The sequence below is a fragment of the Roseateles sp. GW821-FHT09H11 genome, assembly GCF_059415845.1.
The window spans coordinates 1-55,165 of the sequence record NZ_JBWKOA010000005.1 but is presented as its reverse complement, the minus strand read 5'-3'; the positions used below and the strand labels follow the sequence as shown (position 1 = coordinate 55,165).

Genomic DNA, 55,165 nt, shown 5'->3' with positions numbered 1-55,165 from the left:
GAATCCCCATGAGCTCCGAACGCATCGCCGAAGTCCGCCGCGACACCAAGGAAACGCAGATCCGCGTGCGCGTGAATCTCGACGGCACCGGGCAGTCGACGCTGAACACCGGCATCGGCTTCTTCGACCACATGCTCGACCAGATCGCCCGTCACGGGCTGATCGACCTGGACATCGAGGCCAAGGGCGACCTGCACATCGACGGCCACCACACCGTCGAGGACGTCGGCATCACGCTGGGCATGGCCGTCGCGCAGGCGATCGGCGACAAGAAGGGCATCACCCGCTACGGCCACAGCTACGTGCCGCTGGACGAGGCGCTGTCGCGCGTGGTCGTGGATTTCTCCGGCCGTCCGGGCCTGGCGATGGAGGTCAAGTTCACCGCCGGATCCGTCGGCGCCTTCGACACGCAGCTGACCTACGAGTTCTTCCAGGGCTTCGTCAATCATGCGCTGGTGTCGCTGCACGTGGACAACCTCAAGGGCCACAACGCGCACCACCAGTGCGAGACGATGTTCAAGGCCTTTGGCCGCGCGTTGCGGATGGCGATGACGCTGGATCCGCGTTCGGCCGGTGTCATCCCATCGACGAAGGGCACGCTGTGAGCACCCCCGGAGCCAGCCAGCCGCGCACCGTCGCGGTCGTCGATTACGGCATGGGCAACCTGCGTTCGGTGTCGCAGGCGGTGCTGGCGGCGGCGCAGGACCAGGGCGTGCGCGTGGTCATCACGTCCGAGCCCGACGAGGTCTACGCCGCCGAGCGCATCGTGCTGCCCGGCCAGGGCGCGATGCGCGACTGCATGCGCGAACTCGCCGACAGCGGCCTGAAGGAGGCGGTGCTCGACGCTGCCGCGCGCAAGCCGCTGATGGGTGTGTGCGTGGGCATGCAGATGCTGCTCGATCACAGCGAGGAGCAGGACACGCCGGGGCTGGGGCTGATCCCGGGCCGCGTGAAGCGCTTCCGGCTGGAGGGTCAGGTACAACCCGACGGCAGCCGCTACAAGGTGCCGCAGATGGGCTGGAACCGCGTGCACCAGACGCGGGCGCATCCGGTCTGGGGCGAAGTGCCGGACGAGAGCTGGTTCTACTTCGTCCACAGCTTCTACGCCGAGACGTCGGACCCGCGCGACAGCGCCGGCGAGAGCGAGTACGGCCCGCGCTTTACCTGTGCGGTGGCGCGGGATAACATTTTTGCCACTCAATTCCACCCCGAGAAAAGTGCCGCGTCCGGGCTCGCCCTGTATCGCAACTTCCTGCACTGGACGCCCTGAGCGCATGACGCGCGGCTTGGCGTCCGGTGCCGGATGCGCCGCACGCGCCGTTCTCGAGTCCCGCCGAACCCTTCCCCTTCCTTCACCCCCACTGCCTCGGCCATGCTGCTGATTCCCGCGATCGACCTGAAAGACGGCAAATGCGTCCGCCTCAAGCAAGGCGACATGAACGACTCCACGACCTTCGGCGAGGATCCCGCCGAAATGGCTCGCCGATGGGTCGATGCCGGCGCCCGGCGTCTGCACCTCGTGGACCTGAACGGCGCCTTCGCGGGCAAGCCGGTCAACGAGGCGGCGATCAAGGCGATCCTGCGCGAGGTCGGCGACGACATCCCCGTGCAGCTGGGCGGCGGCATCCGCGACCTCGACACGATCGAGCGCTACCTGGACGACGGCCTGTCGTACGTGATCATCGGGACGGCCGCGGTGAAGAACCCGGGCTTCCTGAAGGATGCGGCCTCTGCGTTTGGCGGCCACATCATCGTGGGCCTGGACGCGAAGGACGGCAAGGTCGCCACCGACGGCTGGAGCAAGCTGACCGGTCATGAGGTCATCGACTTGGCGAAGAAGTTCGAGGACTACGGCATCGAGGGCGTGATCTACACCGACATCGGCCGCGACGGCATGCTCACCGGCATCAACATCGACGCGACGGTGAAGCTGGCGCAGGCGCTGTCCATCCCGGTGATCGCGTCGGGCGGGCTGTCCAACATCGCCGACATCGAGGCGCTCTGCGCGGTCGAGTCCGAGGGCGTGGGCGGCGTGATCTGCGGCCGCGCGATCTACACCGGCGACCTCGACTTCGCCGCGGCGCAGCGTCGCGCCGACGAGCTGAACGGGGACTGACCGGTGCTGGCCAAGCGCATCATCCCGTGCCTGGACGTGACTGGCGGTCGCGTCGTCAAGGGCGTCAATTTCCTCGAGCTGCGCGACGCCGGTGATCCGGTGGAGATCGCGGCCCGCTACAACGAGCAGGGCGCCGACGAACTGACCTTCCTCGACATCACGGCGACCAGCGACGGCCGCGACCTGATCCTGCCGATCATCGAACGGGTGGCCTCGCAGGTCTTCATACCGCTGACGGTCGGCGGGGGCGTGCGCGCGGTCGCCGATGTGCGGCGGCTGCTGAATGCGGGGGCGGACAAGGTCAGCTTCAACTCGGCGGCGGTGGCGGATCCGGAACTGATCCGCGCGGCTTCGGACAAGTACGGCGCGCAGTGCATCGTGGTCGCCATCGACGCCAAGCGGCGTCAGGGCGACGACGGCCAGCAAGGCTGGGACGTGTACACGCACGGCGGCCGCAAGAACACGGGCCTGGACGTCGTCGAATGGGCGACCCGCATGGCCGCGTTCGGCGCGGGCGAGATCCTGCTGACCAGCATGGACCGCGACGGCACGAAAAGCGGCTTCGACCTGGCGCTGACGCGCGCAGTGTCGGACGCCGTGGGCGTGCCGGTGATCGCGTCGGGCGGCGTGGGATCGCTGCAGGACCTGGCCGACGGCATCACCAAGGGCGGCGCCGATGCGGTGCTGGCCGCGAGCATCTTCCATTACGGCGATCACACCGTCGGCGAAGCCAAGGCGCTCATGGCGTCGCAGGGCATCCCGGTGCGCCAATGAGCACGTCCGGTGGTCGAGGCAAGGGTCGCGAGGGCCGGGATGGCCGTGACGGCCGCGAGCGCGAGCAGGCGCCGGACATCGACGGCCTGCGCCGGCCGGGTCGTCCCGGTCCACGCGTGACGGTCGGCGAGGGCGCGGTCAAGCCGCGTCCGCGCGAAGCGGGGCCGGGCGAGGTCCGCATCGTCGGCGGTGTCTGGAAGCGATCCAAGCTGCCGGTGCCATACGTTCCCGGTCTGCGTCCCACGCCCGACCGCGTGCGGGAAACGCTGTTCAACTGGCTGGGCCAGGACCTGGGCGGCTGGCGCGTGCTGGATGCGTTCGCCGGCAGCGGCGCGCTCGGCTTCGAGGCCGCGTCGCGCGGCGCGGCCAGCGTGACCTTGCTGGAACGCGACGCGCAGCTCGCGAATGCGCTGCGCGCCAACCTGAAGCGGCTCGACAAGGACGGCACGGTGCCGATGACGATCGCGAACGCCGACGCGCTCGCCTCGATGCGTCGGGGTGCCGCGGGATCGTTCGACCTCGTGTTTTTGGACCCGCCGTTCGCGGAGGGGCTGTTCGTCGACGCCCTGACGGCCGCGGCCCCGCTGCTGGCCGAGAACGGGCTGATCTACCTGGAGTCGCCGGAGGCGATCGAGGCGCCGGCGGCGCTGGGCTTGTCCGTGTGGAAGGAAGGGCGGGCCGGGGCGGTGCATTACCGCCTGCTGCGGCGCGGCGGATAATCCCCGCCCATGACCTCCCAGATCCTGCTGACGGCCGTCTATCCCGGCACCTTCGACCCGATGACCCTCGGCCACGAGGATCTGGTCCGTCGTGCCAGCCGGCTGTTCGAGCGCCTGGTGCTGGCGGTCGCGGCGGGACATCACAAGAAGACGATGTTCAGCATCGACGAGCGGTTGGACATGGCGCGCCAACTGGTGGCGCCCTATCCCAATGTCGAGGTGGTCGCGCTCGAGGGCCTGCTGAGCCACTTCGTGATCGCGAACGGCGGCAAGGTCGTGGTGCGCGGGCTGCGGGCGGTCTCGGACTTCGAATACGAGTTCCAGATGGCCGGCATGAACCGGCAGCTGATGCCCGAGGTCGAGACGGTCTTCCTGCCGCCGTCGGACCATTACCAGTTCGTCTCCTCGACCTTCGTGCGGGAGATCGCCACCCTGGGCGGCGACGTCTCCAAGTTCGTCTCGCCGCTGGTCCGCGAGCGTCTGGAAGAGCGGATCGCCAAGAACCGCGTGGAGCAGTAAGCCATGGCTCTCATGATTACCGACGAATGCATCAACTGCGACGTCTGCGAGCCGGAGTGCCCCAACCATGCGATCTCGATGGGCGAGGAGTACTACCAGATCGAGCCCAGCAAGTGCACCGAGTGTGTCGGGCATTTCGACGAGCCACAGTGCGCGATGCTGTGCCCGGTGGCCTGCATTCCGGTCAATCCGGAGCACGTCGAATCGCGCGAGACGCTGATGCAGAAGTACGTGCGACTGACCCAGCAGAGCGCATGAGGCATTCGCCTACTTGAATGGGCAATTGAAGCGCCGACCGCCTCGACGCAAGATCACCGCCTTCTGATTCCGGAACCCTTGTGAGCGTCGTGCCGATGCCGATCGCTGCGCCGGGATCGCTTCAACGGAAGGACGGTGGTGATGGCGGACATCCATGATGTGGCGGACTACTTGATCGTGAAGCTCTGGGAGGCTGGAGAGCGTCCCAGCGTGCATCGGCTGCACAAGCTGCTCTATTACGTGCAGGGCTGGCATCTGGTCATGCACGAACGACCGCTGTTCCCGGAGCGGTTCCAGGCCTGGATTCATGGGCCGATCAGCAAACCGCTGTTTGATCGCTTCGCGTTCGATCGCTCGCTGTACGCGATGGTGGAGCGCCGGGATATCCGGGAAGGATTCACCTTCGATGCGCTTTCCCCGATGGAACGCGATCATGTCGATCGGATCCTGGACGAGTACGCGATCTATCCGACCTTTCAGTTGATGCGCATGTCGCGGGAGGAGCTGCCTTGGCTCAAGGCCAGGGGAGGAATCCCCTTGGACGAGCGCAGCGAGCGGGAATTGGAAGAGTCGGTCATGCGGGACTTCTTCCGAAGCCAGATGGAGGATGAGCATGAGCCCGACGGCATGCAAGCGCACGCCTGAGCGCCATCGAATCCGATACGCCGGCAATGCCGCCGCGCCGGACCGACGACCTCGTGCTGCCGAAGTCTCAACCCGCCCGGCAAATCCCCAATGGTCCTTCGGACTCAAATTTTTCCGGGAGACCAAATTCTTCGGTTTCGACGCGCCGGACATTGACCGACGTTGGATGGTCTCGATGCTTTACCGGCTCGGCGAACTCTCTGGCCTCCGGGTGCTCGATGTCATGGACGATGCCGGGGTCCGCGAGGGCACCCTGCGCATTCACGACATTGATTGGGCGGCGCGCAATGTGCCAATCAAGCCCGAACAGTTCGACTGGTTGCCCCCGGCATGTCGAGCGGCGGGCGATGAACTCGTGCTGATTCAGATCGCGGTGTCGAAGGCGGAGGGACGGCTGATCGGCTTCTTCGACGAAGAAGCGATCTTCCAGATCGTGCTTTTCGATCCCCTGCACAACGCCCAGCCCAGCAAGTACAACGACTACAAGGTCCGGCTGTCCAAGCCTTTGGGCTGCGAGGTGACGGCACTGCGGCATGAAGTGACGCAGGTGATGGCGAAGAGCCGGGATCGCGCCTGCGGATGCGAGTCGGACCTTGCCGCGGCGCTGCAATGGCGCCGCGATCAGCGTGGCAGCGCGATCGTGATGCCAGTCATCGACGGCACCGAGATCGAGGACGCCGACCAACTCATTGCCGAAGGTCGCATTGGCAGCTATCGAGACATCTTTGCAGCCGGCCTCGTGGCTGTGTTGGAGAGACGTCTCGATAGCTGAGGCTGATGCCGCGGCTCAGAGCTCCCAGCGCTCCGAGTAGGCTGGCGGTCGCGGCCATTGATCGGCTTGAGGCGGCGCGTCGGGATGCTCCTGTCCCCACCGCCTCGCCAGCATCCACCCGCCATGGCTGACGACCAGCGCGCCGCTCGACCACGTCGAGGCGCGCTCCAGCAATGCCGTGAGCGACTCGCCGCCCGCCGGTGCAAAGCGAGCGAAGTCGGCGACCCATGCATCGATCTCGTCTTTTGGGATCTCCGCCCAGGGCCGGCCATCCCACGCGCCAAAGTCGATCTCCGCGAGCGCCGCATCGACGCGATGCCGCCATCCCCAGCGTTTCAGCCATCGCCCCACGTCGGCACAACGCCGCAGCGGTGAGGTCCACACCTCATGCGGCAGCCGGAGTCGTCGCGCGTGGGCCTGGATGCGTCGCGCAAGCCGCTTGGCACGGCGGCGTTCCACCGGCAGGTCGCAACGTGCGCCGACGCACAATCCCGTCGCCCCTTCGGGCCGCGGATGCCGCCAGACAGTGATATCGGCGCAGCCGTCCGCGCTCATGCTCATGCTCAGGCTGACGCTCAGTCCGCCGGGAACAGCGGCGCCATCGCCAGGAACGCCAGTAGCGCGCCCAGCTCCACCACCTGCTGCGTCGCGCCGAGCGTGTCGCCGGTATAGCCTTGCAGCCGACGCTCCAGCATCGACTGCATGTAGAAGGTCAGCCCCGCGGACACCACCACGGCGGCCAGCATCTCCGGCACGTTTTCCGGCGTGATCCACGCGCCGGCGATCGTCGCGAGGACCACCAGCGCCAGCGCGATGATCAGGCCGGGGCCGGTGATCTGTGTCGCCAGCGGCTTGGCCTTGGCGTGCTCGGCGTCGCCGGCGTAGGGCAGGGCATGCAGCAGCCAAACGGGCGCCGCGCGCGAGGCCACATGCGCCCACACGATCGCGAGCATCGCGAGCGTCGGATCGAGGTCCGCGAGTCCCAGCAGCACCGTCGCCTTCAGGCCCAGCACGAGGATCAGGCCGAGCGCGCCGTAGCTGCCGATGCGCGAGTCCTTCATGATCGCCAGCGCCTTCTCGCGCGAGACCGAGCCGCCGAGCGCATCGCAGCTGTCGGCCAGTCCGTCCTCATGGAATCCGCCGGTCAGCCAGACGCTGGCGGCCATCGCGAGACCCACGGCGACCGTGGCCGGGAAGAGCTGCAACGCGCCCCACAGCACCAGCGCCGAGACGCCGCCCACCACTGCGCCGACGAGCGGGAAGTAGCGCGCGCACTGCTGCAGCCAGGCGGATTCGAACCCGACCCAGCGCGGCACGGGCACGCGCGTGAAGAACTGCAGGGCGATGAAGAAAAGGCGGAGTTGATGCATGGACGCGGACCGGGGAACCGGCCGCGATGATAGGGCGCTTCAGCGCGGCCGATCCCGCTCCAGCAGCCCCTCGTACGCGATCGCGACATTGGCGCAGAAGATGTCGAGCATCTCCCGCCCGTCGTCGTCGAGCGGATCCGACAGCACCATGTACAGCAGGCTCTCGTTGCCCGAGTGCGTCCGGTAGTACCCGATGAAGCGCCCGTCCTCGAAACTGCTCTGCCGGGTCGCCAGCGCGCGGTCCAGCGCCTCGCGCACGTCGGCGGGCAGGTCCGAGACCTGGGCGTCGGCGAGCAGCCCCTGGTACTCCGACGTCGCGGCCAGCACCTGCAGCCGGCCCTCCACGTGCGAGGCGGCGTACATGCGGCTCGCGCACAGCCCTTGCGCCTGGTAGCCGAGCATGTGCCCGACCTGCTCCAGCAGCGCCGACGCGAAGTGGCGCAGGTTGCTCGAGTCGTGGATCTGCGTGATCGCATCGATCGAGCGCCGCAGCGCCGCGCGCGACTGCGACAGGATCACGATGTCGCGGTACGACCGCAGCGCCGAGTAGAAGACCGTGATCAGCTTGCGCTTGGTCAGCTCGGTCTTCTCCTTGTAGTCATTGATGTCGTAGGTCTTGATGACGTGTTCCTCGGGCGCCTGGCCCGGCTGCCCGGTGCGCAGCACGATGCGCACCTGGGTGTTGCGCAGCTCCTCGCGGATGAAACGCGCCACGTCGAGCCCGGCGTGCTCGGACTCCATCACCACGTCGAGCAGGATCAGCGCGATGTCCTGGCGGTCGCGCAGCAGGTCGCGCGCTTCGGCGCCGTTGTAGGCGTTGAGGAACTGCAGCTTCCGCCCCGCGAACTCGAAATCCGCCATGACCAGCTGGGTCACCTGATGCACCGCCGGATCGTCGTCGACGATCATCACCAGCCACGGATCGAGCGTGCGCGTCCGGGTGTCCTCTCCGGGATCCGGCAGCTCGTCGGCGAACACCATGTCGGTCATCGGTTCCTCCCTGGCTGATTTTGTTGCGAGCCATTATCAACAGCGGAGGTGACATGGGAAGACCGAGCCGCGTGCCGTGGCGGCCGCCGGTGTGACCCTCGCACGACATGGCGGGAATCCGTCGGGATCTCAGCAGGAAGGCTCGAGCGGCATCGGACCCGTGCGGTCCCTGCCTTGCCGCGTACGCTTGGCCTCGTACATGCGCATGTCGGCGCATTCCATCAGCGCCGTCGCGTCGCGCCAGTCCTCCGGACAGCGTGACGCCCCCATGCTGGCGCGCAGCTGCAGCACGCGATCGGCGTAGGCGAAGGACCCCTCGATCGCCGCGTGGATGCGCAGCAGCGTCGCCTCCAGCGTCGTCGGGGATCCCGCATGGGTCAGCAGGATCGCGAACTCGTCGCCGCCCAGCCGGGCGACCGTGTCCGTTTCGCGCGTGGTGCTCGCGAGCCGGCGGCTGAACTCGATCAGCGCCGCGTCGCCGGCCGCGTGGCCGAGCGTGTCGTTGATGTGCTTGAGGCCGTCCATGTCCAGCAGCACGATGGCGATCGGCGGGTCGCCGCGCTCGACCTCCGCGGTGGCGTGGCGCAGCCGGTCCATGAAGAGCGAGCGGTTGGCCAGCCCGGTCATGTCGTCGTGGGTGGCGCGGTGGAACAGGTCGTCGCGACCGTAGCGCGTGGCCCAGTACATCGCGGCGCCCAGCACCTTGGACATCAGGGACAGCACCTCCACCTCGTGGTTGCCGAAGTTGCGCACGCGGGACGAGAAGGCCTTGAGCACGCCGACCGGCGTGCCCTGGTGCGTCAGCGGCAGCACGACCATCGAGCGCAGCCCGACGCGCCGGCAGGCCTCGATGTCGACGCGGCTGTCGGAGTCGACGTCGTCGCAGATCAGCGGGATGCCCTGGCGCAGGCAGGTGCCGGAGAGGCTGCCGTCGCGGCGCACGCGCACGCCGAGCTGATGGCCCGCGGCGCCGGCGACGGCGCGGTAGACGAGGTCATCGCCCTCGGCCAGTTCGATGGCGGCGCCGTCGGCGTCGACGAGCTCCAGCGTGCCGTGGACCGACAGCGACATCACGCCCGCGAGGTCCAGCCCGAGCTGGGCGACCTGGCTGTGGATATCGATGATGCGGAGTAGTGCTTCCCGGCTCGGCATCGACCGCCCCGAAAGAACTCGCTCCCTGGCCCACGCCGGCCTCCTCCGCGCGCGCACTGCGTGCATCGATGCGCGGGACCACCTGCCGTCGTGCCGCCAGTCTAGACCTGGCGCCCCCGCGATTCATCCCCTGTTTCCGGTGACGTTGCGGCGCGGCACCGGTGGCCTCGGGGAATCTCCCGATGGAGGCCATGTCTTTACGCTGCGGATACGAGGGATGCGCAGAATCGCGCCCCATGTCAGAAAACAAATCCTCCGCAGCCGATGGGCTCCCCCCCGGCGTGGCCGCCGCGGACACGGCCGGCGCCCAGCCCGGCGCGCCCGCCCCGATGCTGGCCTTCACGCCCTATCAGAAGCTCGCCGCCGGGCTGATGGCGCTGCTGCAGTTCTCCGTCGTGCTGGACTTCATGATCATGTCGCCGCTGGGCGTGATGATCATGCCGGCGCTGAGCATGAGCTCCGGCCAGTTCGGCCTGGCCGTGTCCGCCTATGCCTTCAGCGCCGGCATCGCCGGGCTGCTGACGGCGGGCTTCGCCGACCGCTTCGACCGCAAGCGGCTGCTGCTGTTCTTCTTCTGCGGCTTCCTGCTGGGCACGCTGTGGTGCGGCCTGGCGACGAGCTTCCCCTCGCTGCTGGCGGCGCGCATCGTCACCGGGCTGTTCGGCGGTGTGATCGGCTCGATCGTCATGGCGATCGCCGCGGACCTGTTCCCGCCGGCGCAGCGCGGCCGGGTGATGGGCCTGCTGCAGGGCGGCTTCGCGGCCAGCCAGGTGCTGGGGCTGCCGTTCTCCATCTTCCTGGCGTCTCGCTTCGACTGGCATGCGCCGTTCATCGCCATCGTCCTGTTCGGGCTGCTGGCGGCGCTGGTGATCGCCTTCAAGCTGCAGCCGGTGAACGCCCACCTGGGCGCAGGCGGCACCGGACAGCACAGCGCGGCGCGGCATCTGCTGCAGACGGTGCGCATCCCGCGCCAGCAGCTGGCCTTCGCGCTGACCGCGCTGCTGACCACCGGCGGCTTCATGCTGATGCCCTTCGCCAGCGCCTTCGTCGTGCACAACGTCGGCATCCCGCTGGACCACCTGCCGATCATCTACCTGATCACCGGCATCTGCACGCTGGTGTTCTCGCCGCTGATCGGCCGCCTGTCCGACCGCATCGGCGCCATGCCCGTCTTCTACGCAGGCTGCGCCATCACGATCGCCACGGTGGCCTTCTATACGCACCTCGGCACCTCGCCGCTGTGGGTGCTGATCGTGGTCAACGTGGTGATGTTCGTGGGCATCTTCTCGCGGATGATTCCGGCGCAGGTGACGCTGGCCGGCGTGCCCGCGCCGGAGCAGCGCGGCTCGTTCAACGCGATCAACTCGGCGCTGCAGCAGCTGGCCGGTGGACTGGCCTCGCTGGTGGCCGGGCACATCGTGCACATCGGCCCGGACGGCCACGTCAACGACTTCCCGTACGTGGGCTATGTCGTCATCGCGTCGACGCTGGTCGCGGCGCTGCTGATGCGCCAGCTCGTGCGCGGCCGGTCGTCAGGCGGCGTGCCAGCCACGGTCAAGCCGGGCTGAGTTCGGACATCGATCCGTGATGGATGTCACGGATCGGTCTTCCTTCCGGTCAAACCGTCTAGAGGCAACACTCGAGCGTGGGGCGTTGGTGACAACTTGGGAACGTCGTCTCCCTAGAATTCAGGGTTTTCACCGACCCGGAATTCGAGCATGTCCTTCGCGATCCGGCGCCTGAGCGGCGCTTTCGTCCTGTCCGCCGCTGCGCTGACGTCGCTGTCGGCCGCCGCCGCAGGCCCCGCCGTCGACACGATGGCCCGCATCAAGGACACCCGCGCGATCACGCTGGGCGTGCGCGAATCGTCGCGGCCGTTCTCCTTCGTCAATGAGCAGAAGCAGGGTCAGGGCTACTCGGTCGACCTGTGCCTGGCGGCCGTCGAGGAGATCAAGAAGGAACTGAAGCTGCCCGAGCTGAAGGTCAACTACGTGGTCGTGTCCGGCGCGGACCGCATCCCGAAGCTGCAGAAGGGCGACATCGACCTGGAATGCGGCTCGACGACCAACACCAAGGCGCGTCAGGAGCAGGTCGACTTCAGCTACACGATCTTCGTCGCGGGCATGCGCGTGATGATCCCGAGCGGCGCCAAGGTCGACACGATCAAGGACCTGGACGGCATGACGATCGCGCTGACCAAGGGCACGACGTCGGAGAAGCTGTTCACGCAGCTGAACACCTCCGGCGAGGCCAAGATGCAGCTGGTCCAGTTCCCCAACAACACCGATGCCTTCAAGGCGCTGCGCGAGGGCAAGGCCCGCGCGTTCGCGCAGGACGATGCGCTGCTGCTGGGCCTGGCGTCGAAGGACAAGGCGCTGGACAGCCTGAGCCTGGGCCAGATGGCGTTCTCGGTGGAACCCTACGGGATCATGATGCGCAAGGGCGACGCCAAGCTGGCCGCGGCCGTGGACCGCGCGCTGAGCCGCGTGTACGGCAGCGGCGAGATCGAGCAGCTCTACAACAAGTGGTTCCAGACCGCGGCGCTGTCGATCCCGATGAACCGCCTGACGCGCGACGGTTTCAAGCGTCCGAACCGGGAAGCCGGCGTGGCGATGCTGCTGGGATATTCGATCTGATCCTCGATCGGATCGATCCCTCCGGATCCTGGTGAACGAGCGGGCCTGCGGGCCCGCTTTGCATTTGAGCGCCACAAGACGTCGGCCTGCGGCGGGCAAGACCTGGACCCGCGAGGTCCGGACGCACTCCCTAGCCCTTGGGGGACGCATTCGCGCGCATCGCCGGGACACTGCGCCCTTCCCGTTGCTGCAGGAAGATCATGCGTTGTCTCGAAGTCGTCCGTCGTTGTTCATCGATCCTTGGCCATGCGGCCTCCGTCGCGGCACTGGCCGCAGTGGCCGCCGCACTGTCGGCGCCGCTAGCGCCCGCGCTCGCGTTCGACGCTCCGCCCGGCTGGACGCAGCGCGTGCACGAGGACGGCCTGCTGCTGCAGCCCGCGGACCTGCCGCCGGGCAAGGTGATGCAGCTCTGGGTCGCGCCGCCGTTGGAGGTCGGGCGCGATGACGGACTTGCCGCGTTCGCGCGCATCAAGGAGCCGATGCGCGGCCTCGGCGCCGCGGGTCAGCCGGCGTGCAAGCCGCCGCAGATGCTGCAGGCCGGCGTGGTGCTCCAGAACTGCGTGGCGACCGTGAACGGCGCGCCGATCGAGACGCAGATCTACATGCGACCGTCGCGCAACGGCCAGCTCGAATGGATGCGCATCGCGATGTCGCAGGACGAGGCGCTGCTGCAGCGCTACGGCGGCGGATTGAAGACGCTCTCGGCGAAGTCGAACGAGTTGTGGCCTGCGTTGAAGGCCCTGGCCGGGGACGAGCGTCGCCAACGGGAAGCCGCCGAACGGGCGGCCACGCTGGAACGCCGCGCCGCCGCCGATCGCGCGATCCACGTCGCGCCGGGCAAGGGCGTCGCGGAGCGCGACATCGCCTTCATGCTCTGGACCTGGTACCAGCCCAGCGGCGAAAGCCTGGTCGAGAACCTGCACCTGCTGCTGAAGGACGGCACCGGTTATCGCAACCTCGATCTTCCGCCGGACGAGTTCGACATGGCCGCGGCGCGTCGCTTCAAGCCGGAGCGCGTGATCCAGTGGCGCCGCAGCGGCGGCGACTGGCAGATCAAGGACCACGACGACAAGGACTGGCGCACGATCAGCGGCACGCCCGCGACGCCAGCCACGGCGGGCCAGCGGATCGACGGCACGTTCACGCACTCCTGGTACTCGATCCTGGGCGGCGGCAGCTCGCAGAACCGCTTCCATTTCGAATCGGACGGCAGCTTCGAGCAGACCGGCAAGTCGGTCTTCGGCACTGGCGCCATGGCCGCGGCGAACGGCGTGGCGGGGATGGCGACGAACACCTACTCGCGCGGCGGCAGCACGACGACGTCGTCGGTCAGCGCCGTTGGCGCCGGTGCCGGCGGCGCGCAGCGGCAGCGGCGCAACGGGGCCGACTTCGCGGGCCGCTATCGCCTCGACCGCTGGGCCATGGTCGTCGAGCGCGAGAACGGCGAGCAGGAACGGGTGCTCTTCGCGTTCAACGGGGAGAAGCAGCGGGCCGTGTTCATCAAGGACATGGGCTACTCGAGGTAGGCCGCCGATGAGCGACGACGTCTTCGCGGGGCTGCCTTCGACCGAGCCGGATCGGTGGCTGCTGTCGCTGGGCCCTTTCGAGGACGAGCGGGGGAAGCACTTCCGGCTCGCCATCGACTGCACGCTGGACCGATCGAGTTGGCAGGCGCGAAGGAAGCGCCTGCTGTGGGCGCTCGGACTGCGTCGTGCCGCGGATCGGATCTCGCTCCACGCGCGCATCGACATCGAGCTGTTCGGCGTCGAGCCGATTCAAGGCGACCTCGTCGACCGCAACGGCGTTCCTCGCGAGGATCTCTTCGTTCCGAGGCGTCCGCGTGTCCTCGCCCTCCAACTGGAAGTGACGCCCGCGCAGGGCGTCCAGTACTACCTCCTCACGCTAGCCACCGACGCGGGCCGTGCGGAGTTTCCGTCGTTCGAGGCCGTCGTGCGGTGGCGCGCACCATGAGGCAAGACCTGGCTCCGGGTGACAGGGACGAGACGTCGGCCGAAGAGTCGCAGATGCAAATGGGCACAGGCAGAGGCGCGCCAAGGTCGGCAGAATCGCCCGCGGAGGGGCTCGAAGATGAAGCGGAAAGTCATTGCAGTGGTGGTTGTTGTGCTCGTCGCTTTGATTGGGTTCTGGCTGTACGGGCAACTCAAAATTGACTCCTGCTTGGACAATGGTGGCCGCTGGAACAAGCAGCAATCGGCCTGCGAGTACCAGTAGCGGCAATTCCTCTCGAAGCGGGTGACGAAGCCTTCGCCGCTGGCGGGCACGTTCCAGTCGCGCGCGATCTCGACGGCGTACTGCTCGTTGGTGACCGGATAGAAGATCGGCTGGTCCGGAAGCCGCGGCGGCCAACGCCGATAACCCGACTGAGCCACGAGCGCCAACTCCTGCGGGCCGGTCGGCCGGAAGAGCGTGACGGTGGTGAATGTCATGGCATCACTTTCAAGTAGGTGTGCGGCACGGCGTCGGTCAACCAGACCCCGTTCTCCGTCCTGAAGAACTGATGACCGTCCCGGTGCATCCGGCCGGCGTCGACTTTCAGCAGCACGACTTTGCCGTAGCGCGAGCCGACCTGGCGCGCCGTGTCCGCGTTCTCGCTGAGGTGCACATGGTGGCGTTGCCGCTTGTCGAGCCCCTCGGCGAGGATGGCGTCGAGGAAGCGCGTCGCCGTCCCGTGCAGCAGCGTCTCGGGCGGCGCCACCGGGGACAGGTCGAGGGCCACCTCGACCGAATGCCCCTGGTTCGCGCGGATGCGCAGGCCATCCTCGCTGAAGGCGAAACGCTGCTTGTTGTTGGTCTCGACGATCTCGCGCAATAGCGGCAGGTCCAATCGCTTGCCTGCGGCCCGCGCGCCGGCGAGCAGCGCGTCGACCGTCACCCAGCCGTTCTCGTCGAGCGTGAGACCCAGCGTCTCGGGCTTGTGCCGCAGCGACAGGCTGAGCAGCTTGCTCAGCGAGGTCAGTGCCTTGTCGTTGTGCAAGTCGCTCATGGTCCGGTCGTCTCCTTTGCCGCTTTCAGCCGCGCGCGGACTTCCATCAACGCGAAGCCGAGCAGGTTCAACCCCTTCCACTGCGCAGGGTTGCGGGCGTCGGCATCGTTCGCCGCGAGCCCGATGCCCCAGACGGAATCGACGGGGCTGGCCTCGACCAGCACCTGGTCACCGGTACCCAGCAGAAACCGTCGCAGCGGACCGTTTCCTCCGAACTTGCCCATGTTGGCGGCCACCACGATGTCGAAGCGATGCTCGGCCCATCGACGCTCGTCGAAGCCTGCGACCTGGCGACCAAGTTGTTTGGCCAAGTCAGGGGTCTTGGCTTCCAGAATCTGCTGACGCAGTACTTGGTCGCCGAAGAGCATGGCCTTGGCAGCCATCATGAAGTGCTCCGCCGTACGGAACGTCTCCGTCCCGACCTGGAACGACGCGTCGTACCACTGGCTGAAGCAGGACGCGTTCACGCCGCGATCCTTCGGCGGGCGATGGCCCCAGAAAAGGATGTACTCGGCCGTACGGCCGGCCTGCAGGGATTCCACCAGACTGCGGACGTCCCGAGCTTCGCTGGCTTGATTCATTTCTTGTTCTCCCAATGTCTGTCGAGTTGTATAGTGCAACTCATTGAAGGTTGCACAATACAACTCTCCGCCGATCCGATCAAGTGAGAACGACGATGACGACCGATGCTTCGCGCCGGAAACCACAGCCCGCGCCGGCGATGGCCCCTTCTCCACCGGCTTTTCCACTGCCGTTCACGACGGTCGACGTGGTGATCTTCTCGGTGCTCGAGGACCAGCTGCGCGTCCTGCTGGTGCAGCGGCCCTCGAAGGACGAGGAGCCGTTCCCCGGCCGCTGGGCGCTGCCGGGCGGTTTCGTGGACGTTGATCGCGACCGCGATCTGGAGGCCTGCGCGCGTCGCAAGCTGTCGGAGAAGACCGGCGTCGCCAGTCCGTATCTGGAGCAGCTCGGCAGTTGGGGCGGCAGGGACCGCGATCCGCGCGGATGGTCGGCGACCCATGTGTACTTCGCGCTGATGCCCGCCGACGGCGTGACGCTGGCCAAAGGCGCGAACGCCGCCGACGTCGGCTGGTTCGAGGTGGAGACGCTGCTCAAGCGCCCCCGTCTGGCCTTCGATCACGCGGCGATCCTGAAGACTGCCGTCGAACGCTTGCGCGGCAAGGTCGAGTACACGTCGCTGCCGGCGTTCCTGCTGCCGCAGGTCTTCACGCTGCCGCAGCTGCAGCGGATGTACGAGGTCGTGCTGGGCCGGCCGGTCGACAAGAGCGGTTTCCGGACGCGGATGCTCGCGGCCGGGTTCCTGGAGGAGGCCGGACCGATGGCCGGCGACGCCAAGCGCGCCGCGATGGGTTATCGCCTGCGGGACCGCAAGAGCGCGGTGGTGTTCCCGCGGACCTTCAGTCCGCGACAGGGAGAGTGAGATGACGACATCGACACAAGCGCTTCGCCGCGATCGGGCGCTCGGCGCCTTGCTGGGGCTGGCCTGCGGCGACGCTGTCGGCACCACCGTGGAGTTCGAAGCGCGCGGCAGCTTCGCGCCGGTCACCGACATGGTGGGCGGCGGCCCTTTCTCGCTCGCCGCCGGGCAATGGACGGACGACACGTCGATGGCGCTGTGCCTCGCGACCAGCCTGGTCCATCGCGACGGATTCGATCCGGTCGATCAGATGAACCGCTACGTCAACTGGTGGCAATGGGGTTATCTGAGCAGTACCGGTGAATGCTTTGACATCGGCCTCACCACCGCCAAGGCCTTGCAGCGCTACCAGGTCTCGGGCGACCCGTACGCGGGCGACACGGATCCACGCAGCGCCGGCAACGGCTCGTTGATGCGGCTGGCGCCGGTGGCGCTGCATTTCCTGTCGGACCGCGCGGCGCTCCGACGGAACGCCCGCTTGAGCTCGATGACCACCCATGCCGCCGTCGAGGCTGTCGACGCGTGCGAGCTGTTCGCGGACCTGCTGGCCCGCGCCATCGACGGCGACGCGAAGGCCTCGTTGTGGGCCACCTCACGCGATGCGCACCTGAGCGCGACGGTCCTCAGTGCTGCCGATCCGTCGCTGTGCGACAAGAGCGTCGACCAGATCAGAAGTTCCGGCTACTGCATCGACTCGCTCGAAGCGGCGATGTGGTGCTTCGCGCGATCGTCCTCCTTCGAGGCAACGATCCTGACCGCTGCCAATCTTGGGGGCGATGCCGACACGGTCGCTGCGATCGCGGGGCAACTGGCAGGCGCACATTACGGCGCATCGGCGATTCCCCCGCGGTGGCTGGAACGGCTCGCGATGCGCGGCGAGATAGAACGCCTGGCCGAGGCACTGCTGACGACGGTTCCGGGCTGAACGCAGACCGCCGCGCGCGGCCTCATCCTTGCAGGAACGGCTGGAGCCACCGTTCGAATTCGTCCTGCCACGCGCGCTGAGCGGCCTCGAGGATCGCCTCCGGATCGTCGACCGGCGCCAGCTGCAGCTGCGCCCGCAGCCAGTCGATGTAGGCGTCGAGCCCCTCGCTCTTGCGGTAGTGATGCTCGCTGCGGAAGTAGTGGATGCGGTCGAAGTCGATGCGCGGCTCTACATCGCAGCTGCTGACGCGCAGCAGTTCGCGCACGTCGCGCGCGACGATCCATTCGCCGCCTTCATCGCCGAAGGCCACCACCGGCCAGCGGTCCGGCACCAGCGCTTGCGACGGGTCCGGATTCCACAGCGCGTAGAACGATCCCGACGCGGTCGCCCGCGCGAACGGGATCAGCCGGGACAGGAAGGCGGGATCCTCCGACCAGCCGTATCGCAGGCCGTCGTGGTCGTCGTCGGTGAGCGTCAGCGCGGCGGAGTAGTTGCCATCGCCGATGTCATTCTGGAAGCGCAGCAGCGCGAGCAGGGACTCGGGAACGGGCAGGTCGCCGAAGGGCGCGGCGAAGTCGGTGGGATCGATCATGGGAGGAGCGGGGAGTCGGTACAACGACCGGCTGGACCCGGCCAACCCCGCCTCTCTGGACAGCCGCGGAGCCGCCGCGAATCTAGCGCCCATCGGCCTTCCCGGGACGTGACCTTCGTCCACTTCCGCGCCCATGTCCCCTGACCCGGCGTCGCACGCGGATCGTGCGCGCGTGCACCACGACGTGCGTGGTGGCGGTGCGCCTCACCAGGTTTGTGCCGCCGGCGTCCCCTGGTGATATCGCATCTGCCACCCCTCCGCCGTCTTCAGCCAGAGCGAGGACCGCAGCGTGTGATGCACCAGCGAACCGTCTTCCTGGCGATGCGCCGAACGGTAGGTCAGCAACGCCGCATCGGGTGCGAGCGGCGCGATGCGGAACTCGTCCGGCACGACCTTCGGCGGCTCCTGGTCGTCGGCAAGCCAGCGGATGATGGTCTCGCGGTCGTACTGGCGGCCGGAGCGGCCGACCTCGTGGAAGTCCGGGTGCAGCAGCTGCGACAGCCGCTCGGCGCTGCAACGCACGCCGGGGTGGTGGAGCTCGACTTCCAACGCGCGCAGCGTGTCGAGCAACGAGCGCTCAGTGTTGGACATGGCGGTTCGAATCCTTGTGGAGCCGCGAGCATAGCGTCGGCTGCCCGCCTGACCGCTCGCGGAAGCGGCGTCAGGTCTTGTCGCTCACGCCCGCCGAATCGAAGCTCGCCATCTCGCCCAGCACGCGGCAGGCCGATTCCAGCAGCGGCCAGGCCAGCGCCGCGCCGGAGCCTTCGCCCAGGCGCAGGCCCAGATCCAGCAGCGGCTGCGCCTGCAGCGTATCCAGCATCAGGCGGTGGCCCTGCTCGTTGGAGCGGTGCGCGAAGATGCAGCGCTCCAGCACCGCCGGCTGCAACTTGGCGGCCACCAGCACTGCCGCGCCGGTGATGAAGCCGTCGACGACGATCACCCGGCGTTCCAGCGCCGCCTGCAGCACCGCGCCGACCATCATCGCGATCTCCAGCCCGCCCAGCGCGGCCAACGCCGCCAGCGGCTCGATCGCGCGCGGATGCTTCTCCAGCACGCGCGCCAGCACGCCCAGCTTGTGACGCAGCTGCGCGTCGTCCAGGCCGGTGCCGCGGCCCACGCAATCGGCCAGCGCAAATCCGCCCAGGCGCGACAGCAGCAGCGCCGCCGACGAGGTGTTGCCGATGCCCATCTCGCCCAGCAGCAGCGCATTGCCCGGCCGCTTCTGCAGCAGCGTCTTGCCGGCGGCGATGGCGGTCGCGCACTCGTCGACCGTCATCGCCGGGCCCTCCAGCATGTCGCGGCTGCCCATCGCGATCTTCGCGATCAGCAGGCCCGGGCGCGGCTCGAAGCTGTGGCGCACGCCGGCGTCGACGACGCTCAACTGCAGCCCGTGCTGACGCGCCAGCACGGAGACCGCCGCGCCGCCGGCCAGGAAGTTCTCCACCATCTGCCAGGTCACGTCCGACGGGAAGGCCGACACGCCGTGCGCCGCCAGCCCATGGTCGGCCGCGAAGACCATCATCTGCGGGTCCACCAGCTTGGGCTGCTCCGTGCCCTGGATCATCCCCAGACGCAGCATCAGGCCCTCCAGCCGGCCCAGCGAACCCAGCGGCTTGGTCTTGCGATCGATGCGGTGCTGCAGCGCCGATGCCAGCGCCGCATCGTGCAACGAGGGGATCGAGGGAATCAGGTCTTGCTTGGTCATGGGACTTCTCGGGACATCAAGGGGAAGGAAGAGAGGGCGGCGACGGGGACAGCAGGCCCATCAGCACGCCGGGCGCGAAATGGCGGTCGATGTAATCGGCCAGTTCGTCGAAGACCTGGTCGAGCGGACGCGCCGGCCGGTCGAACAGCGCGGCCAGCACACGGTCGTCCTCGAACAGGCCGTGCAGGTAGTGGCCGAGCACCGGCCCGTGCTGCCAGCCGACCGGCTCGCCCAGGCCGTCGAACAGCACCGGCCGCGCCGCGGGCAGGCCGGGGTGCTGCGCCGTGCGGCCATGGTGGATCTCGTAGCCGCGGGCCACTTCGTCGTTCAGCGACGACCACGGCGCGTCCAGCGACGGCGCGAAGCGGCACTCGGCCTCGCGCAGCAGCTTCTCGCGCTCGAACAGCGTCACCAGCGGCAGCAGGCCCAGGCCCGGCGCGTTGCCATCGAGCCCGTGCGGATCGACCAGCGCCTCGCCCAGCATCTGCAGCCCGCCGCAGATGCCCAGCACCCGCCGGCCGGCGGCCGCGTGCGCCGCGACCGCGACGTCCAGCCGCTGCGCGCGCAGCCAGGCGAGGTCGGACGCCACCGCTTTCGACCCCGGCAGGATGATCCAGTCCACGCCGTCGAGCTCGGCCGGCGTGCGGACCCAGCTCAGGCGCACGTCCGGCAGATTGCGCAACGGCTGGAACTCGTCGAGGTTGGACAGCCGCGGATAGGCGATCACGGCGACGCGGATCACGCCGCGTCCGCCGCCATGGACCCCACCTGCACCAAGGCCGCCGGTCGTGCGGTCGTCGAAGACGCCGTCCTCCTCGGGCAGCCCGTGGCCGCGCCACATCGGCAGCGTCGCGAGCGTTGGCACGCCGGTCATCTGCTGCAGCATCTCCGGGCCCGGCGACAGCAGCGCGGCGTCGCCGCGGAAGCGGTTCAGCACGAAGCCGCGGATCAGCGCGCGCTCGTCCGCCGGCAGCAGCGCGTGCGTGCCGTACAGATGGGCGAAGGCGCCGCCGCGGTCGATGTCGGTGACCAGCAGACAGGCGGCGCCGGCTTCGCGCGCGGTGCGCATGTTCACGTAGTCGCTGCTGTGCAGGTTGATCTCGGCGGGCGAGCCGGCGCCCTCGATGACGACGACGTCGTTCTCGTCGAGCAGCTCGTGCAGCGCGCCGCGTGCGCGCGTCCACAGCGCCTCGCTGCGTTCGCGCCACGGCGCGCGGCTGAGCGCCTCGTCGACCTCGCCCATCACGACGACCTGCGAGGCGGTGTCCTTCTCCGGCTTCAACAGCACCGGGTTCATGCGCACGTCGGGCCGTGCGCGGGCGGCCAGCGCCTGGAAGTACTGGGCCGAGCCGATCTCGCCCTGCCGACCATCGAGACCTGGCACCACGCGCGCGTTGTTGCTCATGTTCTGCGCCTTGTACGGCGCGACGCGCAGCCCCTGCCGCGCATACCAGCGGCACAGCGCCGTGGTGAGGAAGCTCTTGCCCGCGCCGCTCGTGGTGCCGAGCACCATGACGGCCCGCCCCCGCCCCCGACCCCGCCCGGCCACCCCCTCCGGGGTCAACGAGTCACCCTGGGGCCGGAATGGGGCTTGGGGGTCCTGGAGGGATCCCCCATGCCCCGTGGAGAGCCCGCGCTTGGCGGTCCGGCTGACATCATCCGACGCAGGACCGCTCACAGCGTTTCTCCAAACGGATGCGTCGTGTCGAACGCGCCATGGCGCGACGGCGGTGCCGGCAGCGGCGTGTGGCCGCCGAAGGTGAGCATCGCGGCGGCCAGCGCGTCGACGGCCTCCGGCGCCTGCACCGACACGCGCACGAGCCCCGGCAGTCCGAACGACGTCGCATCGCGCAGCTTGATGCCGAGCGCGCGCAGGCCTTCGAGCAGCGGCTCCGGCATGCCGTGCCACGGCGACGGCAGGGCGGCGAGCCAGAAGTTGGCGATGCCGCCGTCGATCTGGTCGAAGCCCATCGCGGCCATGCGCGTCCACTGCGCTTCGCGCCACTCGCGCAGCAGCGGCAGCGAGGCTTCGAGTTCGTTGCGGATGGACGGCGTGGTCCAGGCTTCGAGCAAGGCCTGACCCTCGGACGACAGCACCCAGCTCGGCGCGAGCTCCTCGACGCGATCGATCCAGAGGCCGTCGCGCGGACCGATCAGGTAGGCGCCGCGCACGCCGGTCAGCCCGAAGGCCTTGTTGGGACAGACCAGCCGCCAGGCCCCGTCGGCGATGGGCTGCGGGAGCGCGCAGCCGCCGGCCAGGCGCAGCGCGTCGTAGGCCTGGTCGACGACGAGCTGCGAGCCGCTCTGCCCGAGCGCCAGCGCCACGGCCGTCCACTCGGCGGGGCCGAAGCTCGCGCCGGTCGGGTTGTTGGGATCGCAGACCCACACCAGCGAGGGCAAGGTCAGCGCGTCGGCGAGCTCGAACGCGTCGTCGTAGCCGGTCACCTGCAGGCCGAGCGCGTGGGCCGCCGCCGCGTAGTCGCCGAAGCCGGGCTGCGGCACGCAGACGCGCGTGACCCCCGACAGCATCGCGGCGAGCGTCAGGCGGCGGATGGCTTCCGAGCCGCCGGAGGCGGGCAGCACGCGTTCGGGCTCCACGCCGTGCCAGTCGCCCAGGCGGGCGCGCAGCGCGGCGTAGGTCGGGTCGGGGTAACGCAGCCGGTCGGCGCGCAGCACCGCGTCGAGCGCCGCCGGCGGCGGGCCGAGCGGGTGGGCGTTGGTCGAGAAGTCGTGACGCACCGGCGGCCCGGCATCGGTGCCGCCGTGCGTGAGCGATGGGAAGCGAGTCATCGTGCGAATCCGCCGCGCAGTGCGGCGGTACCGAGCGCCAGCAGCGCGGCGAGGCCCAGCATCGCGCGGGCGGCGAGCCGTTGGGCGGTGAGCATGTCCTCGGCGACGACGTCGCTGCCGGACGGATTGAGCCGGTAGTGGCCGGGCTTGCTCAGCGCGCGGCCGAGCCGCAGCGCCATCGCGCCCATCGGCCAGCCGCCGTTGGGCGAGGGCGTGCGCGTGGCCTCGCGCAGCAGCGGCGCGAGCAGCGCGGGACGCAGCGCGACGATCGCCAGTCCGGTCAGGCGCGCCGGGATCCAGGACAACACGTCGTCGGCGCGCGCGGCCCACTTGCCGGCCCATTCCCAGCGGCCGCGATAGCCCCACATCGCATCGGCCGTGTTGGCGAAGCGGTAGACCGCCGCGCCTGGCAGGCCGGCGACCATGAACCAGAACAGCGGCGCGATGACGGAGTCGTTGAGGTTCTCGGCGAGTGTCTCGATCGCGGTCTCGCGGACCTCGAGCGCGGAGAGCTGCCGCGTGTCGCGGCTGACCAGGCGCGACAGCTGCGCGCGGCCCTCGTCGAGCGATCGTGCGAGCGCGGTGTCCACGGCGGCGACCTCGTCGCGCAGCATGCGCCACGCGAGCATCGGCTTCAGCGCGAGTCCCAGCAGCAGCGCCGCGACCGCGAGCCGCCAGCCGCCGAACCATGGTTCGAGCCCGACGATGACCGCATGCTCGATCGCCCACGCGGTGACGGCCGAGAGCGCGATCCCTGCGGTCCACGCGAGCGCACCGCCGATGAACGCTGCCTTCGGCGACATCGCGCAGAGCCGGTCGCCGAAGAGCCCCAGGAAACGGCCCATGCCGACGACCGGATGCACGGCGGCGGGCGGCTCGCCGAAGCAGCGGTCGAGCAGCAGTGCGATGGGGATCGCGAGGGCGAGCAGCCAGGACATGGAGTTCAGAATAAGGATGTCAGCAAGCGCGCTGACGAGGGCGAGCAGGGCGGCGGAATCCGTCCAATCTAGGCGCAAAGCGGAGCAGTAGCGGCGCTACTGCGAGCATTTGCAACGACGAGTGGGCGGATTCTGCCGTCATGAGCGTCCTCGTCAGTCTTCGATTCCTCGCTGGGCCGGCACTCCTGCCTTGAAGTGATGTTTCACCATTGTCATTTCCGTCACCGTGTCTGCCAGATCCATCAATTCCTGAGGCGCGTTGCGCCCGGTCAGGCAGACGTGCACCTGCGACGGCCGCTCGCGCAGCGTCTCCAGCACCGGCTCCAGCGGCAGCCATCCATAGCGCAGCGGATACATGATCTCGTCCAGCACGACGAGGAAGTGTTCGCCGGCCAGGATCGTGGCCTTCGCCCGTTCCCAGCCGTCGCGTGCGAGCTGCGCCGAATGGTCCAGGTCCTTGCTTTTCCACGAGAACCCGTCGCCCAGACCCTCGATGGGCACGCCGATCTGCTCGAACAGCCGGTGCTCGCCGAAGCGCGCGCTCGGCACCTTCATGAACTGGTAGATGTGGACCGGCTTGCCGCGCCCATGTGCGCGCAGCGCCAGCCCGAAGGCCGCCGTGCTCTTGCCCTTGCCGTTGCCGGTGTGGACGATCACCAGCCCGCGGCGTTCGCCGTCGGGAATGATGCGCACCCGGTCGACGGGCGGTTTTTCGATTTCCATGTCGATGCTCCGATGAATGCGTTCAGATCCGCGCGCGCAGGCTGAGACGGAAGGTGCGCGGCTCCATCGGATGCACGAGGCGCCCGTTGATGCCTTCGCCGTTGTTGCAGCCCGCGCCCTCGGCCCGGGTGCAGGCGGCGCCCCAGTACTCGATGTCGTTGGCCTTGGTGTCGAAGAGGTTCAGCACGTCCAGGCCGAGCTGCCAGCGGTCGCTGAGCTGGTAGCCCAGACGCCAGTTGGCGGTGAACACGGCCTTGGACTTCTGCGTGCCGGTCTCCTCGAGCGCGTAGGCGCCCAGGTACCGCAGCTTGAAGCCGCTGGACCACGGACCCGCCGGCGCCCAGTTGGCCGACATCGACGCCGACCACGGCACCGCATTGGGCACGCGCTTGCCGCTGCCGAACTCGGTCTCGGTCGCCTCGACGAAACGGGCGCGGGACCAGGCCACGTCCGCGTCGATCAGCCAGTCGCGGCCGACCTGCACGTCGTTGGACCATTCCAGCCCCACGCGCTTGGACGCACCGCGCGCTTCGGTCACGCCCTCGTCGCCGACGAAGACCAGCTCCGAGGCCAGGTTGGCCTGCCACAGCGCCAGACTGGTGGTCCAACCCGTGACGGGCTTGGTGCGCAGCCCCAGCTCCGTGCTCTTGGTGCGCGCCAGCAGCGGCAGGCGGTCGACCTCGCTGCCGTCGGCGGGATTCGTCGTCGAGGTCGCGCCGCGCGCATCGTTCGAGCGGAAGGCCCGTGCCCAATGCAGGTAGACCTCGGTGTCCGCCGCGACGCGCGCGATCAGGCCCAGCTTCGGGCTGAACTGCGACTGGCTCGCCTTGCCGCCGTTGTCCATGTTGAACTCGCCCGCGGTCGGCGAGACCGTCGCGCGCATCGTGTCCCAGCGCGCGCCCACGGTGCTGCGCAGCCAGTCGGTCCAGCGGCTGCCGAGCTCGACGAAGACGCCCGCGTTGTCCTGGCTGACGCGGTCCTCGCGCACGGTGTGCGTGCGCACGCGGTCGACGGTGTCGTACAGGCCGAGCGTGCCGATCTTGTCGTGGCGCCATTGCAGGCCCCAGGTCAGTTGCTGGTCGGCGGGCAGCCACGCGGCGGGCAGCTGGTGCTTCAGCGAGCCGCCCCAGAGCTTGCGGTGATCGGCCTGCTCGTGCTGGTCACCGTCGGGGCCGTTGATGAAGCCGGACGGCGCGGAGAACAGGTTCAGCGCGTAGTCCACCACCCAGGCGTCGGCGGTCCACTGGCCGCTGCCCTGGTTGTAGGCGAATCCGCCGCTCAGACTGTGGCGGTGCGTGCGGCCGCCATCGTTGGCCAGCAGCGTGCCGTAGCGGCCGATCTCGCCGCTGTCGATGGCGCGCTCGGGCACGTGCTCGCTGGCCCGCCAGGCGGCGCTGTAGCTCAGCAGGTCGACGTGCGCGCCGTTGCGCTCGTCGCCGCGCGTCAGGCGCAGCACCGCGTTGCGGCGATGCAGGTCCTCGGCCTGGTCCCACGGGCCGTCGTAGACGCTGCCCTCGACCGCGCCCAGCAACGACCAGCCGCCGCCGACCTTCGCGCTGCCGGCGCTCAGCGCGCGCCGGTAGCCGTAGGGGCCGGCCGTCACCTGCGCGAAGGGGCGCTCGATCTCGCTCAGGTAGCCGATGCGCGCGGCGCCGGTCGTCGCGAAGTCGCCGTCCTCCGCGTTGAACGCGCCCTTGCGGTAGCGCAGGCTGTCGACCAGCTCCGGGATCAGGAAGTTCAGGTCCATGTAGCCCTGGCCGTGAGCATGGCTCGCCATGTTCACCGGCATGCCGAGCACGAAGGTCGCGAAGTCGCTGCCGTGGTCGAGGTTGTAGCCGCGAAGGAAATACTGGTTGGCCTTGCCGTCGCCGCTGTGCTGCGTGACGGTCATGCCGGGCATTGCTTCCAGCAGCTCGGCCGGGCGCAGCAGCGGACGCAGCGCCAGCCGCTCGACGCCGACCTCGCCCTCGGAGGCGCTTTCGGCTTCGCCGAGCTGCGCGCGGCTGCTGATGCGGACGGTGTCGAGCTTGTTGGCGTCCTGCGCATGGGCGGCGCCCGCGAGCAGTGCGATCGCGCTTGCGATCACGGTGATCCTGTTGTTCGAGTTCAAGCGGCTCCCCGTGGGATCAGGTGGTTGTCGTTATGGAAATGCAGGCCCGCTCGATGTGGCGCATTCGATCGGCGCGATTGCCAGATGGCGCCGGCGCACATGAGCAGCGCCATCGCGATCCAGGCGAGCGCCTGTTCGAGGCGCTCTGCCGTCGGCGCGGCCGTTGTCGGCTTCGGGGGCTCGGGCACGCGCTGCAGCGCGAGACCACGCACGGTCGGAACCGGCGGCACGGCGGGAGTCGCGCGCCGTTCCGCAGGCTTCTGCGCCTTGTTGGCCGGCTGCGGCGCGACGGGTGACGCCGGCTGGAAGGCCGGCACGTCCTGCGGCAATTGATCCGCCGTCCAGCGGCGCACCGAAGCCAGCTCGTTGTTCAGCGGCGCCGCTTTCGTCAGGTCGCGGTACAGCGAGGCGATCTCCTGCTTCGTCCGCGCATCCGGCTTCCAGTACCCCATGCGGTCGGCCTGGACCAGGCGCTCCAGCGCCTGCGCATAGGCCTGCGGGTTCTGCTTCAGCCACGCCGGCACGCCGAGCTTGTGCCTGTCCTTGACCAGCACGTCGTAGAAGCTCTGCCAGTGGTCCGCCCGCACGGTGCCCGGCGCGATGCTCTGCCAGCCGAAGCTGTACTGCACCGCCTTGAGCACCTGCAGCGCGCCGGACCAGCCCTCGGCCTGCTGCGCCTTCAGCCAGCCGGGGTGCAGGTAGCGGCTCTGCATCTCCAGCGCGATCGCCTGCGCGGCGGTCTCGGTGTGCTGCTCGGCGGCGTCCTGCAACTGGCTCACGTGGAGGGCGACGCCCGTCGTGTTGCCCGCGACCTTCGCCGCCGCGGCCAGGCCGCCGAGGTACTGGAACGGATCGTCGCTGCTGACCATGGCGTACAGGTGGCTGCTGCGCGACATCAGCGCCGCGTCGGTGTGGCGCAGGTGCGCGCCGAGCGCCTGCTGCGCCTGCGCCGGGGGCACGCTGAGCGGCTCGCCATCGACGTAAGGTTGGCTCATGGTCGACAGGAAGAGCTGACCCAGGCGCGGATCGGTCTGGCCGTCCTTGCCCTTCAGGCCGTTGTCCTGCACTGCATCCGCGATGCCGGTGCCGTAGTCGCCGGCCGGGTTGCCGAACACGCGTGCCTGCGCCAGCGCTTGCGCCTGCGCGGGCTTCAAACCCACCTTGCGGAGCTCACCCGCGATCGCGCGGTTGTTGCTGGCGATGGCGTTGTCGGACTCGGCATCGCCGGCCGCGGCGACCGCCTGGTCGATCAGCTTCATCAACGCCGGGAACTGGTCGCGGTAGGAGCCGGTGATCGACAGCAGCACGTCCACGCGCGGACGGCCGAGCTCTTTCGGGCTCAGCAGCTTGATCGAGGTCGGCCGGCCGGTCGCGTCCCACACCGGCGTGGCGCCGAGCGCCACCAGCGCCTGCGCTTCCATGATCCCTTGATGGCGGAGCGTCTCGCCCGCCCACAGCGACAGCGCGAGCCGCCGAGGCGCGGTGCCGGCCTTGGCCTGCTCCTCGTACCAGCGCTTGAACAGCGCCTGCGCGGCCTCGAAGGCCTGGCGCGTGGGCAGCCGATTCGGATCGAGACCCGTCAGGTTGCGGCCCGTCGGCAGGCTCTCCGGATTGCGCAGCAGATCGCCGCCGTAGGCCGCGGGGATGAAGCGCCCATCGAGCGCACGCAGCAGCCCGGGCATCTCGCCTTCGGTCGAGAGCCGCGTCGACATCTCCTGCGCGCGCAGCGCGAGTTGGTACAGCGCGGCCTGGTCGATCGGCTTGCGCGCGGCGCGGTTGGGGACGAAGCCGTCGCCGCAGGTGACCAGGGGAGCGCTCGCGGCGGTGCCGGGTGAGGAGGCTGCGTGCTTGAGCTCCGCCGCGACTGCGGAAGCGGCCGATGCCGCCGCCGCCGTGCCGGCCGCGATGCAGGCGGAAGGACGTAGATCGAGGTGGCTCGCTGCGTCCGCGTCCTTCAGCGCGAGGTCCAGCCAGCGCGCCGGCCGTGCCTTCGCCACGCCCTCATGGTTGATGAGGAAGGCCTCGTCGATGTCTTCGCCGAGCGCCTCGATCAGCGGCACGCGCAGCAGCTGCAGGATCGAGCCGCGACGCTGGTCTTCATCAGGCACGACGCCGAACACCGCCAGCCCCTGGGGTTGCGAGCTCTGCGCGAGCCGATCCAGATACGGATGCAGCAACTCCAGATAGCCGCTGAAGTTGGCGGCGATCTGCTCGGCGCTCCAGCCCAGGTCGCGATGCAGGTTGTGCTCGACGAACTGCTGGATCATCTGCCGCTCCAACCCTTGCCGGGTCGGACCGGGATCGACAGTTTCCCACTCGTGCATCAGCTCATGCATGTGGGCCATCTGCGCGTTGAACCCGGCCGGCGCGAAGCTCGGCGTGCGATGGCTCACCATCAGCGCGCGACCGCGGCGCTTGGCGGTGAGTGCCTCACCGAGGTTGTCGACGATGTAGGGATAGATCACCGGCGTGTCGCCCAGCGGCAGCCACACGGGATCCATCACATCGGGCCCGCGGATCTTGCCCGGCGCCCATTCCTGCGTGCCGTGCGTGCCGAAGTGGATGATCGCGTCCGCCTGCCGCGCCCACAGGTAGGTGGCGAGGTAGTGGTGCGACAGCGGCGTCTTGCTGCGATGCATGAACGGGTCCTGCCCGTTGCGCAGCGTCTCCTCGCGCGGCGGCTGCGGCAGCACGGTGAGCGCGCCGAGCTTCAGGCGCGGGATCACGAAGACCGGCTCGCCGCGCACGCGCAGGACGTAGCGGCTGCTGGCCGGCGTGCCCCAGCGCGCGACGATGGGATCGCGCACGGCCTTGGGCAGCGCGTCGAACCACGCGGTGTAGCGCGCGAGCGGCAGCGCCTCGGCCTGGTCGGCATCGAGCAGCGCCTGCAGATCGGTGCCCGGGTAGTACGCGGACAGCAGCGGCTTGAGGCCGGAGATCCAGTCGGCCTCCGCCATCGGCGTGACGCCGTAGCCCGCGTCCTTGAGTCCGGTGCTGACGCGCGCCAGGCTGCGCGGCACGTTGAGGAACGAGGCGCCGAAGTTGCTGCCGCCCGGCGGGTAGTTGTAGACGAAGGCGACCAGGCGCTTGTCGGCGTTCGCCTTGGTCTGCAGCGCGACCCAGCGCGCGGCCTTGCCGGCGACGCTGGCGGCCTGACGCTCGATGAGCTCGGGCTCGCCGCGCTTCGGATGCGCGACGACGACGACCGGATCGATGAGCCCGGCCGCCTCCGGCTGCGCGAAGTAGAACGGGATGTCGGCCTGCGCGAGGCCGGTCTCGCTGCCTTCCCACACCGCGGCTTCATCCTGGCGATACGGCTGCGTCTGCAGCACCGGCACGCCCCAGCGCTCGAAGGTGGGTTGCAGCGTCGCGCCTTGCGGCAGCAGGCTGTGGTTGACGATCACGCGCGCCTGCACCTGGCCGTCGCGCTCGAGCAGCTCCGACAAGGGCTTGTCGCTGAGCTGGCCGCTGAAGGCGGCGTAGGCGAGCAGGCCCTGCTTGCGGAACATCGCGAGCCAGCGGTCCAGCCACTCGGTGTTGCCCTGCACGAAGTGATAGCGGTGCAGCAGGATGGCGACGGGCTCGCCGCGCAGCCCTTGCTGCGCGGCCCAGGCGCGGAACTCCGCCGCGTCGGCGAAGAGCTTCGGAGCACCGGGATAGTGGACGCCGCGCTGCGGGATCAACTGCGGCGGGCCGAGGTCGGGTGCGCGCTTGCCATCGAGTTGCGCCCGCGCGATCGCGAAGGCCGCGCGCGTGTTGGCCGGACCGCCGGCCTGCAGATATGCGCGCAGGCTGCGATCGCTCGCGGCAGGCTCGCCCGCGGGAATCCACAGCACGCGCGGGGCGGGCAGGGCGGCGCGCTGCAGCGCGGCGTCGAGGATCTGATGCAGCCGCGCTTCCGCGGTGGCATGCGGGATGTCGATCCAGACGAGGTCCGCTTCGCGCAACGCGCGATCGAGCGCCGGATCCTTGTCGACCGGCGCGCCGCGCAGCGGGTACTCGATCTGGCGCACCTCGAAGCCGAGGGCCTTGCCCTCGCGCTCCAGCAGCGCATGCTTGGCGGCCGGCGTGATGTCGACGCTGAGGAACAGCACGCGGGACGACGCGTTCGCGGCGCTCGCGACGAGCGGCACGCACAGCGACAGGACCGCGACCGCGAGGCCGCGCGCCAGCAGGGACGCGATCCTCATGGCTTGGGCGCTTCCCCGGCCTCGGGCACGTAGATGATCGAGCCGTCCTTCAACTTGTACGCGACGCCGGCGCGCTCGCCCTGGCCTTCGGCGCTGCCGCCGTTGCCGCGGTACTTGATCTCCTGGCCGTCCTTGCGCACGACGATCTCCATGCCCGGCTGGCCGGGGTTGCGGATCACCGTTTCGTCCGCGTGCGACTGCTGCTGCAGCGCGACGGCGGTCAGCAGCGCGACGACCAGCACCAGGAACACGTCCACCAGGTTCACCGCGGACAGCATCGGGTCGTCATCCTCTTCGGCGAGGATGGAGAGGCGGCGGCCGGCGCTCATGCCCAGCCCTGTTCGGTCTTGATGGCGAGCAGCTCGGCCAGCAGCCAGCGGCGACGGATCGAGTACACGACGAGCGCGATGGCGGCCGCCGCCAGCGCGAGCACGACGCCCGAGAACGCCGAGCTGAACACCGCCAGCGCCGCCTGACCCTGGCCGGCGGCGACGCTCTGCAACGCCGGGCCGAGCGGGACCATCGTCGCGATCAGGCCCAGCAGCGGGGCGACGCGGCCCAGCAGGCGCGGCGCCTCGAGGCTGCGGACGATCTGGAGCTCCAGCGTCTCCAGGTTGCTCGTCGCATGCACCTTCAACTGACGGTAGCCGGGCTGGCGGCGCTGCACGGCCTCCATCAGCGTGGCGCCCGCCGTCCACAGCGCGTAGACAAAGCCGAGGGCAACAAGGATCAGCACCGGCCACAACAGGGCCTGCGCAATGTGGGCGAATCCGGATTCGAGGAACATGGTCGGTGGGCTCAGAGCTTGGAGAATGAATCGGTGCCGCCGAAGAACGCGGCGATGGCACCCGGGTTCGACGGGAAGTAGTGGTGGACGTAGCTCGCGCGCAGCGAGCCGACGGCATACAGGCGCTCGGTGGCGCGGCCGGCGTTGGGGTTGGTCGCTGTGGCGATGGGGGTGAGCGGCGTCTCCATCGCGGAGTAGTGGAAGGTGTGGCCCCGCAGCTCGCCCTCGGGCCAGGCGATCGTCTGCAGCCCCAGCGCGGCCAGCCGCTTCTGCATCGCCGCGCGGCCCGGCATCAGCGCCGCCATCGCCTGCGCACCGCCGTCGGCATCGCTCAACTCGTCAAGCAGCACCAGCATCCCGCCGCATTCGGCAAGCAGCGGCTTCTCAGCTGACAGGTGCGACGCAAGATCGCCGAAGAAGCGCGGATGCGCGCGGAGCGTCCGCGCATGCAGCTCGGGGTAACCGCCGGGCAGCCACAAGGCGTCGCATTCGGGAAGGTCTTCGCCCGCGATCGGACTGAACTCTCGGACATCCGCGCCCAGCTCGCGCAGCACATCAAGATTCGCCGGGTAGATGAAGGAGAAACACGCGTCGTTGGCGACGGCGATGCGCCGCCCCTCCAACGGACGATCGAGCGCAAGACCGACGGGCGGTGGCCCCTTTTCTCCGTGTCCCTCCTTCAGTTGCCTGCCGGCAACTGAATTCCCTCCTTGACCTCCGAAAAGGGGCCACCGCCCGTCGGTCTTCGATCCGCTCTGGAAAATGTCCCGCAGCGCGCCAACCTCCCACGCGTTCGCCCACGCCTCCAACTGCTTGTCGATGTCCGGAAGCTCCAAGGCCTGCACCAGACCCAGATGCCGCTCGGGAAGGGACAGCGTTGCATCGCGCTTCAATGCGGCAATCAGCGGGAGGTCGTCGGGAAGACCTTCACCCACCATGCGCGCGTGCGCATCACTGCCGACACGATTGGCGATCACGCCGGCAACTTGGATGTCATCGCGGAAGCGAGCCAGTCCCGTCGCCAAGGCGGCGAAGGTCTGCGCCATCGCCGATGCGTCCAGCACCACGATCACCGGCAACCCGAACGTCGTCGCCAGATCCGCGCTGCTCGGCTTGCCGTCGAAGAGACCCATCACACCCTCGACCAGGATCAGGTCGGCGCTCTCCGCCGCCCTCGCGAGCAACTGTCTGCAATGCGCCTCGCCCCCCATGAACAGGTCGAGCTGGTAGACCGTGTGACCGCTCGCGCGCTCCAGCACCATCGGATCCAGGTAGTCCGGCCCCGTCTTGAAGACACGCACGCGCAATCCGCGCCGGCGCGCCGCACGCGCCATCGCCGCAGTCACGCTCGTCTTGCCCTGGCCGGAAGCCGGCGCACTGATCAGGAAGGCTGGGCAGGCAGTCATCGGGAGTTCATTCATTGAGCGCGACCCAGCGGCCTTGCACTTGAAGGATCAGCAGTCGGTTGTGGAAGACGCGCTGCAGCGCGTCGTGCGTCGTCGCGTCGTGCGGGGCACCCTCATGGACGATGCGACCACCATCCATCACCACCAGCGTGTCGGCCTGCAGGGCGACGTTGAGCTCATGAAGGACGCTGACGACGGCGCCACCCGCCGCGACACGCTCGCGCACGATGCGCGCCCAGTCGCTCTGATGCGGCGGATCCAGGTGGGCCAGCGGCTCGTCCATCAGCAGCACGCCCGCGCGTACCGCCAGCGCGCGCGCCAGCAAGACGCGCTGCCGCTCGCCGCCGGACAGGCTGCCCAGCGCGCGGTCCTTCCAGTCCCAGCTTTGCGTCTGGCGCATCGCGTGCTCGACGGCCTGGTGATCGGCGGCGCTGGCCGGCGCCAGCCAGGGCTGATGAGGCAGCCGACCCAGCATCGCAATGTCGTAGGCCGTGAGATCTTCCGAGGCCGCTTCGTTCTGGCCGAGCCACGCGACCTGCCGCGCGCGCTGTTTTGCCGGCCAGGCCGTCCAGGGCTTGTCGTCGAGGGTCAAGGTGCCGTCGAAAGGCAACAGGCCCGCGATCGCGCGCAAGAGCGTCGACTTGCCCGCGCCGTTCGGGCCGACGATCGCCGTCCATGCACGTGGCGCAAGTGCCAGCTTCAGTGCGTGAAGCACGGGGCGATGGCTGAGGGACAGCGACTTCAGGTCGATGCGCAGCGACGGCACGTGGCCGAGATCCACGGCGTCCGCGCTCATCGCGAACCTCCGGTGCCGCCGAAGTGCGCCTTGCGCCGGTGCATCAGCCACAGCAGATAGCTGCCGCCGAGCAGGGCGGTGATGATGCCCACCGGCAGTTCCTGCGGCGCGATGACCCAGCGCGCGGCGATGTCGGCGGCGAGGAGCAGCGCACCCCCCGTCAGCGCCGAGAGCAGCAGCAGCGCGCCGTGGGTGGTCGGTCCCCAGCTGCGCACGAGGTGAGGCGCGACAAGGCCGACGAAAGCGATCAGTCCGCATTGCGCGACTGCCGCGCCGGTCGCCAGCGAGAGCGCGGCGATCAGGAGCAGTCGGATCAACGTGAGCCGCTGTCCGAGCGAGCGCGCGGTGTCCTCGCCCAAGGTCAGCGCATCGAGCGTGCGGCTGCAGCCGAGCGCGACCAGCAGGCACAGCCCCATCGCGACGACCATGACCTGCACCGCGCTCCAGCCGACATAGCCGGTGCTGCCGAGCATGAAGGCCTGCATGGCGCGCAGGATGTCGGGATTCATCAGCGTCAGCAGCGCGGAGCCGGAGCCCAGCACCACGCCGACGACCACGCCGGCCAGCAGCAGTCGCAGGCTCTGCGTGACGCCGCGCGCGAGCACGAGCGTGAGCAGCACGGCGCCGATGGCGCCGACGAAGGCTGCGCCGGTCATGCCGACGCGCAGCGCCAGCGCGGCCGCGGCGGGCGAGACGCCCATGACGAAGAGCAGCGCCGCGACGCCCAGCGACGCGCCCGCGGAGCAGCCCAGCAGGTACGGATCAGCGAGCGGGTTGCGGAACAGGCCCTGTGCGATCGCGCCGGCCAGTGCCAGCAGCGCGCCGGCGAGCCACGCGCCGATGGAGCGCGGCGCGCGGATGTCCCACAGGATCATGCGCATGGTGTCGCTGCTCTCCGTCCACGGACTCCATCCCATGCTGCCGATGGCCAGGCCCAGCGCCAGCAGGGCGGCGCCGAGCAGCAGCAGCGCCGTCAGCTGCGCCGCCGTCTTGGGGGAGAGCAGGGAGGAGGGCCGCATCAGCGCATGCCCCCGGGCGGCGCGTTGAAGGGCACCGTCGGCAGCGGCACGGGGCCGGCCGCCGCCTCACGCAGGCAACGCGCCATCAGCGCCGCGGCCTCCGACATGCGCGGGCCGGGGCGGACGAGCACGTCGGACTCCGACGGGATCCAGACGCAGATCCGCTGGTTCTTGACCGCGCGGATCGCGGGCCAGCCGGGTCGTTGCGGCAGTCCCGCCGCGTTGCGCTGGCCGACCATGATGACCTGCGGATCGGCGCGGACGATGAATTCGGGGTTGAGCTTGGGGAAGGGACCGAGCTCGGCCGGGATGATGTTCTTCGCGCCGAGACGCGTCAGGATCTCGCCCATGAAGGACGCCGTGCCCGCGCCGTAGGGGCCGGCGTCGACCTCGTAGTAGACGCTGAGGCCACGCGCGCCCGGAGGCAGCGTCGCGGCGCTCTGCGCGATGTGGCCGTCGACGCGGTTCCACAACCGGCGCGCGTCGTCCTCCTTGCCGAGGATCTGCCCCATCTTGCCCAGCACGCGCTGGACGTCGTTCATGCTCTTGGGCTCCAGCGCGACGACCTTCAGGCCGAGGCCCTCCAGCCGGTCGATGACGCGCGCGGAGACGCCCAGCACCACGACGTCCGGCTTCAGCGCCACCAGCGCCTCGATGCTCGTGTCGTCGAGACCGCCCAGGCGCGGCAGCTTCTGCACGCTCACCGGGAAGTTGGAGAAGCGGTCCACGCCGACGACCTTCGCGCAGTCGCCGAGCTCGCAGATGGTCTCGGTCAGCGAGGGCAACAGGCTGACGATGCGTCGCGGCACATCGGGCAGCGTGACCGTGTGGCCGCGGTCGTCCTTCAGCGTGATCGGCGCGGCGATCGCGGTCGTCGCGAAGGTCGAGAAGGTCGCGAGCATTCCCAGCATCGCGCCACCCGCCGCGATCCTGATCGCGCCTCGCATCCAGCGTTCCATCGACGTCATCCGTTGTGCTCCTCGTTCGCTTCGTTCGCCTTGTTCGCCGTGTCGGTGGTCTGGCCGGCGCCGTCCGGGTCCTCGACGGGCCGTGTCCATGGCTGTCCCGCGACCATCAAGGTGAGCTCGGCGCACTGCCGCGCGACGAGCTGGTTGAGCCAGCCCAGCTCGTCCACATAGGCGCGCACCTCGCGACCCATCGGCATCACGCCCCAACCGACCTCGTTGGAAACGAAGACGACGGGCGACGCCAGTTGCGGCAGCAGTCGCTGCAGGTCGGCGCATTCGGTGCGCCAGTCGTCGAGACGCGGCGCGCCGTCCATCGGCATCAGCCAGTTCGTCAGCCAGAGCGTCAGGCAGTCGACGACGATCAATCGCTGCGGCGAGGCCGCGGCGCGCAGCGCCTCGCACAGGCGCAGCGGCGCTTCGAGGGTGTCGAAGCCCGCCGGGCGGTCCGCGCGATGGCGCGCGATGCGCTCGCGCATCTCGTCGTCATGGGCCTCGGCGGTTGCGATGACGGTGACCCGGTGCGTCGGCGTGCGCGCCCAGCGCAGCGCGAGGCGCTCCGCGTGGCGCGACTTGCCGCTGCGTTGGCCGCCGATGATCAGTTGATGAGCGGACATCCGGAATCTCCAGTGAAAGCCAGGCATTGACGCCGAGAGACAGACCTTACCGCCTGGGCCCGCCGCGTCGGATTACAGCGACGGCGAATACCGCAGCGTGACGAACCAGGTGCGCGGCGCCTGCTGGTAGAAGTTCGCCGTCTGGTAGTCGCGGTTGAAGGCGTTGTCGACGTTCAGCTGCAGGCGCCAGTCCTTCGCGAAGGCGTATTGCGCGTCCAGGTTGAGCAGGCCGTAGCCGCCCAGGCGGGTCTTGTTGGCGGCATCGTCGAAGCGCTGCCCCGAGCCGACGACGTTCGCGCCCAGCGTCCAGGCGCGCAGGGTGGTCTCGGCGCGCAGCGTGCCGAAGCGCTTGGCGCGGCGTTGCAACTGGCGGCCGGTGTTGGCGTCGGTGGGGTCGAGGAAGTCCGCCGTGGCGCTCAGGTTCACCGGACCCAGCTGCGCACCGCCCTTGAGGCTGGTGCCCTTGAGCAGCGCGCGCGCGACGTTGCTGTAGCAGCCGGTCGTCGAGCGGCAGGTCCCCGCCGCGCCGAAGGCGATCAGGTCGGTGACGCGGTTGTGGAAGGTCGTGACCGAGAAGTCGACGTTCCCTTGCGCCCACGCCAGCCCGGCTTCGCGGTTCTGCGCGCGCTCGGGGCGGAGTGCCTCCACGCCGGCCTTGGTCGTGTCGGGACCGTAGACGCTGCCGCGCTGATAGAGCGTGGGGGCCCGGAACGCATTGCCGGCCGAGGCCGTCACGCGCCAGCCGCCGCCGATCTTGAAGCCCGCCGCCAGGCTGCCGGTGTCGATGCCGCCGAATTCGCTGTCGTCGTCATGCCGGCCGTGCGCCTGCAGGCTGAAGGCGCCGAGCGTGCCGAGGTAGCTCAGGCCGAGCGCGTTCTGGTCGCGGTCGCCCTTGCCGCCGCCGACGAGGTCGGTGTTGACCAGGCGATCTTCGCGACGCTCCAGCAGGGCGTTGAGCTGATGTTGCTCGTTGATCCGGTAGAAGCCCTGCAGCGAGGCGCTGCGGATGCGCGTCTTCGTCAGGTAGGGCGAGCTCGGCTTGGTCTCGTAGTTCTCTTCGGACTGACCCGCCGACAGCTGGGTCGACAGCGCGGAGGACCAGGTGGAGTTCAGGCTCAGCTTGCCCGCCAGCGTCTCGGTGATGCCGCGGTCGTCGGCGTTCTTGCCGGCGTCGTAGCCGGCGTTGGTGCGGCTCTTCAAGCCGATGAACTCGAGGCGCTGGCCGTCGGCCACGCGACCGCCCAGGCGCAGGCTGCCGCTGTAGTTGCGCCAGCCGTCGGCGTCGGGGTTGTAGCTCCGGGCCGCCGTGTTCAGGTAGGCGTTGAAGCCGGTGCCGCGATCCAGCGCGAGCGAGCCGGCGTAGTCGAAGTCCGCCGTGCCGCCGCTGATGCCGACGTCGGCCTTCACCTGGCCGAGGTTGCCGCCGCCGAGGCCGAGGTCCAGCTGCGTGCGGCCCGCTCCCCGGCGCGTGAAGATCTGCACCACGCCGCCGATGGCGTCGGAGCCGTACAGCGCGCTGGCCGGGCCCTTGAGGACCTCGATGCGCTCGATCTGCGAGACCGGCAGGTTCTGCCAGCTGGCGCCGCCGGAGGATTGGCCGTCCACGCGCACGCCGTCGATCAGGACCACGGTGTGCCGGGTCTCGGCGCCGCGCACGAAGACGGAGGTCGAATTGCCCGGCCCGCCGTTGCTGGTCATCTGCAGGCCGGCGACGTTGCGCAGCAGCGCGGCGATGTTGCCGAAGCCCTGGCGCTCGATGGTGTCGCGGTTGATGACGGTCAGGTCGGCCGCGACGTCGGACAGCTTCATCGGGCTGCGCGTGCCGGTGACGGTGACGTCGTCGAGCCGGCTCGAAGGGCTGACGGTGGGGGAGGCCGCGGGGGAAGCGGAGGAGGGGGCGGACTGCGCGGCCGCGGCCGCGGCCGTGGAGAACGCCGCGAGCGCCGGGAGCGCCGGGAGCGCCAGGAGCGTCGACAGGGCGAGCGCCATCGGGGTGAGGGCAGGCAGCGAGCGGGCACCAGCGCGCGCGCGCGAAACGAACGGAAGCATGAGGAACGGACCAACGACGGAGTTCAGACGCCTGCTCACCCGCAGGGCCTCTGAGAAACGGCGTCGCCGGCTCGTCGTCGGGTCGTCCTTGTGAAAGCTCACGAAGGACGCGTCGCGCGATCGGCTGGAGACGCCACCTGTTGGCCGGTATCCGGGCTGGTGGCCGCTGCCTGTGTCCTTCCCAGCGCAGAGGCGCCAGTGGACGTGGGGACAGGCAGTGCCGGCTGCCGCCCGGTGTTCCCTCTTCAGGATCCCGGGCGCGCGACCGGCGGCCACTTACCGTTGCGGGGACAGCTCAGGTTGGTTCGCGCATCGGGGATGCGACCACTTCCTGATTCCCGTTTAACTGCACGGACGCAATGTCCGCACGAGCACCAACGGCGCGCATTCTAGCGAGCTGCGGGCGTCGTGGTGCTGTCGCTCGTCGTGGGCTTGGGCTGCAGCGCGCCATCCGGTGACTTCGGCACCTTGGGCTTCTTCTTCGGCGGCTTCTTCGGATCCTTGGGCTTGGGCTTCTTCGGATCCGCGGGTTTCGCCGGCTTCGCGGCGCGCTGTCCCGGCAGGCGGCCGTCGATGCCGGCGGCCTTGGGCGGCGCCTTCGCCGACTGGCGTTCGCGCTCACGCTCGCGCGCGGCCAGGTCGCGCGTCTCGGCGGCCGTGCGCTTGCGCGCGGCGTCGGCCTCCTTGGGATCGACCGGGTCCTTCGGGACCTCGGCCTTGCGGCCCTGTCCTTCGGGGCAGGGGCTGTCGCGCAAGTCCTGACCCTCCGGGCCGCAGCGGTAGAAGCCGAAGGTCCGCTCCTGCTGCGGGGGCGCCTTGGGCACGTCCTGCGCGTTCGCCGCGCCAAGCATGAGGACCAGAACAGCAGTCGTCAGGATCAGGGCGGCGCGCGCGGGCATGTCAGTCTCCGGGGATAGGGGGTGGGGCAGGGGGAACTGCCGGGGAAGGCACAGGACCAGGGGCAGGGATTGCAGCGGCTGCCATGGCTGCGGCCGTCGAGGCCGCGGTCACCACCGTGCCGGCAACCGGGGCGCCAGCCGTCGGCGCGGCGCCTGCGGCACCGGGCTTGGGCGGCAGGGTCGTCGGCAGATTGGCGGGCAGATTGGCAGGTCTGGGCGGCTTGGGCCGGGGCGGCTTGGCATGCAGCAGCGCCACGGCCTTGGCCATGTCGCCGCCCGTCATCAGCTTGAAGGCCTCGAGCGACTTGCCGATGCAGTCCTCGACCGCCTGGCGCTCGGCCACCGGCGGCTTGCGCAGCACGTAGCCGGCGACCTCGCCCTTGTGGCCCGGATGGCCGATGCCCAGGCGCAGGCGCCAGAAGTCGCCGCTGCCCAGCTGGGCCTGCATGTCCTTCAGCCCGTTGTGGCCAGCGTTGCCGCCGCCCTGCTTGAGCTTGAGTTCTCCGGGCGCGATCTCGAGCTCGTCGTGGATCGCCAGGATCTCCTCCGGCGCGATCTTGAAGAAGCGCGCCAGCGCCGCCACCGACTTGCCCGAGAGATTCATGTAGGTCATCGGCTGCAGCAGCCAGATCGGACCGGAGGCGCCCGGTGCATCGTTCACGCGCGCGACCAGGCCGAAGTACTTGGTGTCCAGCTGCGGCGTGACCTTCAGGCCGCGCGCCAGCGCATCGATCCACCAGAACCCGGCGTTGTGGCGGGTGTCCTCGTATTCAGGGCCGGGATTGCCCAGGCCGACAAAGAGACGAATCATGGGGCGCGATTATCAGTGTCGAGCTCAAAAGCAGAAGGCCCCGCGAGCGGGGCCTTCTTTGGAGGGAAGCCACCCTGAAGGGGGCCTCCCGGCAACGAACGCAGACCTCGTCAGGCCAGCGTCCGGAGAGGAAGAAATTACTTCTTCTTCTTTTTCTTGTCGTCGGCCGGGGCAGCTGCCACGACGATGACTTCTTCCGCCGCGGCCGGGACCGGGGTCGCGACCACCGGGTTCGGCTTGCCGTGCGTGACGATCTTGATGTGATCGGCCAGCTTCAGGTCGTTCACGTGGATCGAGTGACCCATCGTCAGACCGCTCAGGTCGACTTCGATGAACTCGGGCAGCTGTTGCGCCAGGCAGGTGATTTCCAGCTGGGTCAGCACGTGGTTCACGGTGCCCTTGTCGGTCTTGACGGCCGGCGACTCGGCTTCACCGACGAAGTGCAGCGGCACCTTCTTGGTGATCTTGGTCGTGGCGTCGACGCGCTGGAAGTCGACGTGCAGCACTTGCTGCTTGTACGGGTGCATCTGGAAGTCACGCAGCAGCACTTGCGTGGTCTTGCCTTCCACTTCCATGTCGAGGATGGAGCTGTGGAAAGCTTCCTTCTTCATGGCGTGGAACAGCGCGTTGTGATCCAGCTCGATGACGGCCGGCTCGCCAGCACCGTAAACGATGCCCGGAACCTTGCCAGCGTGGCGCAGGCGGCGGCTCGCTCCGGTCCCCTGCAGCTTGCGCTCAAAAGCGACGAATTTCATATCAATCTCCAAGAATGGACGGAGCGCCAGGATTGACGCTCCGGATGAAGGCCCCGCGACCAGGCGCCTTCGCGAAACGGCCGCGGTCCTTGCGAACAGCGGCCGGAACTCAGGATGCGATCAGAAGTTGTTGTTCTGCTCGCTGAAGAGGGAGGTCACCGATTCACCGTCCGAAATGCGGCGGATGGTCTCGGCGAACAGGAAGGCCACCGACAGCTGGCGGATCTTGCCGCAGGCCTTGGCGGTCTCCGACAGCGGAATCGTGTTGGTGATGACGACTTCGTCCAGCAGCGAACCCGCGATGCGCTCGATGGCCGGGCCCGACAGGATCGGGTGCGTGCAGTAGGCGAAGACGCTCTTGGCGCCGCGTTCCTTCAGCACTTCCGCGGCCTTCACCAGCGTGCCGGCCGTGTCGATCATGTCGTCCATGATCACGCAGTTGCGGCCGTCGATCTCGCCGATGACGTGCATCACCTCGGAGACGTTGGCCGACGGACGGCGCTTGTCGATGATCGCCAGGTCGCAGCCCAGCTGCTTGGCCAGCGCACGGGCGCGGACCACGCCGCCCACGTCGGGGCTGACCACCACCAGGTCCGCGTAGTTGCGGGCCTTCAGGTCCGACAGCAGCACCGGCGAGGCGTAGATGTTGTCGACCGGGATGTCGAAGAAGCCCTGGATCTGGTCCGCGTGCAGGTCCATCGTCAGGACGCGCTCGACGCCGACGGTCTCCAGCAGGTTGGCCACGACCTTGGCCGAGATCGGCACGCGCGTCGATCTCGGGCGGCGATCCTGGCGTGCATAACCGAAGTAGGGAATCACGGCGGTGATGCGGCGCGCGCTGGCGCGCTTCATCGCATCGACCATGATCAGCAGCTCCATCAGGTTCTCGTTCGTCGGCGCGCAGGTGGGCTGGACGATGAACACGTCGCGGGCGCGGACGTTCTGCTGGATTTCAACAGCCACCTCACCATCGGAAAATCGACCGACCACGGCCTTTCCGAGCTCGAGGCCCAGATGCGTGGCGATTTCTTTGGAGAGGGTCGGGTTTGCGTTACCCGTGAAGAGGACGGTATTGAGCAGCACAGCGGGCCATCCTTAGACTTATGGCCCGGTGGCCAACCCAGCGGGTCCCGGATTGAAACTGAAAATTTGGCAGGGGAGGAAGGACTCGAACCCTCGCATGTCGGAATCAAAATCCGATGCCTTGACCAACTTGGCGACTCCCCTACACCGGACACTGTTCGTGGAACAGCACCCTACAACCTTCAATCTTCGGCCCAGCCCCGCAAAGGGTGAACCGACAGACTGCGACACATTTTTCCGACCCAACCGTCCGGGAGTTTTTCGAACTCACCTTCCGGTGTCGCCTTGAGATTGCTCTCCAGGCCGGAAACTGCATCTATCTTTTCCGCTGCTGTCTGCATTGCATTCAGCGAGGGTCGAACTATAGCAAAAACTGCACTGCCTGAACCCGTCATACGAGAATTTTCGTAGCGGGTCTGCAACCATTCAAGCGCCTTCGATACTTCGTGGCTCGCAGCTTCTGCGGGAGGTTGCAGATCATTTCTGCCCCATCCTTCAAACAACTGCCCAACGAGTATTTCCGACGTTTGGTGATCGCCGGCAATATTGCCTTTGCGTCCACCCCAGCTATTGGTTTCGTCGCTTCGGGAATCTGTTGCCAGAACCCCTTCGCTTCGTCTGCCGTTCGCTGCAGGAAAGCCCGCTACTATAGCCACGCTTTCAGACCTTTGCAACAGCGGGCTGGAAAAAATGTCCTTGGTGGCGATGCTCGCCCCGGGCTTGACCACCGCGAGCCGCAGCTCCGGTACCTCCAGCGGGGTGAGCACCTCGCCGATGCCTTCGACGAAGGCGTTCCGCCCCCCGACGAAGAACGGCACGTCCGCGCCCAGCGTCAGCGCGATCGGCAGCAGGCGCTCGCGCGACCAGTTCAAGCCCCACAACCGGTTGAGCGCCAGCAGCGTGCTGGCCGCGTCCGACGAGCCCCCGCCCATGCCCGCACCCGAGGGCAGGCGCTTCTCGATGTGGATGTCCGCGCCGAAGGTGCAGCCGCTGGCTTGCCGCAGCGCGCGTGCGGCGCGCAGGCACAGGTCGTCCGGCGGCAGAGAGTCGCCCTGGTCGTGGCGATGCAGCGCGCCGTCGTCGCGGCGCTCGAAGTGCAGCGTGTCGGCCCAGTCGATCAGCACGAACAGCGATTGCAGCAGGTGATAGCCGTCCGGCCGCTTGCCCACCACGTGCAGGAAGAGGTTGAGCTTGGCCGGCGCCGGCACGTCGTAGAGCGCCTTGAGCGGCGCCGCGGAGGGGGAGGAGATCATGGACGTCGTGGACGTGGGGACGGGGTGGCCAGAGGGAGTCAGGGCGACGCCGGCGCGTCGAGTTTCAGGCGCAGCGTGGCCAGCGGTTCCGGCCCGTTCGGATTGAGGCGCTGGGCGGAGATCAATTGATTGTCGAAGCGCCGCAGGTCGACCTGCCAGCCGAGCTGCTGGAAGCCCGACTCGCCGGCGGCCCGCGACGGCGCCTGCGGCCACGGCCGTCCGCGCAGCCAGTCGAACAGCGCCTGCAGCGGCAGCGTCTCGCCGAGCAGCTCCTGCGTCAGCGCGTCGATGTCGTCATAGGCGCGGTCGCCGTCCGGTGTCTTGACCCAGGCCGAGCCCGGCTGCCACGACACGCGCGCCACCAGGCTGCCCATGGGGGTGCTCATCTCGAGCTGGCCACGGCGCGGATCGCCGAGCAGCTCGAAGTTGGCGTTGACGTTCTGTCCGCGCTGGCCGGCGGCACCGGCCGGGACGATCAGTCCGAACTTGCCGGTCAGGCGCGGCGCATCGGCCAGCGCCGCGGCGTCCGTGCCCGATGCCTTGGGCACCGAGCTGCAACCGGCGAGCGCGACCCCGGCGAGCGCCGCCATCGCGCTCGCGCTGAACTGCCGCCGCCGCATCAAGGACGGACCTGCAGTCGCTGCATCGCCGACTGCAGCGCTTCATTGCGCGGATCGCGGCGGGCGGCGTCGGCGAAGACACGGCGCGCCTCGTCCTGCTGACCGGCGGCCCAGAGCACCTCGCCCAGATGGGCGGCGATCTCCGCATCCGGACGCGAGCCGTAGGCCTGGCGCAGCAGCCGCTCGGCCTCGCCGAGCCGGCCCAGTCTGAACTCCACCCAGCCCATGCTGTCGACGATGAAGGGCTCGCCCGGCGCGAAGCTCAGCGCCTTCGAGATCAGGTCGCGCGCCTCCTGCAGCCGCTCGTTGCGATCGGCCAGCGAGTAGCCCAGCGCGTTGTACGCGTGGTAGTGCTGGGGCTTGAGCTGGATCACCTTCTGCAGCAGCGCTTCCATCTCCTGCGCGCGGCCGAGCTTCTCGGCCATCATCGACTGCTCGTAGAGCAGGTCGGCGTCCTCGGGGGCGTCCTTGATCGCGGTGCCGAGCAGGTCATAGGCGGCCTGCCACTGCTTGTTGTCGCGCAGCAGCTGCGACTCGGCCAGCGTGCGGGCACGGCGATCCTGCTCGCGGTCGGCGGGCAGTTGATGCAGCAGCTTGCGGCCTTCCTCGAGCTTGCCCTGGCGCGCCAGCAGCGAGGCGCGGCGATAGGCGATGTCGAGGTTGCCCGGCGCCGCCTCGATCGCGGCCAGCCGCTTCTCGGCGGTCTTGAAGTCGCCGCGCATCTCGGCGGCTTGCGCCAGCAACAACTGACCCTGCTGCTTCGCTTCACGGTCCGCCTTGTCCAGGCCGGCGGCGGCGATCGCGCGCTCGGCCAGCGACGAGACGTCCGGCTTGTCGACCAGCTTCATGTAGCGCTGCAACGCGTCCTCGGCGGCGTCGGGATGCTGCAGGTCCAGCTCCAGCGAGCCCAGCGCCAGCCAATGGCCGGGCTCGTCGGGCGACTGCTGCGTCAGCGTACGGAACTCGCGGGCCGCGTCGCCGGGGCGCTGCGCGCGGGCCAGCGCGCGGGCGTAGGCCAGGCGCAGCGACTGCTTGTCCGGCTTGGCCTGCAGCTCGGCGGTGATCAGCGCCTCGGCCTCGGGGCGGCGGGGCAGCAGCTCCAGCGCCATCAGCAGCGGTTCCTCGCGGTCCGGGAAGTCCTTGGCGGCGGCGCGGACGTGGATCAGCGCGGTCTCGTAGCGGTCGGCCTTCTTGGCGAATTCCGCCAGCACCAGCAGCGAGGCGAAACGGGTCTCGGGCCTCGCGGCGGTCTCGCGCAGCATCGGCTCGAAGGCTTCCTGGATGCGCACCGGTTCCGGGTTGCGCTGGAACAGCGCCGGCAGCGCGGCGATCAGCGGGCCGCGACCGTCGGCCGGCGTCATCGCGAGCAGCGAGCGCAGCACCGGCGGGATCTCGGCCGGGCGGTTCAGCAGCGCGAGCAGCTGGATCTGCGTGCGGTGCGCCTCGACCGAGGTCGGGATCGCCTCGCGCCAGGCGCGGGCGGCGATGACGGCCTGGTCGCCGGCGCGCGACTGCAGCGCGATCTGGACGACGCGGCGGAAGAGCTCCTCGTCGCCGCTGCGCCGGGCGGCGTCGAGCAGCACCTGGAAGGCGACGCCGGGTTCGCCGCCCTGGAGTTCCATCTCGCCGATCAGCAGCTGATAGAACATCGGCGCGTCGAGGTCGGAATTGACCACGGGCGCGGAGGCGGCGGAGGCGGGCGCGTCCGCGGCCGCCGGGGCGGGAGACGGATCGGACTGGGGCGACGGCGAGATCTGGGCGTGGGCGGCGCAGCTCAGGGCGAGGGCGGCGGAGAGCCACCAGCGGTGGCGCACAAGGGCGGGCATGACGTGACTCCTGAACTGGGCGGGAAGGCTCGCGGGGCAAACCGGGGGCCGCGGACCATTCTAGGGACCCCGGAACCAGGTCGCGCCTATGATCCCGGGATGCCCGAGTTACCGGAAGTTGAAGTTACACGACGAAGTTTTGCGCCGGCCATCGCCGGGGCGCGCGTGCTGGATGTCCGGCTGGGAAAACCGCTGCGCTGGCCGCTGGGTGTCGCGGCCGAACGGCTGGTCGGACGGCGCGTCGGCGAGACGACGCGGCGCGGCAAGTACCTGTGGCTGCCGCTGGTGCCGACCGCCGAGCAGCCGGGCCATCCGGAGGAGGACGGCGGCGGGCTGCTGATGCACCTGGGCATGTCGGGCTCGCTGGCGTTCCGCGAGCAGCCGCCCCCGGCGGGGCCGCACGATCATTTCGAACTGGTCACCGACCGCGGTGTGCTGCGGCTGACCGATCCGCGGCGTTTCGGCGCCGTCGTGTGGTCGGACGGGCTGGATGTGGAACCGGCCGCGAAGCTGCTGTCCCGCATCGGGCTGGAGCCCTTCGACATCGAATTCCACGGTCCCTATCTGCATGCAGGCTTCCGCGGCCGGCGCGTCGCGGTGAAGCAGGCGATCCTGGCGGGCGACGTGGTCGTCGGCGCGGGCAACATCTATGCGTGCGAGGCGCTGTTCATGGCCGGCGTCGATCCGCGCGCGCCGGCGGGCAAGCTCAGCAAGCCGCGCGCGGAGAAGCTGGCGGGCGCGCTGCGGCAGGTGCTCGGCGAGGCGCTCGAAGCCGGCGGCAGCACGCTGCGCGACTTCAAGGACGCGCACGGCGTGGCGGGCAGCTTCCAGATGCAGGCGCGTGTCTACGGACGCGAGGGCGAACCTTGCCGCGTCTGCGGCACGCTGATCCGGCGCATCGTGCAGGGGCAGCGGTCGACGTTCTTCTGTCCAAGTTGCCAGAAGCGATGAGCCCCAAACCGCGAGCCGAGCCGCCAGCCTTGAGAGACCTGACCCTTCCGCCGACCTCCCCGATGACCGACGACGAACTGGACGCCCGCGTCGAGGCGGTGCGCGGCGATTTCGCGCCGCGGCTGCTGGCCTGGCAGCGCCGCGACGGCCGCCATGACCTGCCCTGGCAGAACACGCGCGATCCGTACCGCGTGTGGCTCTCGGAGATCATGCTGCAGCAGACGCAGGTGACGACGGTGCTGGGCTACTACCGGCGCTTCCTGGAGCGCTTCCCCGACGTGGCCGCGCTGGCCGCCGCGCCCAACGACGAGGTGATGGCCGCCTGGGCCGGACTGGGCTACTACAGCCGCGCGCGCAACCTGCACAAGTGCGCGCAGGCGGTGGTGGCGCTGCATGGCGGCGCGTTCCCGCGCAGCGCGGCGGTGCTGGCGGAGCTGCCCGGCATCGGCCGGTCGACGGCGGCGGCGATCTCGTCGTTCTGCTTCGACGAGCGGGTCGCCATCCTGGACGGCAACGTGAAGCGCGTGCTCGGCCGTCTGCTGGCCTTCGACGGCGACATGGCCTCGGCGGCGCAGGAGAAGCGGCTGTGGCGCCAGGCGGAGCTGCTGCTGCCGACGTCGCCCGCGGACATGCCGGCCTACACGCAAGGGATGATGGACCTGGGCGCGAGCCTGTGTTCGACGCGCAGCCCGCAATGCCTGCTGTGCCCGGTGGCCTCGCTGTGCGCGGGGCTGGCGGAGGGCGATCCCACGCGGTACCCGATCAAGACGAAGAAGCTCAAGCGCGGCCAGCGGGAGAACTGGTGGCTGTGGGTGGAGCACGAGGGCCGCATCTGGCTGCAGCAGCGGCCGGCGGAGGGCGTCTGGGGCGGCTTGTGGACGCTGCCCCTCTTCGATGACGAAGCCGCGTTGACCGCGCAGAGCGCGGCATTGGGCGTCGCGGCGCCGGAGACGCTGCCGCGGGTGAAGCATGTGCTGACGCACTTCGACTGGCTGCTGCACCCGCGTCGCGCGCTGCTCACGCGCGAGACGCGGCCCGCGGGCGACGGCGTGTGGGTCGCGCGCGAGCGGTTGGCGGAGTACGCGCTGCCGGCGCCGCTGAAGAAGCTGCTGGACTAGGGCAGCGCCGCGGGACTCACGCGGCGCGTCCCTCGCGGTCCGGACCGGCGACGGGCGGCCAGGGGCGCTGCTGGAACTTGAAGTTCCGCATGTCTTCGCCGCGCTCGTCGAGGGCGGCATTGAATGCCGTCAGCTGCGAGCGGATCTTGGCGATCGCCTGTTGAGCGACGGCCTCGGGCTTGCTGCTCCTGGCCAGGGCGCGCAGTGCGGCCGCCTCGGTCCGTCGCGCTGCCTTCAGGATCGGGTTCAGGGTGCTACTGACCCACGCCGTGCGGTCCTGCCACTGCGCCACCGACTGCGGATCGGGCACGCCGGGCTTGAAACCGAAGAGGCTCACGCGGAGTTCCGCCCCCGAGAGGTCATCGTCCAGCAGCGACAGCTCCTCGCGCAGCGGCGCCTGGGCCTCCTTGCGCCGCGCCATCTCGGCGAGCTTCGCCTCTTTCATCCGCTGGGGCGACAGGTGCTGGACCAAGGCGTTCCGCGCCGACTGCGCGGTATGGGCCACACGCGACAGTGCGCCGCGCAGCAGCGTGGCGGGGGAGACCGTGCGCCGTGCGGCGCTCGGGATCGGTTCGGGATGCGGCGTCTCGGGGAGTGCGTCGTCCGGGTGGATGACCTTCTTGAGTTGGAGGATGCCGCGCAGACTGGCGGTCTGCCCCGTGATCGTCGTCACGTCGTCGTGCAGGGCCTGCGCGCGGCCGGCCATGAGGTTGTCGCGACCCGCATCGATCGCCGAAGCAATGCGCTTGGCGGTCGCGCGAAACTCCGCGAAGCGGGGTTCGGAAATGCCATACCGGTGGCCGCCCCCGGCGATGCGATCCAGCGCCGTGCTCAGCCGGGAGAGTTCCCGCTGGTCGTACGCGAAGGCGTCGAGGTGGGCCGCGACCTGATGCAGTCCTTGCGGCAACTGGTTGATGTCGCGGTCGAGCTCGTACAACTGGGTGGCGCTCGCCCGGGAATTGCCAAGGAACTCGTTCGCCCGCCGCGACAGCGTCTGCGTTTGCGCGCGCAGCGAGTTGTCCGCGCCCGGCCACTGTCGCGCGACCGTGTTGAGCCACACCGCCCGCTGCTTCACCCTGTCCTCGATGCCGGGATTGTTCTTCGGGCTGAAATTCGTCTCGATGTCGAGCGCCGCCAGCGCTTCGTCGATGGCATCGTCGGTGTGGAGGTCGGTGCGGGCGCTGGGGTGTTCGGAAATGGTCGTCATGCTGATCTTCCTGCGGACATTGCGTGCAAGGAGAGTCAGTCGTCTGATAACCGATCAGGTTCCCGGGTGGCACCTGCCGCTGTCGCGCGACGTCCGGCCGGTGCCCGCGGAGACGCCGGTGGTCAGGCGTCTCCGGCTCGGTGGCCGCGGGCGCCTCCGGGGTTCCGCGCGTTACCGGCGGGCGCTGCTCCGTTATGCTCGCGCGGATCACGGACGGGGGGCCAGGGCGGCTCCGCATCCGCTTCCACCGCATCCAGGGACACCATGTCGAACGACGTCAAGCCGGGCCGGGCCGCGGCCATCAAGAGCGCATTGGAATCGGCCTTCATCGCGCTGCTCGCCAGCGGGGTGTGCCTGTGGTTCCTGATCAGCGAGACCCAGGTGGCCGGCGAGGGCGATCCGGCCAAGCTGACCATGCTCGGCATGGGGCTCTTCGCGGGCTTGTGCGCGCACTTCGCGTACATGGGCATCGCGGTCAAGCGCGCGGAGCGCGGCGTGGTGCTCTGGATGATCCTGATGCTGGTGCTGATGCCCTTCGCGTCGGTCGTGCTGGGCATCCTGCTGTTCAACCAGGTGCAGGAGATCGAGCACCAGGCGGTCGAGCAAAGCTGAACGCCGCGGGGGCGACCCCGTCCGCGCCTGGCGCGCCTGCCGTGCGCGCAAGCCCGCGTCGGCTCAGCGCGCGTCGAGTTCCCGATGCCGCTTCAACACCTGCCCGTGGAAGGCGAACTGCTTGGCCAGCGTCTCGACGAGGTAGACCGAGCGGTGCTGCCCGCCGGTGCAGCCGATGGCGACGGTCAGGTAGCTGCGCTGGTCCTGCGCGAAGTTCGGCAGCCACTGCGCGATGAAGGCGCCGATCTGGCTGAGCATCAGCCGGACCTCGGGCTGGCTCTCCAGGTAGGCCGCGACGGGTTCGTCGCGGCCGGTGAGCGGACGCAGCTCGCGGTCGTAATACGGGTTGGGCAGCACGCGGACGTCGAAGACGAAGTCCGCGTCGCTGGGCACGCCGTGCTTGAACGCGAAGGACTCGAACACCAGCGTCAGCGATGAACCGCTCACATGCACCAGGTCGCGCAGCCAGCCGCGCAGCTGCGCGGGGCGGAGCTGGCTGCTGTCGATGACGGTGGACTCCATGCGCAGCGGCGTCAGCAGCTCGCGCTCGAGCGCGATCGCTTCCTGCAGCGCGCGGTGCGTGTCGCCGTCGTCGCGCGCGTCGTAACGCGCGCGCAGCGGGTGCGGGCGGCGCGTCTCGGAGAAGCGGCGCAGCAGCGTGTCGTCGTCGGCGTCCAGGAAGATCGCGCGCAGCGAGACGCCTTCCTGGCGCATTTCCTTGATGTGCAGCAGCAGCTGCGGCAGCGAGCCGGCGCTGCGCACGTCCACCGCGATCGCGACACGGCGCCAGCCGCGCTGGCGTTCCAGGTCGAGGAACTGCGGCAGCAGCTCGGGCGGCAGGTTGTCGACGCAGAAGAAGCCGGCGTCCTCGAGCGCGTGCATCGCGATCGACTTGCCGCCGCCGGACATGCCGGTGACGAGCACGACCTCGCCGCGGGGCGAGGTGGCGGTGGGGGTGGCGAGGGCCGGGGGCACCGGAGCGGTATGGGGCGCGCTCACGGCTTCACCTTTCTGTTGGAGGGCTTGCCGGCCGGGTCGGCGGGACCGCCCTTGGCGGACAGCTCCAGCATTTCCTGCGCATGGGCGAGCGAGGTCGACGACAGCCGTTCGCCGCCGAGCATGCGGGCGATCTCGGCGGTGCGGGCCTCGCCGGCGATGGGGCGGACGTCGGAGTTGGTCTTGCCGTCCTTGAGTGCCTTGGCGACGAGGAAGTGATGATCCGCGCAGGCGGCGACCTGCGGCAGATGGGTGACGGCGAGGACCTGCGCGCGCTGGCCGAGCTGCTTCATCAGCCGGCCGACGGTCTCCGCGACCGCGCCGCCGACGCCGGCGTCGATCTCATCGAAGATCAGCGTGCCGGCGCCGCTGTTCTGCTGGCTGGTCGTGACGGCGATGGCCAGCGCGATGCGCGACAGCTCGCCGCCGGAGGCGACCTTGGCCAGCGGGCGCGGCGTGCTGCCGGCGTGGCCGGCGACGAGGAACTCGGCGGACTCCAGCCCGAAGCTCTGCGGCTCGTCCTGCGGCAGCAGCGCGACCTCGAAGCGGCCGCCGGACATGCCCAGCTGCTGCATCGCCTGCGAGACGGCGTCGGACAGCGTCGGCGCCGCCTTGGCGCGCGCGGTGCTGACGGTCCTGGCTTCCTTCTGATACCGCTTCAACGCGGCGGCCTGCTTGGCCTGCAGCGCGTCGAGGTCGGTGGCGGCGTCGAGCTGCGCGAGCTCGGCCTTCCATTCCTCGAGCAGCGCGGCCAGCTCGGCCGGCTGACGGCGGTAGCGGCGCGCGAGCGTGACCCAGGCGGACACGCGTTCGTCGAGCTGCTGCAGCCGGTCGGGGTCGAGGTCCGCGGCGTTCAGATAAGAGCTGAGGCTGTGCGCGGCGTCCTGCAGCTGCGCCTGCGCGCCGAGCAGCGCGCTGACGGTGTCCTGCAGGCCGGCGTCGTAGACGAGCACGTCCTGCAGCGCGGAGAGCGCCTCGTCGGTCAGCGATTCGGCGTTGATCTCGGCCTCGGCGATGCGTTCGAGCGCGCCGCGGGCGGCGTCCATCAGCGACTGCGCATGCGACAGGCGCTGGTGTTCCGCGTTCAGCTCGTCCCACTCGTCCGCGCCGGGCGCGAGGCGGCCGAGCTCGCCGATCTGCCAGCTCAGGCGCTCGTGCTCGCGGGCGAGGTCGGCCTGCTTGGATTGCGCGGCGGACAGCGCCTCGGTGGCCTGGCGCCACTCGGTGAAGGCGGCGGCCATCGGCCTGGTCTCGATCTGGGCGAAGCTGTCCAGCAGCTCGCGCACGCTCACGGGGCGGGTCAGGCCTTGCCAGGCGTGCTGGCCGTGGATGTCGAGCAGGTGTTCGGCGAGTTCGCGCAGCTGGGCGACGGTGGCGGTGCCGCCGTTGATCCATGCGCGGCTCTTGCCTTGGGCGTCGATCACGCGGCGCAGGAGCAGCGTGTCGTCGGCGCCGTCGACGGCGGAGTCGAAGCCGGCTTCCTCGAGCCAGGGGGCGAGGACGGCGGGGCGGTCGAACTCGGCGGAGATTTCGGCGCGGGTGGCGCCTTCGCGGACGACGGCGGCGTCGCCGCGGGAGCCGAGGGCGAGCTGGAGGGCGTCGATCAGGATGGACTTGCCGGCGCCGGTTTCACCGGTGAGGGCGGAGAAGCCGGCGGCGAAGTCGAGTTCGAGCGCCGGGACGATCACGAAGTCCTTGAGGGCGAGGCGGCGCAGCATCAGGTGGTGCCTTCGTTCCAGCGGAGTTTGCGGCGCAGGGTGGCGTAGTAGGACCAGCCGCTGGGGTGGAGGAAGGGGGCGCGGTGCTGGGAGCGGCGCACGGTGATGCAGTCGCCGTGGAGCAGGGAGGCGAGGGATTGCATGTCGAAGTTCACCGACGCGTCGCGGCCGGCGACGATGGTGAGGCGGACCTCGCCGTTGTCGGGCAGCACGATGGGGCGGTTGGAGAGGGCGTGGGAGGCGATGGGTAGGAGGACCCAGCCGGCGATGCCGGGGTGGAGGATGGGTCCGCCGGCGGAGAGTGCGTAGGCGGTGGAGCCGGTGGGCGTGCCGACGATGACGCCGTCGGCGCGCATGTTGGCGACGAACTCGTCGCCGACGTCCACGCGCAGTTCGACCATGGCGGCGGTGGCGCCGCGGGAGACGACGACGTCGTTGAGGGCGACGCCGGAGAAGATCTGTTCGCCGTCGCGGATCACGGCGCCTTCGAGGAGGGAGCGGTGTTCGATCTCGAAGTCGCCGGCGAGGATGGGGGCGAGGGCGTCCTTGAACTGGTCGGCGGAGATGTCGGTGATGAAGCCGAGGCGTCCCTGGTTGATGCCGACGAGGGGGAGGTTGTAGCGGGCGACCTGGCGGGCGAAGCCGAGCATGGTGCCGTCGCCGCCGACGACGATGGCCAGGTCGCACTGGGCGCCGAGTTCGGCGTGGGACAGGCCGGGGAGGGCGGTGATGCCGGTGCTGTCGGCGGTGGCCTGTTCGAGGGAAACATCCAATCCCTGGGAGGCGACAAAATCGGCAATCTCTTCCAGGATGGGCCGGATGCCCCGCGACTGGGGTTTTCCGACGATGGCCACATGGCGGAAGCGCTTGGACATGGCGGGAATTACACCACAGCGAACTGCTGGGACCGGGGGTATGCGGGGGGTGGCGCCGCCGGCTTCTTTAGAATGAAAAACATGCTCGACGATCGCGCGAAGACACTGCTGAAGGCTCTGGTGGAGCGGTACATCGCCGACGGTTCGCCGGTGGGGTCGCGCACCTTGTCGAAGGCGTCGGGGCTGGAGCTGAGCCCGGCGACGATCCGCAACGTGATGGCGGACCTGGAGGAGCTGGGGCTGATCGCGAGCCCGCACACCAGCGCGGGGCGGATTCCGACGGCGCGGGGGTACCGGCTGTTCGTGGACACCTTGCTGACGGCCAAGCCGGGCATGCCGCGCGAGGGGGTGGGGTCGTTCGAGAGCCAGTTGTTGCCTGATCAACCGCAGAAGGTGATCGCGAGCGCGGCGCATCTGCTGAGCAGCCTGTCGAGTTTCGTGGGGGTGGTGACGTCGCCGCGGAAGACGGCGGTGTTCCACCACATCGAGTTCCTGCGTCTGGGGGATCGACGGGTGCTGGTGATCATGGTGTCGCCGGACGGGGATGTGCAGAACCGGCTGGTGTTCACGGCGCAAGACCTGACCCAGTCCGACCTGACGGAGGCGAGCAACCGGCTCAACGCGCACTACGCGGGGCTGAGCCTGGACGTGGTGCGGGACCGCCTGAGGTCCGAGGTGGATCAACTGCGCGGGGAGATCGCCAAGCTGATGAGCGCGGCGGTGGACGTCGGGCAGCAGGGGGTGACGGAGCACGAGCCGATGATCATCTCGGGGGAGAGGAACCTGCTGACGGTGCAGGACTTCAGCCACGACATGGGGAGCCTGCGGCGGATGTTCGACATGTTCGAGCAGAAGACGCAGCTGATGCGGCTGCTGGATGTGTCCAGCCGCGCGGAAGGCGTGCGGATCTACATCGGCGGGGAGAGCCAGGTCGTGCCTGTTGAAGAGCTGTCGATCGTCTCCGCGCCGTACGAGGTGGACGGCGAGGTGGTGGGCACGCTCGGCGTCATCGGCCCGACGCGCATGGCCTACGACCGCATGATCGAGATCGTCGACATCACGTCGAGGATGGTGAGCAACGCGCTGTCGCAGAAGTAGCCGCGCTTCGCGGCTCGTCGGGCCGGCCCCCAAGCATGCTTACAATCCGCCGCTCCGGTGCAACGCCGGAACCAACGAGCCCGCCAGGGTTCGTATATGCGATTACCCCGGGGGCCGTTAGCTCAGTTGGTTAGAGCAGAGGACTCATAATCCTTTGGTCACAGGTTCAAGTCCTGTACGGCCTACCAATATCATTGTCACGGTGGACAGGGCCGCCGGGCTAAGCGTCAATCTTTGCGACTTAGTTCGCCGTTCCGGCGCCTACCATGCGTATTTTGGTCAAACGGCTGAAATGACGCGGTTTTTGAAGTACATCCCCAGACCTGGTCTGAACAAAAAGGCCCCCACGCGCTGTAGCAGATTCAGGGCATATTCTGGTCTCAACTGCGCAACAACTATGGCTTCACGTGTCGAGGTGCTTAGCTTTCCATCTTCTTCGCTCGTAATAAAAACGCGAAGCTGGGAAGCGCCTTGGAAACGACCAAGATCGTCTGCAAACATTTGTTCCCATTCCGGATTTCTCCCGCCAAGTGACCCTTCGGGATAAATGGAATAGGCTTCAGTATTGCCTTCGTGACTTAGGAAGACAAAGTTATTTGTAGATGCGCTCTTGGTGGCTTCATCTTTATCGATCTTCCAGAGTCGGAATGCAATAAATGGAATGGCATTTCCCAGTCGCTTGTTCCATCCAGAAGTCTTTTGCCCGGGCACCAAATCGCAGGCGGGAGAAAGACAGATCCAATAATCGTCCCCGATTCTGAAAGCATGACCCGTAGTAAGGTGGCCACGGTCAAAGCGTTTGGTGCTAATAAATCGATTGTAGTTCAGGATCGTTGAGGGGAGTTGAAGATCGCTGTGTTTCAAGCCGCAGCGGTCAAATACTTCCTGCTGGTTAGCCTCTCTAAAAGCAGCGCGAACCTTCTTACTGAACTCGACAAGATTATCGCGAATATGGTCTCCAAGTGCGTCCCAATGTCGCTGCACTGCAGACATTACTGCGGAACCTTCGTCCGCCGGAGCGGTGGCCAAGAAGTCGCTTAGCCAGGCCGCTTGAACATCTCGATCAGACAATACTGCGTTCTGTGCCCGCGCGCCCTCTTCGTCAATGCAAGTCCGCATACGAGCAAGCAGTAGATTGTGCGGAGAAGGATATGAATCGAGCAACGCTTCGGTAAGAATCGATTCAAACTCTTTCGGCTGATTTTTCTTCGCTACCACGATAGCAAATAGGCGATCAGCTCTTAGCCATTGTGCGGATGAGTGTTGATTCCCGCGCGATCCTGACCCACCGTTTCCATCCAATCTTGACCCACACTTGTTCGAGCCACTGAGGCTCAG

Annotated in this window: 53 protein-coding genes, 2 tRNA genes, 1 pseudogene and 1 riboswitch; of the genes and pseudogenes, 20 read left to right on the top strand and 36 right to left on the bottom strand. The window is 68.9% G+C overall.

Annotated features, from left to right (window positions below; all coding sequences use genetic code 11):
• Positions 1-8: 8 nt before the first annotated feature.
• From hisB to AC07PR_RS17125, 9 genes are all read left to right on the top strand, one after another.
• The gene (gene hisB, locus AC07PR_RS17165) at positions 9-605 is read left to right on the top strand and encodes an imidazoleglycerol-phosphate dehydratase HisB (protein ID WP_377160605.1); all 597 of its coding nucleotides are present in this window, start codon (positions 9-11) and stop codon (positions 603-605) included.
• Positions 602-1,270 carry an imidazole glycerol phosphate synthase subunit HisH gene (hisH, locus tag AC07PR_RS17160; RefSeq protein WP_495135997.1) on the top strand — a complete coding sequence of 223 codons (669 nt, stop codon included), beginning with the start codon at positions 602-604 and terminating at the stop codon, positions 1,268-1,270. Before hisB ends, hisH begins: the two co-directional genes overlap by 4 nt.
• A gap of 102 nt (positions 1,271-1,372) precedes the next feature.
• Positions 1,373-2,116 carry a 1-(5-phosphoribosyl)-5-[(5-phosphoribosylamino)methylideneamino]imidazole-4-carboxamide isomerase gene (hisA, locus tag AC07PR_RS17155; protein ID WP_377160609.1) on the top strand — a complete coding sequence of 248 codons (744 nt, stop codon included), beginning with the start codon at positions 1,373-1,375 and terminating at the stop codon, positions 2,114-2,116.
• Positions 2,117-2,119: 3 nt separating this feature from the next.
• Positions 2,120-2,890, top strand: a complete 771-nt coding sequence (hisF, locus tag AC07PR_RS17150; protein WP_495135996.1) for an imidazole glycerol phosphate synthase subunit HisF — start codon at positions 2,120-2,122, stop codon at positions 2,888-2,890.
• Positions 2,887-3,609, top strand: a complete 723-nt coding sequence (gene rsmD, locus AC07PR_RS17145) for a 16S rRNA (guanine(966)-N(2))-methyltransferase RsmD (protein WP_495135995.1) — start codon at positions 2,887-2,889, stop codon at positions 3,607-3,609. Before hisF ends, rsmD begins: the two co-directional genes overlap by 4 nt.
• A 9-nt stretch (positions 3,610-3,618) precedes the next feature.
• On the top strand, positions 3,619-4,128 hold the full coding sequence (gene coaD / locus AC07PR_RS17140) for a pantetheine-phosphate adenylyltransferase (protein WP_377160615.1): 510 nt from the start codon (positions 3,619-3,621) through the stop codon (positions 4,126-4,128).
• Between the two features lie 3 nt (positions 4,129-4,131).
• A complete protein-coding gene (locus tag AC07PR_RS17135; protein ID WP_377160617.1) occupies positions 4,132-4,386 on the top strand; it encodes a YfhL family 4Fe-4S dicluster ferredoxin in 255 nt (84 codons plus the stop codon).
• A 141-nt stretch (positions 4,387-4,527) separates the two neighbouring features.
• On the top strand, positions 4,528-5,031 hold the full coding sequence (locus AC07PR_RS17130; RefSeq protein ID WP_377160619.1) for a Panacea domain-containing protein: 504 nt from the start codon (positions 4,528-4,530) through the stop codon (positions 5,029-5,031).
• Positions 5,000-5,803 carry a hypothetical protein gene (locus AC07PR_RS17125; protein ID WP_483107682.1) on the top strand — a complete coding sequence of 268 codons (804 nt, stop codon included), beginning with the start codon at positions 5,000-5,002 and terminating at the stop codon, positions 5,801-5,803. The genes AC07PR_RS17130 and AC07PR_RS17125 overlap by 32 nt, the downstream gene beginning before the upstream one ends.
• Positions 5,804-5,818: 15 nt before the next feature.
• Here AC07PR_RS17125 and AC07PR_RS17120 read toward each other — a convergent pair whose 3' ends face one another.
• The 4 genes from AC07PR_RS17120 to AC07PR_RS17105 form a co-directional block, all read right to left on the bottom strand.
• A complete protein-coding gene (locus AC07PR_RS17120) occupies positions 5,819-6,358 on the bottom strand; it encodes a histidine phosphatase family protein (RefSeq protein ID WP_495135994.1) in 540 nt (179 codons plus the stop codon).
• A gap of 20 nt (positions 6,359-6,378) precedes the next feature.
• A complete protein-coding gene (locus AC07PR_RS17115) occupies positions 6,379-7,173 on the bottom strand; it encodes an adenosylcobinamide-GDP ribazoletransferase (RefSeq protein ID WP_495135993.1) in 795 nt (264 codons plus the stop codon).
• Between the two features lie 39 nt (positions 7,174-7,212).
• Positions 7,213-8,163 (bottom strand): DUF3369 domain-containing protein, encoded by a 951-nt coding sequence (locus AC07PR_RS17110; RefSeq protein ID WP_377160627.1) that lies wholly within the window; start codon positions 8,161-8,163, stop codon positions 7,213-7,215.
• Between the two features lie 129 nt (positions 8,164-8,292).
• The gene (locus AC07PR_RS17105) at positions 8,293-9,315 is read right to left on the bottom strand and encodes a diguanylate cyclase domain-containing protein (RefSeq protein ID WP_483107679.1); all 1,023 of its coding nucleotides are present in this window, start codon (positions 9,313-9,315) and stop codon (positions 8,293-8,295) included.
• A 236-nt stretch (positions 9,316-9,551) separates the two neighbouring features.
• Between AC07PR_RS17105 and AC07PR_RS17100 the strand changes: the two genes are divergently transcribed.
• From AC07PR_RS17100 to AC07PR_RS17085, 4 genes are all read left to right on the top strand, one after another.
• Positions 9,552-10,883: an MFS transporter gene (locus AC07PR_RS17100; protein ID WP_495135992.1), complete on the top strand. Its 1,332-nt coding sequence runs from the start codon at positions 9,552-9,554 to the stop codon at positions 10,881-10,883.
• Positions 10,884-11,033: 150 nt separating this feature from the next.
• Positions 11,034-11,951, top strand: a complete 918-nt coding sequence (locus tag AC07PR_RS17095; protein ID WP_377160633.1) for an amino acid ABC transporter substrate-binding protein — start codon at positions 11,034-11,036, stop codon at positions 11,949-11,951.
• A 200-nt stretch (positions 11,952-12,151) separates the two neighbouring features.
• Positions 12,152-13,477, top strand: coding sequence for a hypothetical protein (locus AC07PR_RS17090; protein WP_495135991.1), 1,326 nt, complete (start codon positions 12,152-12,154; stop codon positions 13,475-13,477).
• A 7-nt stretch (positions 13,478-13,484) separates the two neighbouring features.
• A complete protein-coding gene (locus AC07PR_RS17085) occupies positions 13,485-13,922 on the top strand; it encodes a hypothetical protein (RefSeq protein WP_495135990.1) in 438 nt (145 codons plus the stop codon).
• A gap of 472 nt (positions 13,923-14,394) precedes the next feature.
• On the opposite strand, the gene AC07PR_RS17080 is transcribed toward AC07PR_RS17085, so the two are convergent.
• A complete protein-coding gene (locus AC07PR_RS17080) occupies positions 14,395-14,955 on the bottom strand; it encodes an RNA 2'-phosphotransferase (protein WP_495135989.1) in 561 nt (186 codons plus the stop codon).
• Entirely contained in the window at positions 14,952-15,536 is a 585-nt protein-coding gene (gene ybiA / locus AC07PR_RS17075; protein ID WP_495135988.1) for a riboflavin biosynthesis intermediates N-glycosidase, read from the bottom strand. The genes AC07PR_RS17080 and ybiA overlap by 4 nt, the downstream gene beginning before the upstream one ends.
• Positions 15,537-15,676: 140 nt before the next feature.
• Between ybiA and AC07PR_RS17070 the strand changes: the two genes are divergently transcribed.
• Together AC07PR_RS17070 and AC07PR_RS17065 are read left to right on the top strand one after the other, a co-directional pair.
• Entirely contained in the window at positions 15,677-16,396 is a 720-nt protein-coding gene (locus tag AC07PR_RS17070) for an NUDIX hydrolase (protein WP_495136262.1), read from the top strand.
• Position 16,397: 1 nt separating this feature from the next.
• Complete coding sequence (locus AC07PR_RS17065; RefSeq protein ID WP_495135987.1) at positions 16,398-17,318, top strand: ADP-ribosylglycohydrolase family protein; 921 nt, start codon at positions 16,398-16,400, stop codon at positions 17,316-17,318.
• Positions 17,319-17,340: 22 nt separating this feature from the next.
• Here AC07PR_RS17065 and AC07PR_RS17060 read toward each other — a convergent pair whose 3' ends face one another.
• The 25 genes and pseudogenes from AC07PR_RS17060 to AC07PR_RS16940 form a co-directional block, all read right to left on the bottom strand.
• A complete protein-coding gene (locus tag AC07PR_RS17060; protein ID WP_495135986.1) occupies positions 17,341-17,910 on the bottom strand; it encodes a hypothetical protein in 570 nt (189 codons plus the stop codon).
• Positions 17,911-18,114: 204 nt separating this feature from the next.
• Entirely contained in the window at positions 18,115-18,501 is a 387-nt protein-coding gene (locus AC07PR_RS17055; protein WP_495135985.1) for a nuclear transport factor 2 family protein, read from the bottom strand.
• Between the two features lie 70 nt (positions 18,502-18,571).
• Positions 18,572-19,615, bottom strand: a complete 1,044-nt coding sequence (cobT, locus tag AC07PR_RS17050; protein ID WP_483107669.1) for a nicotinate-nucleotide--dimethylbenzimidazole phosphoribosyltransferase — start codon at positions 19,613-19,615, stop codon at positions 18,572-18,574.
• A 16-nt stretch (positions 19,616-19,631) separates the two neighbouring features.
• On the bottom strand, positions 19,632-21,128 hold the full coding sequence (locus AC07PR_RS17045; RefSeq protein ID WP_495135984.1) for a cobyric acid synthase: 1,497 nt from the start codon (positions 21,126-21,128) through the stop codon (positions 19,632-19,634).
• Between the two features lie 161 nt (positions 21,129-21,289).
• Complete coding sequence (locus AC07PR_RS17040) at positions 21,290-22,405, bottom strand: pyridoxal phosphate-dependent aminotransferase (RefSeq protein WP_495135983.1); 1,116 nt, start codon at positions 22,403-22,405, stop codon at positions 21,290-21,292.
• Positions 22,402-23,343, bottom strand: coding sequence for an adenosylcobinamide-phosphate synthase CbiB (cbiB, locus tag AC07PR_RS17035; RefSeq protein WP_495135982.1), 942 nt, complete (start codon positions 23,341-23,343; stop codon positions 22,402-22,404). The genes AC07PR_RS17040 and cbiB overlap by 4 nt, the downstream gene beginning before the upstream one ends.
• Positions 23,344-23,496: 153 nt before the next feature.
• Positions 23,497-24,066, bottom strand: a complete 570-nt coding sequence (gene cobO / locus AC07PR_RS17030) for a cob(I)yrinic acid a,c-diamide adenosyltransferase (protein WP_377160677.1) — start codon at positions 24,064-24,066, stop codon at positions 23,497-23,499.
• 22 nt (positions 24,067-24,088) lie between these two features.
• The gene (locus tag AC07PR_RS17025) at positions 24,089-26,176 is read right to left on the bottom strand and encodes a TonB-dependent receptor (protein ID WP_495135981.1); all 2,088 of its coding nucleotides are present in this window, start codon (positions 26,174-26,176) and stop codon (positions 24,089-24,091) included.
• Complete coding sequence (gene cobN, locus AC07PR_RS17020; protein ID WP_495135980.1) at positions 26,173-30,366, bottom strand: cobaltochelatase subunit CobN; 4,194 nt, start codon at positions 30,364-30,366, stop codon at positions 26,173-26,175. Before cobN ends, AC07PR_RS17025 begins: the two co-directional genes overlap by 4 nt.
• On the bottom strand, positions 30,363-30,695 hold the full coding sequence (locus AC07PR_RS17015) for a DUF2149 domain-containing protein (RefSeq protein ID WP_377160685.1): 333 nt from the start codon (positions 30,693-30,695) through the stop codon (positions 30,363-30,365). Before AC07PR_RS17015 ends, cobN begins: the two co-directional genes overlap by 4 nt.
• Positions 30,692-31,153 (bottom strand): hypothetical protein, encoded by a 462-nt coding sequence (locus AC07PR_RS17010; RefSeq protein WP_495135979.1) that lies wholly within the window; start codon positions 31,151-31,153, stop codon positions 30,692-30,694. Before AC07PR_RS17010 ends, AC07PR_RS17015 begins: the two co-directional genes overlap by 4 nt.
• 11 nt (positions 31,154-31,164) lie before the next feature.
• Entirely contained in the window at positions 31,165-32,559 is a 1,395-nt protein-coding gene (locus AC07PR_RS17005) for a cobyrinic acid a,c-diamide synthase CobB (protein WP_495135978.1), read from the bottom strand.
• A 7-nt stretch (positions 32,560-32,566) separates the two neighbouring features.
• Complete coding sequence (locus AC07PR_RS17000) at positions 32,567-33,355, bottom strand: ABC transporter ATP-binding protein (RefSeq protein WP_377160691.1); 789 nt, start codon at positions 33,353-33,355, stop codon at positions 32,567-32,569.
• On the bottom strand, positions 33,352-34,374 hold the full coding sequence (locus AC07PR_RS16995; RefSeq protein WP_377160694.1) for a FecCD family ABC transporter permease: 1,023 nt from the start codon (positions 34,372-34,374) through the stop codon (positions 33,352-33,354). The genes AC07PR_RS17000 and AC07PR_RS16995 overlap by 4 nt, the downstream gene beginning before the upstream one ends.
• Entirely contained in the window at positions 34,374-35,333 is a 960-nt protein-coding gene (locus AC07PR_RS16990; protein WP_483109288.1) for an ABC transporter substrate-binding protein, read from the bottom strand. Before AC07PR_RS16990 ends, AC07PR_RS16995 begins: the two co-directional genes overlap by 1 nt.
• A gap of 5 nt (positions 35,334-35,338) precedes the next feature.
• Positions 35,339-35,956, bottom strand: coding sequence for a bifunctional adenosylcobinamide kinase/adenosylcobinamide-phosphate guanylyltransferase (gene cobU / locus AC07PR_RS16985; protein WP_495135977.1), 618 nt, complete (start codon positions 35,954-35,956; stop codon positions 35,339-35,341).
• A 72-nt stretch (positions 35,957-36,028) separates the two neighbouring features.
• A complete protein-coding gene (locus tag AC07PR_RS16980; RefSeq protein ID WP_495135976.1) occupies positions 36,029-38,005 on the bottom strand; it encodes a TonB-dependent receptor domain-containing protein in 1,977 nt (658 codons plus the stop codon).
• 125 nt (positions 38,006-38,130) lie between these two features.
• Positions 38,131-38,399: riboswitch (cobalamin riboswitch) on the bottom strand.
• Positions 38,395-38,904 carry a hypothetical protein gene (locus tag AC07PR_RS16975; RefSeq protein ID WP_377160704.1) on the bottom strand — a complete coding sequence of 170 codons (510 nt, stop codon included), beginning with the start codon at positions 38,902-38,904 and terminating at the stop codon, positions 38,395-38,397. (Overlaps the previous riboswitch by 5 nt.)
• A gap of 205 nt (positions 38,905-39,109) precedes the next feature.
• A pseudogene (gene pth / locus AC07PR_RS16970) lies at positions 39,110-39,715 on the bottom strand (aminoacyl-tRNA hydrolase); the annotation flags it as partial.
• Positions 39,716-39,852: 137 nt separating this feature from the next.
• The gene (locus tag AC07PR_RS16965; protein WP_377160706.1) at positions 39,853-40,470 is read right to left on the bottom strand and encodes a 50S ribosomal protein L25/general stress protein Ctc; all 618 of its coding nucleotides are present in this window, start codon (positions 40,468-40,470) and stop codon (positions 39,853-39,855) included.
• A 120-nt stretch (positions 40,471-40,590) separates the two neighbouring features.
• On the bottom strand, positions 40,591-41,553 hold the full coding sequence (locus tag AC07PR_RS16960; protein ID WP_377160709.1) for a ribose-phosphate pyrophosphokinase: 963 nt from the start codon (positions 41,551-41,553) through the stop codon (positions 40,591-40,593).
• A gap of 67 nt (positions 41,554-41,620) precedes the next feature.
• Positions 41,621-41,697, bottom strand: a tRNA-Gln gene (locus AC07PR_RS16955).
• A gap of 38 nt (positions 41,698-41,735) precedes the next feature.
• Positions 41,736-42,806, bottom strand: coding sequence for a 4-(cytidine 5'-diphospho)-2-C-methyl-D-erythritol kinase (gene ispE, locus AC07PR_RS16950; RefSeq protein ID WP_495135975.1), 1,071 nt, complete (start codon positions 42,804-42,806; stop codon positions 41,736-41,738).
• A gap of 38 nt (positions 42,807-42,844) precedes the next feature.
• The gene (locus tag AC07PR_RS16945) at positions 42,845-43,396 is read right to left on the bottom strand and encodes an outer membrane lipoprotein LolB (protein WP_495135974.1); all 552 of its coding nucleotides are present in this window, start codon (positions 43,394-43,396) and stop codon (positions 42,845-42,847) included.
• Between the two features lie 29 nt (positions 43,397-43,425).
• Positions 43,426-45,252, bottom strand: coding sequence for a tetratricopeptide repeat protein (locus AC07PR_RS16940; protein ID WP_483107655.1), 1,827 nt, complete (start codon positions 45,250-45,252; stop codon positions 43,426-43,428).
• Positions 45,253-45,351: 99 nt separating this feature from the next.
• Here AC07PR_RS16940 and mutM point away from each other — a divergent pair, with 99 nt between their 5' ends.
• Together mutM and mutY are read left to right on the top strand one after the other, a co-directional pair.
• A complete protein-coding gene (gene mutM, locus AC07PR_RS16935; RefSeq protein ID WP_495135973.1) occupies positions 45,352-46,203 on the top strand; it encodes a bifunctional DNA-formamidopyrimidine glycosylase/DNA-(apurinic or apyrimidinic site) lyase in 852 nt (283 codons plus the stop codon).
• A 29-nt stretch (positions 46,204-46,232) separates the two neighbouring features.
• A complete protein-coding gene (gene mutY / locus AC07PR_RS16930) occupies positions 46,233-47,321 on the top strand; it encodes an A/G-specific adenine glycosylase (RefSeq protein ID WP_495135972.1) in 1,089 nt (362 codons plus the stop codon).
• 16 nt (positions 47,322-47,337) lie between these two features.
• On the opposite strand, the gene AC07PR_RS16925 is transcribed toward mutY, so the two are convergent.
• Complete coding sequence (locus tag AC07PR_RS16925; RefSeq protein WP_495135971.1) at positions 47,338-48,528, bottom strand: hypothetical protein; 1,191 nt, start codon at positions 48,526-48,528, stop codon at positions 47,338-47,340.
• A 264-nt stretch (positions 48,529-48,792) separates the two neighbouring features.
• Between AC07PR_RS16925 and AC07PR_RS16920 the strand changes: the two genes are divergently transcribed.
• Positions 48,793-49,140 (top strand): hypothetical protein, encoded by a 348-nt coding sequence (locus tag AC07PR_RS16920; RefSeq protein ID WP_377160724.1) that lies wholly within the window; start codon positions 48,793-48,795, stop codon positions 49,138-49,140.
• A gap of 63 nt (positions 49,141-49,203) precedes the next feature.
• Here AC07PR_RS16920 and rapZ read toward each other — a convergent pair whose 3' ends face one another.
• The 3 genes from rapZ to AC07PR_RS16905 are packed head-to-tail and all read right to left on the bottom strand — an operon-like array spanning position 49,204 to position 52,729.
• Positions 49,204-50,115 carry an RNase adapter RapZ gene (rapZ, locus tag AC07PR_RS16915; protein ID WP_483109287.1) on the bottom strand — a complete coding sequence of 304 codons (912 nt, stop codon included), beginning with the start codon at positions 50,113-50,115 and terminating at the stop codon, positions 49,204-49,206.
• A gap of 20 nt (positions 50,116-50,135) precedes the next feature.
• Positions 50,136-51,854, bottom strand: a complete 1,719-nt coding sequence (gene recN / locus AC07PR_RS16910) for a DNA repair protein RecN (protein WP_495135970.1) — start codon at positions 51,852-51,854, stop codon at positions 50,136-50,138.
• Positions 51,854-52,729 (bottom strand): NAD kinase, encoded by an 876-nt coding sequence (locus tag AC07PR_RS16905; protein WP_483107650.1) that lies wholly within the window; start codon positions 52,727-52,729, stop codon positions 51,854-51,856. Before AC07PR_RS16905 ends, recN begins: the two co-directional genes overlap by 1 nt.
• A gap of 81 nt (positions 52,730-52,810) precedes the next feature.
• Between AC07PR_RS16905 and hrcA the strand changes: the two genes are divergently transcribed.
• Both hrcA and AC07PR_RS16895 read left to right on the top strand, forming a co-directional pair.
• Positions 52,811-53,827, top strand: a complete 1,017-nt coding sequence (gene hrcA / locus AC07PR_RS16900; RefSeq protein ID WP_377161764.1) for a heat-inducible transcriptional repressor HrcA — start codon at positions 52,811-52,813, stop codon at positions 53,825-53,827.
• Between the two features lie 111 nt (positions 53,828-53,938).
• Positions 53,939-54,015, top strand: a tRNA-Ile gene (locus AC07PR_RS16895).
• A 91-nt stretch (positions 54,016-54,106) separates the two neighbouring features.
• On the opposite strand, the gene AC07PR_RS16890 is transcribed toward AC07PR_RS16895, so the two are convergent.
• Positions 54,107-55,165: hypothetical protein (locus AC07PR_RS16890; protein WP_495135969.1), on the bottom strand; the 1,059-nt coding region annotated here is incomplete at its 5' end.

Bases quoted from the DNA above. Each gene is read 5' to 3' on its own strand.
- hisB (WP_377160605.1), top strand. From the start codon at position 9: ATGAGCTCCGAACGCATCGCCGAAGTCCGCCGCGACACCAAGGAAACG.
- hisA (WP_377160609.1), top strand. From the start codon at position 1,373: ATGCTGCTGATTCCCGCGATCGACCTGAAAGACGGCAAATGCGTCCGC.
- rsmD (WP_495135995.1), top strand. From the start codon at position 2,887: ATGAGCACGTCCGGTGGTCGAGGCAAGGGTCGCGAGGGCCGGGATGGC.
- coaD (WP_377160615.1), top strand. From the start codon at position 3,619: ATGACCTCCCAGATCCTGCTGACGGCCGTCTATCCCGGCACCTTCGAC.
- AC07PR_RS17135 (WP_377160617.1), top strand. From the start codon at position 4,132: ATGGCTCTCATGATTACCGACGAATGCATCAACTGCGACGTCTGCGAG.
- AC07PR_RS17130 (WP_377160619.1), top strand. From the start codon at position 4,528: ATGGCGGACATCCATGATGTGGCGGACTACTTGATCGTGAAGCTCTGG.
- AC07PR_RS17125 (WP_483107682.1), top strand. From the start codon at position 5,000: ATGAGCCCGACGGCATGCAAGCGCACGCCTGAGCGCCATCGAATCCGA.
- AC07PR_RS17120 (WP_495135994.1), bottom strand. From the start codon at position 6,358: ATGAGCGCGGACGGCTGCGCCGATATCACTGTCTGGCGGCATCCGCGG.
- AC07PR_RS17115 (WP_495135993.1), bottom strand. From the start codon at position 7,173: ATGCATCAACTCCGCCTTTTCTTCATCGCCCTGCAGTTCTTCACGCGC.
- AC07PR_RS17110 (WP_377160627.1), bottom strand. From the start codon at position 8,163: ATGACCGACATGGTGTTCGCCGACGAGCTGCCGGATCCCGGAGAGGAC.
- AC07PR_RS17105 (WP_483107679.1), bottom strand. From the start codon at position 9,315: ATGCCGAGCCGGGAAGCACTACTCCGCATCATCGATATCCACAGCCAG.
- AC07PR_RS17100 (WP_495135992.1), top strand. From the start codon at position 9,552: ATGTCAGAAAACAAATCCTCCGCAGCCGATGGGCTCCCCCCCGGCGTG.
- AC07PR_RS17095 (WP_377160633.1), top strand. From the start codon at position 11,034: ATGTCCTTCGCGATCCGGCGCCTGAGCGGCGCTTTCGTCCTGTCCGCC.
- AC07PR_RS17090 (WP_495135991.1), top strand. From the start codon at position 12,152: ATGCGTTGTCTCGAAGTCGTCCGTCGTTGTTCATCGATCCTTGGCCAT.
- AC07PR_RS17085 (WP_495135990.1), top strand. From the start codon at position 13,485: ATGAGCGACGACGTCTTCGCGGGGCTGCCTTCGACCGAGCCGGATCGG.
- AC07PR_RS17080 (WP_495135989.1), bottom strand. From the start codon at position 14,955: ATGAGCGACTTGCACAACGACAAGGCACTGACCTCGCTGAGCAAGCTG.
- ybiA (WP_495135988.1), bottom strand. From the start codon at position 15,536: ATGAATCAAGCCAGCGAAGCTCGGGACGTCCGCAGTCTGGTGGAATCC.
- AC07PR_RS17070 (WP_495136262.1), top strand. From the start codon at position 15,677: ATGGCCCCTTCTCCACCGGCTTTTCCACTGCCGTTCACGACGGTCGAC.
- AC07PR_RS17065 (WP_495135987.1), top strand. From the start codon at position 16,398: ATGACGACATCGACACAAGCGCTTCGCCGCGATCGGGCGCTCGGCGCC.
- AC07PR_RS17060 (WP_495135986.1), bottom strand. From the start codon at position 17,910: ATGATCGATCCCACCGACTTCGCCGCGCCCTTCGGCGACCTGCCCGTT.
- AC07PR_RS17055 (WP_495135985.1), bottom strand. From the start codon at position 18,501: ATGTCCAACACTGAGCGCTCGTTGCTCGACACGCTGCGCGCGTTGGAA.
- cobT (WP_483107669.1), bottom strand. From the start codon at position 19,615: ATGACCAAGCAAGACCTGATTCCCTCGATCCCCTCGTTGCACGATGCG.
- AC07PR_RS17045 (WP_495135984.1), bottom strand. From the start codon at position 21,128: ATGGTGCTCGGCACCACGAGCGGCGCGGGCAAGAGCTTCCTCACCACG.
- AC07PR_RS17040 (WP_495135983.1), bottom strand. From the start codon at position 22,405: ATGACTCGCTTCCCATCGCTCACGCACGGCGGCACCGATGCCGGGCCG.
- cbiB (WP_495135982.1), bottom strand. From the start codon at position 23,343: ATGTCCTGGCTGCTCGCCCTCGCGATCCCCATCGCACTGCTGCTCGAC.
- cobO (WP_377160677.1), bottom strand. From the start codon at position 24,066: ATGGAAATCGAAAAACCGCCCGTCGACCGGGTGCGCATCATTCCCGAC.
- cobN (WP_495135980.1), bottom strand. From the start codon at position 30,366: ATGAGGATCGCGTCCCTGCTGGCGCGCGGCCTCGCGGTCGCGGTCCTG.
- AC07PR_RS17015 (WP_377160685.1), bottom strand. From the start codon at position 30,695: ATGAGCGCCGGCCGCCGCCTCTCCATCCTCGCCGAAGAGGATGACGAC.
- AC07PR_RS17010 (WP_495135979.1), bottom strand. From the start codon at position 31,153: ATGTTCCTCGAATCCGGATTCGCCCACATTGCGCAGGCCCTGTTGTGG.
- AC07PR_RS17005 (WP_495135978.1), bottom strand. From the start codon at position 32,559: ATGACTGCCTGCCCAGCCTTCCTGATCAGTGCGCCGGCTTCCGGCCAG.
- AC07PR_RS17000 (WP_377160691.1), bottom strand. From the start codon at position 33,355: ATGAGCGCGGACGCCGTGGATCTCGGCCACGTGCCGTCGCTGCGCATC.
- AC07PR_RS16995 (WP_377160694.1), bottom strand. From the start codon at position 34,374: ATGCGGCCCTCCTCCCTGCTCTCCCCCAAGACGGCGGCGCAGCTGACG.
- AC07PR_RS16990 (WP_483109288.1), bottom strand. From the start codon at position 35,333: ATGGAACGCTGGATGCGAGGCGCGATCAGGATCGCGGCGGGTGGCGCG.
- cobU (WP_495135977.1), bottom strand. From the start codon at position 35,956: ATGTCCGCTCATCAACTGATCATCGGCGGCCAACGCAGCGGCAAGTCG.
- AC07PR_RS16980 (WP_495135976.1), bottom strand. From the start codon at position 38,005: ATGCTTCCGTTCGTTTCGCGCGCGCGCGCTGGTGCCCGCTCGCTGCCT.
- AC07PR_RS16975 (WP_377160704.1), bottom strand. From the start codon at position 38,904: ATGCCCGCGCGCGCCGCCCTGATCCTGACGACTGCTGTTCTGGTCCTC.
- AC07PR_RS16965 (WP_377160706.1), bottom strand. From the start codon at position 40,470: ATGAAATTCGTCGCTTTTGAGCGCAAGCTGCAGGGGACCGGAGCGAGC.
- ispE (WP_495135975.1), bottom strand. From the start codon at position 42,806: ATGATCTCCTCCCCCTCCGCGGCGCCGCTCAAGGCGCTCTACGACGTG.
- AC07PR_RS16945 (WP_495135974.1), bottom strand. From the start codon at position 43,396: ATGGCGGCGCTCGCCGGGGTCGCGCTCGCCGGTTGCAGCTCGGTGCCC.
- AC07PR_RS16940 (WP_483107655.1), bottom strand. From the start codon at position 45,252: ATGCCCGCCCTTGTGCGCCACCGCTGGTGGCTCTCCGCCGCCCTCGCC.
- mutM (WP_495135973.1), top strand. From the start codon at position 45,352: ATGCCCGAGTTACCGGAAGTTGAAGTTACACGACGAAGTTTTGCGCCG.
- AC07PR_RS16925 (WP_495135971.1), bottom strand. From the start codon at position 48,528: ATGACGACCATTTCCGAACACCCCAGCGCCCGCACCGACCTCCACACC.
- AC07PR_RS16920 (WP_377160724.1), top strand. From the start codon at position 48,793: ATGTCGAACGACGTCAAGCCGGGCCGGGCCGCGGCCATCAAGAGCGCA.
- recN (WP_495135970.1), bottom strand. From the start codon at position 51,854: ATGCTGCGCCGCCTCGCCCTCAAGGACTTCGTGATCGTCCCGGCGCTC.
- AC07PR_RS16905 (WP_483107650.1), bottom strand. From the start codon at position 52,729: ATGTCCAAGCGCTTCCGCCATGTGGCCATCGTCGGAAAACCCCAGTCG.
- hrcA (WP_377161764.1), top strand. From the start codon at position 52,811: ATGCTCGACGATCGCGCGAAGACACTGCTGAAGGCTCTGGTGGAGCGG.